This is a genomic window from Streptomyces sp. NPDC006430 (assembly GCF_040612395.1).
Taxonomy (GTDB): domain Bacteria; phylum Actinomycetota; class Actinomycetes; order Streptomycetales; family Streptomycetaceae; genus Streptomyces.
Genome location: NZ_JBEXQA010000032.1, coordinates 1 through 56,654 on the forward strand (window position 1 = coordinate 1; position 56,654 = coordinate 56,654).

Sequence of the window (56,654 nt, forward strand, 5' to 3'; positions counted from 1 at the left end):
GGACCTCGACAATCCTCATTCTTGCTGGTCAGAGGCACTTTTCGCTTACCTGATCACCTGTCGGACACCGTGCTTCATGAAAGCACGAGGCTAGGCGCCGCCTCCCTGCCTCCTACGGCTTCGGCGCGCGCTGCTGGAGGGCGGTACGGCCGGCCACGGACGTGACGATCGCGAAGAAGAACAGCGGAATCGCGAGCGCGCCGAACACGGCGCTGCGCCACAGCACCAGCGCCAAGCCCGAGTGGACGATGAGCAGCGCGACGGCGAACGCCATCCCGAGGACCGGCCGGCAGCCGCGCGACACCAGTAGGAGGGGACGGCGTAGGTGGGGCGGGACCCGCCGGGCCTGCCACAGCAGCCAGCCTCCCCAGCTGCCGACGAGCACGGCCGCGCACACCAGGTAGGTGACGAGGGCGTCGGTGCCGGCGGCGCCCGCACGCAGGTGGGCGGAGCCGAACGACACCGCGACGATTCCGACGAGGGCCACCCAGCGGGAGCCCATGGCCGTTCCCCAGGCCATGGTCTCCAGGTTGTAGCGGGCCTGGCGGTCGTTCAGGTCGAGAGCGGCGGACTGAACGAAGCCCTCGGCGGCCCGGGTCCACGAGCCGGGGCGGAGCCAGTGGCGGCGCAGATTGGCTTTGTTCATCTCCAGCGACAGCGTTTGTTGACGAGTTTCAGCGGCGTTCAGTGATCAACTCGCTTGTGCTTGTTCATGAGAAATAGCGGCACTGTGGCGAGAGGTGGTGTCGCCTCTGTCACGTCAGGACGACGCACCCCCGCCGCTCCAGCTCGCTGAGGAGCTGTAGCGAGGGATCGACCTCGTTCCAACGCAGATCCAGCTTCTCCAGCGATGGCATCAGGGCGAGCCAGTCGGGCAGCTGGTCAAGGCGGTTGCTCCGCAGGTCGATCTGCCGCAGGCGCGGGAGGTCGGCCAGTGCCTCTGGCACCCCAGTCAGAGAGTTCTCGCGTAGGTCCAGGTGGCGTAGTTCGCGCAGGCCGGCTACCGACATCGGCAAGTGCTCGATCTCGTTCCCCCGGAGCCATAGCTCACGCAGGTTGCGGAGCTGGCCGATGGCATCGGGCAAGGTGGTGAGCCGATTGTGCTGCGCCCTGAGCTCGATGAGGCCGCTCATCCCACCGATCATCTCCGGCAGGGTGGCGAGGGAGTTCTCGCCAACATTGAAGTAGCGCAACCGGGTCAGGCTTCCCAGAGAGTCCGGAAGCCGTACCAGCTGGTTGTCGTGGAGGTAGAGGCAGCCGCTGAGCTCGGTCAGCTTGCCGAGTTCTTCGGGCACCGACGTCAGCGAGTTGTGTCCCAGGTCCAGGGTGTTCAGCTGGTGAAGCTGCCCGATGTCTGGAGGGATGGCCGTAAGTCCGTTGTCCGCGAGGATCAGCACGCGGAGCTCGGTCTGTCGCCAGACCGACTCGGGCACCTCTCCGAGCTCTTGACGCCACAAGTTCAGTGTGTGCCTCACGGCCATCTCCTTCATCAGTCCTCCTGGGCTCCGATTCTCGTCCGGATCTCGGGGCCAGCAGGCAGTTACGACAAGATCAGCCGGCCTTGGCCGACTCCTCGGCGCGTGCTCGGGTGCTGGCGAGGCGGTAGGAGTCGGTGCCGGTTTCGATGATGGTCAGGGCGGTGTACGTCAGTGGGCGCGTCGGTCCGCGCAAGGTCCACCACACTGGCTCGCTCGGGGCTGGCCGGTGGCCGTCCTGGGCCAGCTCGCCCAGGTAGAGCGTCAGCCAGGCGAAGGCTTCCGGGGAGGCAGGACAGGCTTCCTTCGCCCCGCCCAGGCCCTTGGTCTGCACGTAGATCCGGCCCTCGCCCGGGTGGAGGTCGCCGATCGTCATGCCCAGCATCTCGGCGGCCCGCGCGCCGCTGGACAAGAACATGGAGAACAGCGCCCGGTCTCGGTGGCAGCCCAGCGAGGTGAAGAGGTCCTCGACGACATTGTCGGGGACCGCGCGCGGCTCGCGGTCGGCCTGCTTCTGGCGGTAGGCGCCTCGGCGGTGCAGCCGGAACGGCTCCAGCGGGTTGTGGTGCGCCTCCAGCCGGCGCCCGTCGCGTGACTGCGGTGGGACCGGGGAGACCACGGGCCCCTGCCCGGTCTGCAGGTGGTGGTCGTAGAACGCCGCCAGCACCGAGACCGCGTGGTTGATGGTCGCCGGGGCATAGCCCGACCTCAGGTACGGCTTGCCGGTGCGTACGTTCAGCGACCCCGGCGTGGGCGCGTCCGGGCGGCGCCGGTCCCGCGCAGGGTTGTGGCACGTGCGGAGCCACAGGACGAAGTCGCGGACGTCCACGCGCGTCGCACGACACCACTCGACGTCAACCGCAGCGAGGAAACGGAACCAACGCAGCAAGTCAAAGGCGTAGGAGCGGCAGGAGGCCGGAGTGTTGCCGCAGGCCAGCAGCTCCCGCAGGAACTCGCTTGCCGGCGTGATCAGCCGCCCAGCGCCATCGAGCACCACCCAGGGCAGGGTGGTGGCGGTAGTCGCCTCTACCCTGCCGATCCGGGCCACCACCAGGCCGGACACCTCGCGTTCGGGTAACAGCACGCCGTGGTCCATCGCATCTCCGTCTCATCGGGAACATCCCGAGCGGAGACTCCTCGCCCTCACCGCACCAACACGTAGGACACGCCGATAGTGCGGTCAACGGGTCGATGGAGGGCTTTGCCCGAGTAGGACAGGCGGAAGGAGAACAAGTAGCAGGTCACAAGCTCGCCGGCGAGCCGGATGGTCACGTCGCCGAAGTCGACCTCGGCTTCCATGCCGGGCTGGTGGGTCTGCGGAATGAACGCTTCGACCGGGGCCTTCCCCGACTCGACGAGGATCTGCGGTTTTCGGTCGGAGACGTAGCGCCGGACCATCTGGTAGGAGACGTCCGCGGCGTGTTCCTCGACCAGGCGGTGGAAGATCCGCGTGATCGTGTGCCGCTGCTTGCGCGGCGCGTCCAGATCTGCCTGGAGCATCCCGTCGATCACCGACTTGTACGGATCCAGTGCGGTCGGCCGTGGCGGCAGCTGCTTCCTGGGCTCCGGCCAGACCGAGTCCACGGCCTTGCGGACCGTCCGCCACGACACGTTGTACTTGCGCTCGATCTCCCGGATCTTCATGCCACTGCGGTGGTCGCGCCGGATCGCCGCGTACAGCTCGACTTTCGACATCTGCGGCATAACCAGGACCTTTCGCCAGGAGCATCCCGATGCTGCCCTGGCAAGAACCCCAGTGACTTCAAAACTCGGTTCTGGCACAGATCTTGGGGAGTCGTCGCGGAGCGTTACCTCGGTGTTCGATTGCGAGGAGACAGGTTCGCGTGAGACCGCGTACACCCTGTCGTCCGACGATCAGAATTGACGCTCCCTCAGGTGTCCGCCGACTGCTGCTGCGGCCGGTTGTGGACGGTGATGGTGCTGGTCATGCAGACCGATGCACTGTTCTGGGACTCGCTGGTGTTCGCCGGGATCGACGATGTGGATGTCGAGGCGGTTACGGCCGTGTTCGGCGCGATCGAGGTGGTGGCGAGAGGTCGCGCGAACGGCTCTGGATGTCCGGACTGCGGCAGCTTCTCGGTCCGGGTCCACGATCGTTACCAGCGCAGGCTGAAGGACCTTCCGATCGCTGAGCAGGGCATTGTGATCCGGCTGACGGTCCGGCGCTTCATCTGCGGGTCGGCGGACTGCCCGCGCCAGACGTTCGCCGAGTTGTTCTCCCGGCTCGCGGCCCCGTACGCACGGTTCACCACGCGGCTCAATCACGCCCTGGAGCAGGTGGGGCTCGCGCTGGCCGGGCGGGCCGGAGCTCGGCTGGCCGCCCAGCTGGGCTTCAGCGCGGGACGGATGACCTTGTTACGCAGGGTCATGGCATTGCCCGATCCACGGTGCGCCACGCCGCGTGTGCTGGGCGTGGACGACTTTGCGATCCGTCGCGGCCAGACCTACTCCACTGTCTTGACCAGCCTCGAAGACGATCGGGTGGTCGATGTGCTCCCGACCCGTGAAACCGGGCCGTTGGCCGCATGGCTGATCCGCCACCCCGGCGTGGAGATCATCTGCCGGGACCGGGCAGGCGCCTACGCCGAGGGCGCCCGGCGCGGTGCCCCCGACGCCCTGCAGGTCGCCGACCGGTTCCATCTGTGGCAGGGCCTCGGCCGGGCGGTGGAGACCTGCGTCGCCGCCCATCGCGATTGCCTGCGCAGTCCTTCGCCCAGCGGCATGCTGACGGAAGCCACGGGAGGGGCTTCCGATCGGCCGCAGGACGACTCGGCGCCCGTCGGCCGGCGGGCCGAGCGGAAGAAGGCAGCACACGCCCTGGTCCACGAGCTCCTCGCCCAAGGCCACTCACGCCGGGCGACTGCCCGGCACCTGGGCTGGGGACTCAACACCGTGCTCCGGTACGCGAACGCCGCACGCTGGCAGGACACCCTCCGCGAGAACCAGCCCCGGCCCAGCAGACTGGACCCCTACAAGCCCTACCTGGAGCGACGGTTCACCGAAGGATGCACCAGCGTCACTCACCTCCACAGTGAACTCGTTGCCGCCAACGCGCCGGTCACCTACCAGATGGTCCGCGCCCACATCGCCACCCTCCGCGGGACTCCGGCCGGCGCGCCGCCGCGGCCGCCGTCGGTACGGCAGGTGACCGGCTGGCTCACCCGGCACCCCACGACCCTGACCGAGGAAGACCGCGCTGGTCTGAAGAATGTCCTGGCCCGCTGCCCCGAACTGGACAAGGCCGCCGGACACGTCCGCGACTTCGGCGAGATACTCACCGACCGCCTCGGCTCCACGCTCCCCACCTGGATTGACGCAGTCGACGCCAGCCAGCTACCCGGCCTCACCGGCTTCGCACTCCACCTGCTCCGAGACCTCGACGCCGTGACAGCCGGGCTCACTCTCAACTGGAGCTCCGGCAGCATCGAGGGCGCCGTTAACCGCATCAAGAAGATCAAGAGACAGCTCTACGGCCGAGCCGGATTCGAACTCCTCCGCAAGATGATCCTGCTCCAGTAACACTCCGTAACTCCTCAAGATTCTTGACTTATGTGACTTATGGAGCTGTATCGCGCAGGTCGGGGCGGTTCCTTGGCAGTCCGAAGCCTGCTATCTCCTTTTCCTCGTAGGACAGGAAGCCCAGGCTCCGGTAGAACGCGTGGTTGCGTTTGCCTTCTGGTGACGCCTCGTGGTCCGTGGACAGGAGGAAGAATCGGCAGTGGGAGTAGCGCCGCATCAAGTGCTCGACCAACGCCCGGCCAACCCCCTGCCTGTGGTTCGCCGGATTGACCACGACGTCCTGGACGTAGCAGATGTGCTCGTCGTCGGAGATGGTCCGGGCCAGTCCGAGGAGCGTTCCCGATCCACCTCGTGCCGTGATGACGAGGTGAGAGTTCACGAGACCGCGACAGAGCCTGTCGACGTCGCTCGTGTAGCCCTCCCAGCCGACCGAGTCGTAGAGGTTCAGCATCTCAACAGGATCGAAAACGCCTTCTTCTGCTATGAACATGTCGATCCCCTATGCGCTGGCGCCACTTCTCACCTTCAACTCGACACCACACACGTTGGGCACGTCAAGATCGATTACTGCCGCCCCGGCCGCCTCTCGCTGGCTCCTCGGCTCGTGGACGGGTACTGGCGGGACGGACAGGACACGCGGCGGTCTCATGGGACCCTCGCAATCGAACGCCGGGATGACGCTCCGCGACGACTCCCCAAGATCTGAGCCAGAACCACAACCCGTGAACAAAGCCAGCAGATGGAGCAGCGAGAGGTTGTTGTGGGCCTCGCTGCTGTCCGGGTTGAGGCGCAGCGCCGTCTCGTAGGCCTGCTGGGCGACGCGGTGGTTGCCGGTGCGGTGGGCGGTCAGGCCGACGAGGAAGTGCGCGTCGCTCTCCTCGGGAGCGAGGGCGGCGGCCGTGCGGGCCGACTCGTATGCGGCCCGCTTGCGTTTCCCGCGGACGGCGCGGTCGAGGACGATCCCGAGGGTGTAGTGGCTCCCCCAGTACTGCGGGGCGAGTTCGACGGCGCGCCGGGCGGAGCTCTCGGCCTGCTCGTACTCCTTCAGGGCGAGCAGGACGTGAGTGTGCATCAGCCAGGCGCTCACCGACTCGGGAGCGACGCGCAGGGCCTGTTCGACGGTGGTGAGCGCCTGCTGCTCGTCGCCGAGGCGGTGCCGGCAGCGGGCGAGCAGCACGAGTGCGGTGGCGTCGTCGGGGTCGGCGGCGAGGTGCTGGGCGGCGAGTGCGGCGGCCTGCTCGTAGCGTCCCAGGTCGAAGAGGGCGTCGGCGTGTTGCAGGGCCCGGCTCATCAGACCTTGTCCCGGTCGTGGGTGATGCTGAGCAGGTTCGGTACGAGTGCCAGCCAGAACAGGACCTGAGGGACGGTGCGCTCGCTCCACGGAAGGGCCACGAGCAGCAGCGCGCACAGGGTGGCCCAGGTGGCCTGGCCGAGCACGACCCTGGACCAGAGTGAGCGGCGCACCAGCGCGAACACGGTGAGCTGTGCCCCGGTCCGCAGCCGCCGGTAGCGGCGCCAGGCGCCGAAGCCCCACACCACGGCCATCAGGGTGAGCGCCCACAGCCGGGTGCCGAGATGAACGGGCAGCTCCTTCGCCTCTCCCCCGGTGGGGAAGACGTCGATGGTGACGGCGGCCATGACCAGACAGAGCAGGGCGAGCCATCGGGTGCCGCGCAGCATCCGGTAGACGGCCCTGTCGAGGTCGGAGCGGAGCGACTCGGAGTCGGGGGCGGTGGCGAGTGCGCCGGCGTAGAGGTCGGCGGCCCGGGCGGCGGACGTGCCGGGCTTGCGGGCCTCGCGCCCGGTGACCTCGGTGACGGCGAGCTGGTCGGTCGGGTCGATGCGCAGGAGCTGCTGCACGGACTCCTGCACCAGGTCGGAGCGGCTGTTGAACGCGGCGACCTTGTACATGGTGTGCCACGTGTCGACGACGTCGGGGCCGAGCCGTACGGCCTCCTGTGCCTCTTGGAGTGCCTCCTCCTTCGTCCCCACGAAGATCAGCATCTCGGCGCGCTGGGCACGTGGGCCCCAGTGTTGCGGCGCGAGGCGGATGGCCTCGCGCTGCGACTGCTCGGCCTCGGGCAGCCGACTCATCCTGCGCAGGGCGAATCCGCGCATGAAGTGCCCGTCGGCGAGCTCGGGTTCGAGCTTCAGCGCCTGGTCGGCGGCGTCGAGCCCCTCCTCGTTGCGGCCGAGGGCGGTGAGACAGCGGGCGCGCGCGGTCCACGCCTCGTGGTCGTCGGGTGCCTCGGCGAGACGCCGGTCGAGGAGGGCGAGGGCCTCCTCGCGCCGATTCATGCCGTAGAACTCGAGGGCCTGTTCGACCCGTGGGTGCAAGGATGTTCCACTCACAGCTTGCGCTTCTTCTTCAGGTAGGCGACCAGGTCGTCGTACATACCGCCGTCGTTGGCGAACATGGCGACGTTACGGGCGGAGGCGAACCAAGATTCGCTGGACGGCTTGATCTGCTTGGCCGCGTTCAGGAGGTCCTTGGTGCCGATCATGCGGACGGTGCCGGAACGGGCGGAGTCCAGGAGCGCGTACTCGGCCGCGCTCTCGCAGACATGGGCGAGATCGGCGCCCGAGAAGTCCTCGGTGACCTTGACGATCTTGCCAAGATCGACGGACTCGATGGGGCGGTCGCGCAGGTGGTAGCGGAGGATCGCCTCCCGGGCCGGGGTGTCGGGCGGCAGCACGAGCAGGGTGCGGTCCAGGCGGCCGGGGCGGCGCAGGGCGAGGTCCACGTCCCAGGGGACGTTGGTCGCGGCGAGCACGAAGACGCCTTCGTTCTGTGCGGCGTTGATGCCGTCGAGCTCGGTGAGGAGCTGGTTGACGACATTGCGCAGACCGCCGTGGTGCGTGCGCGAGCGCTTGGCGCCGAGCGCGTCCAGCTCGTCGAGGAAGACCACGCACGGCGCCTGGCGGCGGGCGGCCTCGAAGATGTCGTGGACGTTCTTCTCCGAGGTGCCGATGTACATGTCGAGGATGTCGGAGAGCGAGACCGACATGAAGCCGGCACCGAGTTCGCCGGCGACGGCCCGCGCGATGAACGTCTTGCCGCAGCCGGGCGGGCCGTAGAGGAGCAGGCCGCCGCGGAGCGACTTGCCGTACAGCTTGCGGAGTTCGGGGTTGCGCATCGGGGCGAGGAAGGCGGCTTCGAGCCGGTCCTTGACCTGCTGCATCCCGCCGACGTCGGCGAGGCGTACGTCGCCGGGGGCGTCGATGTCCCAGGCGGACACGTCGGCCGGGTCGCCGCTGCCGTCCGCGGTCAGCGGGGCCGCGGTGGCATCGCCCGCGTCGGCGGGGGCGGCGGGGTCAGTGGGATCGGTGGGGTCGGCGGCGTAGCGGGGGCCGACGACGTCGGCGACTTCCTGCTCGGCGGCGGCCCAGTCGAAGGCGGGGGGTTGGGTGCCGTCCGTGGCGGGTGAGGGGGCGGCGGACGCGGCGGCCTGGGGCGGGGTCGTGGTGGGCGCGGACGGGGGCGGCGTTGTGGTGGCTGTGGACAGGGGCGTGTCGACCGTGGGCAGTTGCATGGCTCGGACCATCAGGTCCCGTACGGCTTCGTCGCCCGGCGCGTGCTGCAGCGCGACCGCGGCTTGCGTGACGGCTTCGTCGTGCCTCCCCTCCGCGAGGAGCAGTTCGGTGAAGTGCAGCCGCAGGGGCACGTCTTCGGGGGCGGCGGCGACAGCGGCCCGCAGGCTACGGATGAGAGGTGACTCGTCGGACATGGGGTCAGCCTAGAAAGCGGCCCGCGGCTCTCGTTCACCGGGTGCGGTCGAGATCAACAGGCGCGGAGAGCGCGTTGGTCCGGCGGCGTCCGGCCGGCTACCACCAGTACGCGGGATACCTCGGTGCCCCGCGGCGTACCCGCGCGGCGGCGCAGCCCGTCAGGACGAGGATCGTGGAGCCGCGCAGCAGAGGAACGAAGCGGAGCGGCTGGGGCACCTGGAGCACGATCACGACGGCGGTGGCGCAGCCCGGCCCGCTGCCTGCGAGGTACGGGCGACCGTGGTCATCGCCATGGTCAGTCCGGCGGCGAGGGCGGCGACCCACACGCCGCCGCCTGCCGCCGTCAGCGCCACGTAGCCGGCGATCGCTCCGAGCAGATGACCCACTACGACGCCGCGGCGCTGGGCTGAGCTCTGTAGTGCTCTGACCGGGAAGGTTCACCGGGTCGTTCGTGTGGTGAAGGGTTGAACCTGGCGAAGAAAAATTGGTAGCGGGGGCTGGGGTATGCCTGACACGGTGCGGGTTTCCGTAACACCCGTGAGGTTTCCGTGACGATTTACTTCTATGGCGCCAACGAAGTCCCTTATGGGTGCTTCTCGAACTTCTCCGAGCACGGCTTTGACCTCGACGGGCTCTGGTGGCCAACCTCGGAGCACTACTTCCAGGCGCAGAAGTTCAAGGGCACCCGCCACGCGGATCTCATCCGGCGTGCACGCACGCCGCTGCGGGCAGCGGAGCTGGGCCGTGACTCGTCCAAACCTCTACGGAGGGACTGGGAGCGAGTCAAGGACGACGTGATGCGCCGTGCGGTGGCAGCCAAGTTCCGCGAGCATGCCGATATCCGTGCCATTCTGCTGTCCACCGGTGACGAAGAGATCGTCGAAGACACCACCACCGATCACTACTGGGGTCGGGGCAGGACCGGGAACGGCAAGAACATGCTCGGGCGGATTCTGGTGAGCACCCGTAACCAGTTGCGCGCCGAATTCGCCGAAACCCCCGACGGCGACGGCAGCCGCCCGAGGCGGTGATCCGGGAGAAATGTGTGGTGTGCTGCCGCATGCGCAGGACGGCTCAGGCCACCGGCTCGAGGATCGGCGTCCTCCCCAGCGGATGCCTTTCTCGCTGCGGATGCGGGCGCGTTCTCGGTGTTGTGCGGCGAGTATGTCGGGGTGGCGGGCATTGGCGTTGCCCCAGCGCAGGTTGGGGTGGTGAGAGTTGCAATGTCCCTGGTGCCCCCGGACGTCGCGGACGACCCGGACAGGCTGCGCGCACTGCGGGACAGGCTCGATGGCCAGCAGTGAGCCTCCGCCAACTTGAAGTCACAGGCCAAAGGGCTGGTGTGACCGGTGTACGGGGTTCTCACGCTGGTCGTCGGCGACTGTCTGCGGAGTAGATCGTCCGTCAGCGGTTGACTTCGAGGTCCGTCAGAACGAGCAAGGCCCGCAGGAGGCGGGTCGCGTGGGCGGGGTCGGTGCGGAGTTTGGTGAGGGTCCGCCAGTTCTTCAGGTGGGCGAAGCCGTGCTCGACCGGTGCTCGTCCGACGGCAAGGACTCGGTTGGCGGTCTTCTGGCCGGGTGTGAGCTTGTGGGCGCGGCTGGCGTGGAAGCCGGTGACGATCACGGGGTCGCGTACGTCGTTGTCCAGGCCGCGGAAGCCGAGGGGCGAGGGCGCCGAGGCCGGCGGCGGGCAGGTGAGCCAGGACGTGGTCGTGGCGCGCAGCGGTGATGTCGTGGGTGCGGCCGGGCCGGGCGGCGGATATCCAGACAGTCGGCCCCTCTCGTCGGTCAGGGCGAGGAAGTGCAGACCGTGATGGTGGTGCTTTCCGGAGTAGTTCCACCGGTCGGCCTTCCCGGTGCGGCGCTGAGTGGGGATGAGGGTGCCGTCGATCAGGACCATCTCCCCGCCCTGCTTGGCAACGTTCTTCAGAGCGCGGTCCAACCGCGGGGCCTGTGCGGCGAGCAGGGAAATCAGCTCGTCGCGCCAGCGGCAGACGGTGGACTCGGACACGTTGTTGCCGCCGGCCATGTCGGCCAGGCGCTGGTCGTGGCGCAGCACGGCCAGGACGATCACCGCGATTCGTCCGGGCGGCAGGATCCGCCACCTGGACCGTATCGCCTTCAGGTGTCGCCGCAGCAGATCGGCGAGGTGGTTCACGGTCCGCGTGGACAGCGGCAGACGGCACTGGTAGACAAGCGGGCAGGTGTCCTCAGCGCGTTCTTTGGTTTTCGTCACACAAATCCAACGGCCGCCAGGGGCAACGTGGTTACGACCGCGGCGCATCACTTCAGGCGATAGCCCCCCGGTCACAGGCGGGTGGTGAACCGGCCGTCGGGCAGTTTGCGCAGCCAGCCGCGGTCAACGAGCCTGACCGGCCTGCCGCGCAGCGGTTCCAACTTGGCCCGCACGGTGACGTCGACTCCCAGCACCTCGCCGACCTGGCGAGCCATTACCGGTCCAGCGGCCTGCCGCACGGCGGCGAGGATGCGCTGAGTCCGGCGGGAGCATGGTCTCCTGCATGTCCGGCGCGCGATGCGGATCAGCACCACCCGCTCGTCCGCCCACCTGCCCCGGCACCGGGGCAGCCGAGGCGCGCTCGTCGGTGATCTGCTCGCTCACCCGCTCAAGGACCCGTTCGGCGAAGGCCAGTTCGTCCCGTTCGGCCCGCACCTCCGCCAACTACTTGGCCAGCTGCTTTTCGAGTTCGTCCAGTTCCGCGCGCCGCGCGGTGATCCGTTCCAGCAACTCGGGATCCATGCGCCGGATCGTAGAAGGACACCGGGCCACAGGGAGCAGGAACAGGCGAGTCGACCAGGCACACCCCGCGTCCTCCGGCACGTCGCCCACCCCCTGCCGGCCGTCCGCGCTCTCGCGTACCCGTCGGCGTCAACGTGGTAACCGTGAATAACCCACAGTCGGGACCTCTGTTCAGGTCACCTTTAGCGAACCGTTGAGCCGTACCTGTCCAGCAGGCATACGATCCTCATCCGATAAACGCGATTTTTCAGACAAAAGCAACATCCTCCCGCAAGTGCGCCTGAATGCCGAATCGTTCCGTCGCGGGAGCGTCTGTACGCAGGCAATTCCAGACGGAAAGGAATCGGTGAAATGGCCCACTGGAAGCAGATCAGCGGCGCGCTCGTCCGGATCTCGGCCGGGTCCAGGACCAACGTGTGGGGCGTCAACGCCGGCGGGAACATCTACCGCTACACCAACAACGACGCCAATCCCTGGGAGCAGATCCCCGGCGCCTTGACGGACATCGGGGCAGCCGCCGACGGCACCGTATGGGGCGTCAACTCCGCCGGCAACATCTACCGCTACACCGGCGACCAGGAAAGCGGCCACTGGAAGCAGATCAGCGGCGCGCTCGTCCGGATCTCGGCCGGGTCCAGGACCAACGTGTGGGGCGTCAACGCCGGCGGGAACATCTACCGCTACACCAACAACGACGCCAATCCCTGGGAGCAGATCCCCGGCGCCTTGACGGACATCGGGGCAGCCGCCGACGGCACCGTATGGGGCGTCAACTCCGCCGGCAACATCTACCGCTACACCGGCGACCAGGAAAGCGGCCACTGGAAGCAGGTCAGCGGCGCGCTCAAAGCGATCTCAGCAGGCTCCCGCACCTCGGTCTGGGGGGCGAACGCCGGCGGGAACATCTACCGCTACACCAACAACGACTCCAGCCCCTGGGTGCAGATCCCCGGCGCGCTCACCGACGTCGGAGCAGGAGTGGACGGCACCGTCTGGGGCGTGAACTCGGCCGGCAACATCTACCGCTACACCGGTGATCTGCCCGGCTGACCCCAACCACTCGACATCCCGCCGCTGGAAGTCAGGCCGGTCACGCCCCCCCGGGGGGCGTGACCGGCCTCGGCACAAACAGGAACCGGCGAGCCGACCTCCCGATCAGACGATCTACGCCGCAAACTGCTGCCCACAGCCACCGTGAGTACCACGGAAGGCCGTCACGCCCGCCTCCTGACCTGCGACTTCAAGGTGGCGGAGGCCCAGTACCAGCGCAAGCAGGACGAGCAGGTGGTACAGGGCATCGCCCGTGCGAGCGGCGTGTCCGACGACTGATCGGCAGGACGCTGCCCCCGGCGCAGCAAGAGACAACATAGCCGCAGCAAGGGGCAGGGGGTGGTACTGCCCGGGAAGCCGGAAGCGATGACATTCCGGCAGGCTCCAAGTGACACACGGGTGCAGCTGGGGTAGCAGGAGGTACTGGAGAGAACAGGACGGGGCCGGCGCGGTATGAGCGTTGCAGATCCGTCTGCCCGCTGTCGAAGGGCGCTGGCAGCACCGGTGCCATGAGCTTCATCCGCACCACCCGCCCCGCCCCGGCCGGTCAACGTCACGGCGGTCTTCCCTCAACTGGCTCCGTTGGCACGCCCGGCGACCCGGTTGCACCCCCGCCCGGGGGCTCCGACGCCGCATGACAGCTCGATCGGCGGGCCACTGTTGTGGCCCGCCGAGGAGCCGTGGCCGCACTGCGACGCAGAGCACTTGGGAGAGTTTGTGGTGGCGGGGCCCCGTCGGTGCGACGGGTGTGCTCCTCATGACGCGCTACGGCTCGACCGGGCAGGCTGCTGCCGCACCGTTCTGGACCCGTCGACCGCACCATACGTGGTGCGCAGGCCTCAGTCGCGGGTCTCGACGGCTACGGCCGCACAGGCCGGTCACTTCTTGCGCAGTTGGAGGCGGAAGTCAGGGCAGGTGTCCGGGTCCGCGTTGTCGTAGATGAACGTCCTCTTCGCGTCGATGCCGACGGACAGCAGGTCGATGGTGTCCGGAGTGGGCAGGTCCGGCTTCGGGGGGTCGAAGTGCAGGCGCAGCAGCGGGTGCTTCGTCGAGCCCGACGGGCGTGTGAGCTCCCACGTACCGGTTGTGCTGAAGGACGGGCCCAGCTCGTCACGGAACGCGTCGCCCGTCGGCCAGTTCTCGGCTGTGAGCGTGCCGCCGACCTGGCCCGGCCGTGACGTAAGCGTCAGCCGCGCGCCGGCGGCCTCGCGGGAGCCCTCGTAACTGCCGTCCAGCTCCGCCGTGCTCACCGTGGCGGATTCCTCCGGGACGCAGCGCTCGAAGGGGCCGGCGCCGTCGGAACCGCCGCACGCGGTGAGGGGCCAGGTGAGGACGATGAGGGCCGTTGCCGCCCGGATGCGATGGTTCATGGTGTCGCTACTTCGATTCCGCGGGGATGCGCTCGGTCCACGTGATCGTCTGGCTCACGGTGGAGAAGGTGCCGTCCTTCTTGTTCGCCCTGCGTGCTTGGCTCAGATTAATGGGACCCCCAATCGCACTGCCGGAGGGGGTACCTCTGACCAGGACCGATGCACGGAGCATCGACGGGGCCCCGGCGTCCGTGTCCTTGGGCTGCCGCCCTGTGGGGATGGCCCCCGTCCTCCGGCGCTGGCAGCGATCACGCAAAGGAACACCGGGAGGCGGAGGTGCATCCCCACGGGGGTCATCCACGCGGTGCGGGGAGCAGGACCGTTGGTCCGTCCTGCGTGCCGGGGATCGTGGGAGCGCACCGTCGCCCTCGCCCGGTGAAGCATCAGCCGCAGAAGGTACGCCCAACGGAAGCGGCACGCGGAATGCGCTGTACGGGCGCTACTCCGCACGACGGACGGTCCCAGCCACTGTGCTGCCTGTTGCGATGCACGGCCACAACGCACTCGCCATCGGCCCCCTCAGCCCAGTTGGCGAGGCGAGTACCGGAGTGCAGCGCAGGGAGCAGCCACCCTGTGGATGCCTGGCTGGTGATTTCCGTAGCCCGAGCGTGAGGTCCCTCTGGTGTGCTCCCTGGATCCCGAAGGGATTCGCCGGTCCCGTTCTCGGTCTCTGCCCGGGCATCGTCTCCGTCTCGGACTGAGCCTTCGCCCGCCCGCTCCGGCTATGCGGACGGCAGACGGGCTCCCCGTTCGTGGCCCGGGAGGGGCGGCTGGTGAATGCGGAGGTGCGGTGTCGACTCCGGCGGTGCGGGCGTGAGTGCCGGTGCCTCCTTCCGGCTGGTGCCGGCCAGCCGGAGCGCCGTGCGGCACTTCTGCGCGGACTGCGCGATGCCGTCCCTGATGCGGCGGACCGCCTCGGCGTGCTGCTCAGCCGCCGCCTGGTGTTGCTCCTGACCGCTCCGACTCTTGTCCGCGGAGAAGAGTCGCGGGCACCCCCCGCTGCTCCTCCGGAGTCGATGGCGCAGGGCAGAAGCGGAGCTCGACATGGAGGTACACCCGCAAGACCTGGGCTTCTGGAGGAAGCGGCCGCGATCCGTCGACGAGGAAGAACCCGGGCGAGAGCATGGGGCGGGCCGCTGAGATGCGCACATGTCCCCGCTGTGCGTCGTCACTCGTGCGCACGAGCCGGTTCGAGTCGAGACGGACACGCGCAGTGCTCAGCTCGACGACCAGACCGCCCTCCGTCGCAGACCATACGGGCACGCTGTACTCGGTGTAGCGGTGAGGCACGGCCTGTGCCAGCAGAGCTTCGAGATCCCGGTGCTGTGAGGCAGGCGCGCGCTCGGTCTCGCTTGCCGGCCTGACGGCATAGACGATCTGGTAGAGCGCGAAGGCATTCGCCTCCTGGAACCTCGTGTCATCTGCGGCCGGTACGGACCGGGCGAGCGTGTTCATCCTTCTCCCTTCTTGCCTCTCCAGAGGCTCGCTCCCGGGGACGGCGGTATGGACCCGTCACGGCTGACCGTCTCCGCGCATCGCGCTCCGGATGAGTTCAACGGCCGCGGCCGGCTGGTCGGCGGTGAAGTAGACGCGGCGAGCCATGACCGGCTCACCGTTCCGGAGCTGCACCGGTAGGGGCTCGGTGAGTTCGAGGGCCATGGTGGTGGCGCTGCTGACCGAGCAGGCCACGGCGTCGTCCTGGTCCAGTGACCGGCGCAGCCCATGGCTCTGCGTCAGGCCGTGCGCAGCGCGCACGGAGTGGATTTGATTGATCGGAATGACAAGGGCACGGAAGGGGCCGGTGCGCAGGTGCAGCGTGCGGTCGTCGACCAGGTGGGGGGGTACGCATGGTCATTGCGCAGAATCCCCCGGTCATGACGAGGGAGAAGACCACCCAGACCAGGTGAAGCGGGCGGTAGGCATGAGGAACCATTGCGTCCACGACGGCACTGGTGACGAGGTCGGCCGCTGTGACCGCCCAGATGATGGTGCGGGAATCGGCGGAGTGCGGTATTGAGCGGTGCGCGCCGGACAGCGCGACAGGCTTGCGCGCCAGCCAGGCAGCGAGATCGCGGATCATGGTCTTCGACCAGGCCAGGGCCGATCGCCGGGGCATCGCACCGGCGTGGACGTGGCTGCGGGTGTCGTCATGCACCATGCGTACTCCTCTTGACCCGCAGGCCCGTGGCCAGGGCCCAGCTGCCTGCCACCAGGACGAGTACCGTCGCCGGCCCTGCCAGCGCCGATCCGGCCCGACTGGTTGTCCGTCTCCGGCCCCTTCTGCGGCGGCCGTATCGCACGGAGGTCGGCGCCACGACTGCGGACCTCGAGGCCGGCGTGGGACCGAGTGGTGTCTTCTCCTGGTGACCCGTCGCGGGGTGCCCGTGTGTGGGAGCGGCTGACAGTTCTGCGGCCGTGCGTAGCCAGTACTCCTCCCAGCGTTCGATGTCGCCGTGACACGCGCCGCCTTTTGAGTTCTGTGGGCCATGGGGCCGGCTCTGGCCCCGCATGGGGTTGTGGCCTGGGCCGAGATGCTGTCAGATCAGCCATGCTGCTTTGCTGTCCGGGCTGCCTCGTGGCTGTTGTCGGCGCCGAGCTTGCAGACCGCGGACGAGATGTGGTTGCGGACGGCCCCGCCGACAACCCCACTTGCTCCGCGACCTTGACGATCGATGCGCCATCGGCTGCCAGGCTCAGCACGTCCGTCTCCCGGGGCGTCACTGGGCAGTCCCCGTCGCTGATGGCGTCGGCCGCGAGTTCCGAAGCGATATAGCGGCGGCCTGCGTGGACGGTGCGGATGATGTTTGCGAGATCGTGCGCGGAGACGGTCTTCGGCAGGAACCCGTAGACGCCGGCTTCCAACGCCCCCTTCAGGTGTCCCGGCCGGCCGTAACAGGTGAGGATCACGGTGCGGCAGCCGTCGAGCTCGCTTTTGTGGAGCGTCCGTGCGACCTCGATGCAGTCGTGACCGGGCATCTGCAGGTCCAGCACCGCAACATCAGGCCGATGTGCCCTCGCCTGCCCGTGGTTCGCCCGGTGCGTGGTGCCCGACAGCGGCGGCAGGGACTCGGGATGCAGACCTGAGGGGAGGCCAAAGCTGATACGGGAGGGCTGGTTGGCAATGACCTCGATGTCGGTGCCTTTGACGACCACGCGCCCCTTCCCGGTCAAGGGGCGGACTTCGGCGCGCTGGCGGTACGGGTCGTAACCCAGGATGCGCACCTGTCCGCTGTCCGCCGGCGCCAGGCCTTCCATCAGCTCCACCGTCGAGGTCTTGCCCGCTCCGTTCGTCCCGAGCAGAGCGAACACCTCGCCCCGGTGGACTTCCAGACTGACACCTCGCACTGCCTCGTACTTGGACCGGCTACCCACCCCCGTATGTTCTGCGCCCATCACGAACATCGATCGCGATGTCATTCTTGTAGTCATTCGCTGCCATGAGTCCGAGCCTCATGGCATGCGCTGCGACACGGCAGTGCCGTATGTAATCAATCTTCACGCCGCCTGCATGGTTGACCGGTGACATCTGTCAGGGGTCTACACGTCCGCGGCTGGCGTCGTCACCGCAGCGGACCTGCTTCTTCGGCTGCGATTCGGCAGCGGCCGCACAGGCCCTGTGGCACCGGTCGGCCGCACACGGCTTAGCGGCCCGGGCAGATCCCGTCGTCCGCGGGGTGGGCGGTGGCGGGGTCGAGGTTGGTACAGGAGTGGCATCGGCCGCCGTGATCGGCGCTGCGGCAGCAGCCCGCTTCGCATGTGGGCCGGTCGGCGCAGCGGTCGCAGAGGTTCGCGTCGATGATGGTCGGGCGGGCGCACTGGGTGCATTCCTGGTGTATCCGGCGGGTCAGTGCGTCCGTCACCGTCCGGTCCGTCAGTCGACGGGAAAGGGTCGCTCGTACTCGGCGGCCTACCGCTCGGCGCGCTGTGCGGGCAGGTGCCCGTACCGGCGCTGCCGCCACGGGGCGTGGGCCGGCTGCGCCGGGAGGCGGGTGAGCTGCTCGGTGACCATGACGTCGTCGCCGTCGCCCTCCAGTCGGCGGCCGTACGCGGCAACGGCGCCGGCCAGGCGCTCGGTATCGCTGCGCACGGGGCCCAGGCCTGCCGGGTGGGGGTCTTCGAGCTCGTCCAACGGCAGGTGGAGGTGGCTCTCCTGCCGGGCGGGGGTCATGGCCGGGTAGAGGGTGCGGGCGTCGGCGTGCATACCGTACAGGTCCGCGCCCTCAAGGAAGCTGAGTGCGTGCGCATCTACGTCGAGAAGGTCGGCACCCGGGAGAAGGCCCGGCCCGGTCATCACCATCGCCGCCCGCTTCGACGTCGGCGGCTCCACCCCGTACCGCACCCTCGCCGCGTACGACGAAGCCACCGCCACCACCGGCTGTCGGTGACCGGAACCACCACAGGTGAGGACCACCATGAGCGACGACACCGCCACCAGTTGCCCGGCAGGGCGGCGCTGGAGCGGGCGAATCGTCAGTGTGCGGCAAGCCAGATAGTCGTAAGGGCGGCGGCAAAGCCGATGTGGGAGACGCCGAGGAATCCCCATTCCAGGGGGCCCATGCGCCATCGACTACGGGCTAACAGCCGCCACTCGTGCACCGTGGAGACGACGGCGAGTACCAACAACGGCGCCCACAGCAGAGCCCACCAGGACCAGACGTCAGCATGACGGAGTACGGCGGATACCACACCGATGAAAGACGCAGTCAGAAACCATCCCGGCTTCTGCTGTTCTTCGGCGGAACGCGGTGTGGCTGAAGGAGTGTTCACGTCTCATGTCCTCTCGGGTTCACGGTAGGCAAGGCCCCCTGGGGGGCGGGGCCACCAAGAAGACATCCGATGGGGTTAGCGGGTCAAGCCGCGATGGCCAGTTCGAGCTTGGGCGGGGCTGGGAAAGCGGTGCTCTCGCTGTAGGGCCTGCCGGTGGTGAGGCAGTGGTGGAGGCAGCCGAGGAGCCGGTTGTAGAGGTTTCTCTGGGCGGAGCTGTGGCGGTCGCCGGCCTTGCGTCGGCGGTCGTAGTGGGCCCTGGCGCCGGGCGAGGCGGTGAGGGAGGCGAAGGCCCAGACGTAGCCGACCGCGGCGAGCCGCTGATTCTTGACTCGGCGGACCATGACCGCGTGGCTCTTGCCGGAAGCGCGGGTGACGGGCGCCGATCCGGCGTAGGCCTTGAGGGCCTTGGCATCGGCGAAACGGGAGCGGTCGTCGCCGATCTCGGCGAGCACCCGGGCGCCGCTGAGCGCGCCGAGGCCGGGGAAGCTGGTGATGACCGCGGCATCGGGGTGCCGTTCGAAAAGCTCGACCGAGGCTTCGGCCAGGTCGTCCGCGGCGTTGCAGGCGGCCTCGAATTTGCCCAGCAGGGCCAGGGCCTGGCGGCCCATCGCGGTCTCGACCTGCGGGAGCTGGCGCATCTGCGGAACGCGCAGGGCGGCGTGGAGGCGCTCGACCTCGGCCTCGATGCCTCGCTGTCGGCCAGCGCGCTTGAGCACGGCCTTCAGCTGGGTGCGGGTGAGGCTGGCGGCCTGGCCGGGGGTGGGTGCGGTGGCCAGCAGGGTGCGGGCCAGCGGCGAGTTGAAGCCGCCGGTGATCGGTTGGACGGCGGTGAGGTAGCCGGGGAAGTACTCGCGCAGGTGGGAGCGGAGCTTGTTGCCGGCCTGGGTCCGGTCCCAGACGGCGTCCTGCTGGGCGCGGGCCAGGACGGCTATGGCTTGGACGAGCTCGCTGTCGGCTGGCAGCGAGCGGTGGGCGTCGGCGTCGGTACGCAGGATGTTGGCCAGCACCATCGCGTCGAGGTGGTCGGACTTCTTGCGTGAGACGCTGTGCCGCTCGCGGTAGCGGGCGGCGGCCATCGGGTTGACAGCGTAGACGGGCCGGCCGGTCGCGCGCAGAGCGGCGACCAGCAGGCCGCGGGAGGTCTCGATCGCCACCGGTATCCGCTCGCCAGGGCCATCGCCGTGCTCGGCCAGGAGGTCGAGCAGCTGCTGCAGGCCCGCCGCGTCATCTCCGATCCGGGCCCGCCCGAGGAGCTTGCCGTCGCCGTCGACCACGGCAACGTCGTGGTGGTCGCTGGCCCAGTCGATCCCGCAGAACACCTTCACGGGCGTCCCCCTTGTTCTTCTGTCCTATGTGCATATCCGCTGGTCAAAGACCTGCGCGGAGGCACGCGACTCCCTAATGGAAGGGCTCTGGGCCCATCATCCGATTAGTCGTTCGTGACCCCAGCTGACCGCAGGGGCCTCGGTCTACGCAGGAGCTCGGAGGCGTCCCGGTGAGGTGAGAGGTGCACCCTGCGGCGGGCTCGGACCACGGACATTCGATCATCCGCGCGGCAGCGGCCGTGAGGGCGGCGGACGTCGGAGCCCTCCGGTCTCTTTCTGGAGGTCAGGGCCTCGGGTGTCTTTCAGGAGTGACCCCGGCGTCTGGCACCCTCACGGTCGCGTTCCTCGGAGGCGGTTGGCTGATGCCCGAGGCCAGCTCTGCTTGGGACTCAAGGCCCTGGCATGTTGGCTCACCGGACGTCAGCTGATCACCGTCGAGGTGAAGCCAGCGGCCGCGCTCTTTTTCGAGGTCTCGCAGGACCGGGTAACGGGTAGCGATCCGTCGGCTTCAGGTCCCATTAGGTAACGGGGGGTGGGCCGCGCCCAGGGCTTCGGCCCACCCGTTCAGTCAGAGCTCAGGACTCGTCAGTGGAAGAGCTGCCAGATGGTGAGCAGGTCGCCGCCCAGGCCGGCGGCAGCCAGAGGAGTCTTCCAGCACCAGGGGCAGACCGTCGTACCACGCCTTGATGTCACAAAGGGGTGCGGAGATCAGGTACCTGTTCGTGGAGCCCTCGGCTTAGACACTCTCGGCCCCGAACCGCGCCTGGCTCCGCCCCCGTGCGAATTGCCTTGTCTACACGCCCAGTCGGACTGGTCAGGCTCAACCGGTGCGTGTTTGATGAACGTAACGTAGGCACCTGGTCTTACCCAAAGACCTATCGGCATGAGGCAGGTCACATGATGCATTCCGGTCATCTATTCCAATTCAGGAAGATTACTTCCCCCGTCCCGGAGAGTGGCCCTCAGCAGCGGCTCTCCCCAGGTGAGTACAAGGCTAATGGCGATCGACGGCGTGTCATCCGTTGGCACGGATGGACCTCGCGCAGTCCCGCCGTGGGGCGTGAGGACAGCTGGACGTGTCGCGTCGAACAGCGCGTCGCGTAGCGAAAGGTCGCTGACATCTGCTCTGCGCACGACACTGACAACACAAGATGTCAGTGGGCGCTGGCACGATGCACTACATGACCTCAGCTACCGCAGCCGATTACGGCTGGATTCGTTCCTCGTCATCGCTGTTCAACTACGCGCTGGAGATGGGGTACACGCTGACGCTGGTGCAGGGAGTCTCGTCCGCGGAGCTACTCAGAGCGGCAGGGGCCGAGCCGCGCGGTATGTGTGAGGGGATCGGCGAACTGATGGAGCAGCACACCGGAGATCTTGTTCGGATACGAGTACTCACCCGAGTCGTTCCTGGCGGGAGCGTTCACTGTGCCTGGCGAGGGAGGGGATTGGACCCTCGCTCTGGAGTTCGGCGGTGATCTGGGAACACGGCCAAGCATCATGGAGGCCCTGTCCACCGGAACGCGGGCTGTCTCGCATTCCAGCAACGGGGGAAAGCCCATGGACTTCTTCCACTGGTACGAAGACGGGGAGTTGCGGACCACCTTCGAGTGGCTGGCGAACAGGACCGGCAGCACGCCCGATGAGCTGAACGCCGTGATGAGGGAGGTCGGTCTCAACCCAATGGGTGACGAAGATCCCGACGTGGACACGAAGGCGGCGGTGTTCGCGCTGGCCGAGCGCCTCACAGGCGTACGGGTGACCGAGGAGCTACTGGCGGAGGCCGAGTACCAAACGGGTGAGGTGCCGGAGGATCCTGTCGAAGAGTGGAAGAGCATCACCATCGATATCGCGGATGCCCACGGCGAGCGGACATACGTACAGCTGCGACGGGATCAGCTCTGACGCACGACGTGTCGCCAACCAGCGCACAGTTCAAGAGGCTTGGGGACTATACCCAGGCTGCACGCGCGCGGAAACTGGCCGCCTGCCTCCGGGACGACCTACAACAATGTGGGGCCTCGATGCTCAGCCTCGCGTCACAGCCAACGACGTGCCGGCGATGTCGAAGCGGCCTGAGCGCAGTGAAGTACGCGCTTGTCACCCCAGTGGCATGGCGAAATCCGCCAGCAACCGTGCCCCGGCGTGATGCACCACCCCTGCACCGTCAGCGGAGACATGAGTACGGCGGCACAGGCTGCCGTGTCTCCGGAATCCGGTAAGCCGGTTCGCTCTGATTGATCACGTGCGATCAGCGGCAGACAGCTTGTGCCACCAGTGCCCGCATCTGTCGGAGCAGAAGCGTTCGCGGCGCCGTTCGTCGGCGATCGCAAGTACCGCGACCAACAGACGGAACGCCTTGCGGCGTTCGTCGAGCGGGGCGAGGCTGGCGATCTTCCCCAGTTGCTGGTAGACCGGGCCGCAGGTGATCAGAACCGCCGGCGTATGCGTCGGGCGCAGTCCGGCACGGCGGATGCCCTCCGGTCCGTCCTCGGTGACGGCGCGAGCCTGGATGCAGTGGTGACGCAAGAAGAGCAGCGTCTCGGACTGCTCCAGCGGGTTGAGGCCGTCGAACCACTCGATGCCCTGCGACATCGGGCGCAGCCCTTGGGCGAGTTCGTTCAGTAGGACGTCGCGTCCGGTCATGACCGGCTGCCGTGGAACGGGCGGCGCGCAGCCGCGGTGATCAGGATGCCGAGCAGCTCTGCCAGATCGGCCGCGCCGTCGGCGTCGTCGGCCCAGCGGGTGGCTTGCAGCGGGTGCACGTCGACCAGCAAGGCGCCTTCTCTGGCCAGGACGAAGGCCAACGCCAGCATGGCTGCGCGGGCGTTTCCGTCTTCGAACGGATGGAAGAAGAGGACGTCGAGGTAGGTCCGGGCGGCGCGCGAGGGGAGGAGCACGTCCCGACTGGTGCTGCCGGCCAGGCAGTGCTCAAACCGTGCGGGCGTGTCCGGCGCGAGGCCGTAGCGCTCGCGTCCGCCCTTCGCGAAGGCCGGCATCGTGCGGAAGGCGACGACTTTGCGGTGCAGCACGGTCCGCTGCCAGTTCGCCATGAGGGGAAAGGTCAGCTCGGCGCCCTGCTGCGCGTCGGAGAGAGCCCGGTCGAGAGCGGTCAGGACCCGCATGGTCCCTTCGGCGTCGTGGCCGCCGCGTGTCGTGGTGAAGAAGTTCCGGAAGCCGTCAGAAGACGGCGGCTCGGCGGCGACGGGGGGCTCACCGCTCCAGCGCGGCCAGGAGATCCTGGTACGGATGCGCAGCCAGTCGGCGAGGGCGTCGTTCTGGCGGTCGATCCCGGGGCTCATCGGCTTTTGCCGATGGTCCGGGCGAACCCCGAACTCACCGCGTCGACCACCCTGGCGTCCGGTGCGATCCAACTGTCGAACCGGCCGCCGACCGCAGTCTTCACGATCTCCCGGGCACGCTCCTCGTCAATGCCGTTGTAGGCGAGGAACCACCCAAGAACCTGCATGCAGTGCGTGTACCAGCCGCTATCGGCCTGGGTCCGGTCGGCCACCGCGGTGACCAGACGCGTGCACGCCCGCTCCCAGTGCCAGGGGTCCACCGCCTGTCCTGCGGACTGCGCCGCGGGAGCCAGGGCGCAGAAGCGCTCCGCCAGTTCCTCAAGCCAGTCACGCCATTCGAGCAGGGCCGCGGCCACGAGCGGAGCGGTCGCCTCCTTCGTCGTCACGGAGTGGGAGGCACAGCACCACACCTCGACAACCCCGCCGTCGATGTCGCCCTCCCCCACTGACCAATTCCACCCGCAGGCCCACCGTCCGTACCGGCCCACCAGGAAGTCGCTGACCGGATGCAGCGAACGCCACCGTTCTTCTTCTGCAACATCGGCGTCGGGAAGCAAGGGGGTCACAAGACCGGTCAGCTCCTTCGCCGCATCGTCATCCAGCTCGAATGGATGCCGCAGCGGATCCACGTCTGTCCAGGTCAGGGTTTGCGCCCACAGCTCAGTCACCGTGCCACTCTGCCGTGCGCAGCCACCCGAACACCACCCGAATATCGAGTGGGCGAAGACCGCTCCCAGGAGGGAGCAGCCGTGGTCCGAGCACGGTTCCCGACGGCTGCCTGCCGTCCCTACCAGGACCAAGAGCAGTGCACCCGCTCCAACACGTCGGACATGGGCCGCCGGATCACCCGGCGTCCGCGAGCGGAGCACCGAGCTCACCAGGGAGCTGTACAAGAAGGCCACGGCCGCCGGGATCGCGCGCCGCCCCACCATGCCCCTCGACCAGCTCGCCGACACCCTTGCGCACCCCGTCCTTCTTCCGGAAGTGGCCCTTCAGCTGCCGCTGTACCCGTCGGGCCTCTTCGAGCGCCCCCTTCGGCGGGCAACTGAGCGGGCCACAGCTTCCGTTCCCGGGTTCTTGGGCAACGCATGGGGGAGCTGAGAATCCCAGCTGGTCCGGCGACTCTCGGGGCAGGGGGCGAGAAGCCCTCTTCCAGCCGGTTCCTGGCCTCGCTGCCCGGTCGACGCCGATATCGCCGTCGACCCGGGCATGGAGTGTCCTGCTGCGGATCAGCCCCTAGAAGGGGTCGGCGACCCGCAGCAGACTCTGCGGAAGGTAGGGGGATTCGACGCGAATGTTCCAACCTCGGCGGCGGGCGTGGCAAGCCAGGGCGAGTACGTCGAGGTTGACGGAAGCATCCGGATCGTCGGCGCGGTCGGCGACCTGGTAGTAGGAGCGGTGGGCTTCGAGCGCGTCGGCCAGGGCCAGGTTGAAGCTCTCCTCGTCGCCCTCCACGAGCTGCGACAGCAGCACGGCCGGCGGCATGGCGAAGCCCCAGTCCTTGGCCTTCTCGGCCTGCTGCAGCGCGCGCTGCGCGGCCTGTTCGGGATCAGTGCCCTTCAGGTAGGCGTGAAGGGCTTCGCGGTACGCGCTGAAGGCGGAGCCGTCAGGGCGGGCGAAGGCAGGGCCAGTGAGCACCAGTGGGACGAGGTCCTCGCGTGCCCCGGTGATCAAGGCGAAGGCAGTGGCCTTCTGCCAGTTGTGGGCGCCGACTTCATCCTTCCGCTCGGCCGGGTAGCGCAGGTTGCGGCCGTCGATGGTCACCTCGACCTCGGTGCCCGGCTCCGCCAGGGCGATGCGGAACAGGGCCGCCCCCAGCTGGGAGGCCAGACGAAGGCCGGCGAGCTGGGCGTCCGTGACCCCGCCGGGGTTCCCCGCACGCCACTTGAAGAGGCGCTCCTGATCGTCCATGACCCAGCCGAGGCGCCAGACAGCGAGGGGCTGTCCGTCGACGGAGGTGAAGGCCTCCCGAAGGTCTTCCTCGTACCTGGCCTCGATCTGCGGGCCCACCGTCCAGTCGAAGGCCGGCCGCTCCACCACCAGCGGGCCCGCGGCGAGCGCGGCCACCGCGTCCGGCCGTCGGTCCCGGCCGAACCCCGCGACCCTCGGCCCTCCGGTCTCGAAGCCGGTGATCAGTGCGTGCGGGAGGTAGTCGGAGCTGACGGCAGGCGCCCACCCAAGGGTCCGGTATGCGAGCGCGGCGAGGGCGATGGGGACAAGCGGGAGAAGGGTGCTCGGGGAGGCCGTGGGGCCGTGCAGGGTGGTGTGCCTGACCAGGAGGTCGCCCAGCGCGGCATCGAAGGCGCCCCGGTCCTCGGCGGCCAGGGCGCGCAGCGTGCGCAGCGCCGCGCTGTCCGGCCGGTCCAGGAGCGGCTCGCCGGTCTCCCCGGCGCGGGTACGGATGCGGTCCAGGGCCGCGTCGACGGCGGCGAGCTTGGCCTGCGCGCTCGGCGGGTACTCCGCGTCGTCGCCGGTGTCGTCCAGGACCACGGCCATCAGTCCTGTGGCGAGCTCACCGATGGGCGTTCCCTGCACCTGCTCGGCGAACTTCTGCCGGGCGAAGTGGAAGGCCTCGCCGTGCCACTTGGCTTTGTCCCTGAGGACTGACAGACAGAGCGCGTTGATCCACTCCCCCGTCGTGATGCTCTCCTCGGGGGCATCCTCGCCCGGGTCGTAGCTCATGCCGAAGTTCACGTACTCCAGGAAAACCTGGAAGCTGCAGTGCGGGTGGTAGGCGGCGTAGGCGACGGCGCCGGCTGCGGCTTCGGCGGCGTCCTTGAGGACGGCCTTGGCCTCCGGGGTATCGAGGTCGGGTGTCTCGACAGAGAGGGCGCCCAGGTAGTCGAGGAACTCGTCGGCGATCAACTGCCATTCGTAGGTGGCTATTCGACCGGCCCGCGACATGGAATGTACCTGACGCCCGATACGGTTCGTGAAGTCCTCGTGTGCCGCCGACACGACGGCTCCGCCCACCTGGTGACGCTCTATCCGCACTGCCCTACTCCTTGATCGATCTCTGCGACAGCCTAGATGCGGGATCTGACAAGCCAGCAACTGTTGTGACCGGGCCTCGTCCGGCCGCGGCGCGGGATTTCGTGGCAGGTGTGTCAGCAGCGGTGCGTGCCGTGCAGCCCCTAAAGTGCTTAGCGAGCCTGGGGGGGGTGGGCCGGGACATCGCGCGCCCGGGCGCCAGCCGAGGCTGGGACCGCCGGGCACCTCCCGCCCGAGTGCTGTGATGCTGTTCAGCCGGGGCAGCGCGGCGGGCGAGCGGGGCGCGCAAAGTGTAGGAGTGGAAGCGTGCGTCTTTTCACCGCCCATCGAGCCGATGCTGGCCCGCACTGCGACAACGCTGCAGCCACCCGGTCCCGTGGTGTTCGAGCAGAAGGCCGACGGGTTTCGTCGACGTGGCCCGCCTCTCCCGGTTCGTACGGCACCACATCGACATGCTCGGCCGGTACTCCTTCCAGCTCCCCGAACTGCCGGGCGGCCTGCGCCCGCTGCGCGACCCGGATGCGGCCCAAGAGGTGGTGACCCGGTGCGGTGACCGTCACCGCCGGGCTCCCCCGGCGGTGACGTTTGCACTGGTCACCGGCTCGTAGGGGCCGGGAGCCGTAACTGCGGCGGAGGGCGTGGCGGCGGGTGCGGTCGGCGGCCGGTGAGAGCTCCGGGCTGCTGCTGGGCCGGGACCGGGGTGCGGGCGGCCGCCACACCGGGTGGGTGCGGCGGCCGTGGGTGGGATCGGCTCGTGGTTCGGGTCAGTCAGCAGAGCGGCGGATCAGCCCGGCGTCACCGCGCCCTCTGGCACTCCGAACCACTCCTCCAGCGCCTCCGCCAGCCCGGCCGTCGACGTCGGCGCCGGCGCCCCCGCGTCGGCCGCCCAGGCCGTGAAGCCGTCCGGACGGACGAGGACCGCCGCCAGTTCCGGGCGGGACGGGCAGCCGGCCGTCAGGATGTCGACGCGGCCGGCATACCCCGCAGCGAGGGCCCGGAGCTCCGGGTCGTCGGTGAGGTCGAGCAGGAGCGCCCGGCCGCCGTGGAGGTGGTCCGCGAGGCGGCTGCCGTCGGTGAGTTCGAGGTCCGGGGTGCTCCGGCCGGTCAGCGGGTGCTCGCCCGGCAGTTCGTACCGCACCCCGGCACCGTTGAGCCGCGCGGTGAGGTACGTGGTGCCCACGACCGTCTCCGCCAGGTCGCTGACGATCTCGCGCAGGGCCCGGGACTGCGGGTCCGGGCGCATGGCCGCGACCTGGGACCGGGTCCAGTCCAGGACCGACGCACCGACCGGATGCCGCTCGGAGGTGTACGTGTCCAGCAGCCTTTCCGGCGCCCGGCCGCCGATCACCGCGGCGAGCTTCCAGCCGAGGTTCATCGCGTCCCCGATACCCAGGCTCAACCCCTGGCTCCCGAACGCTGAGTGCACGTGCGCCGCGTCGCCCGCCAGCAGCACCCGGCCCTTGCGGTACTCGGTGACCTGGCGGGCGTGGTCGGTGAAGCGGGTCGCGGTCCGCACCCCGGTGATCGTGACGTCCACGCCGGATACGCGGCGCAGCCGCGCCTGGAGGTCCTCGGTGGTGACCGGCGCGTCCCGGTCGGCCGGCGGGCCGTCGAACTCCACGGTGACGACGCGGCCCGGCATCGGCCCGTGGGCGTACACCCCGATGTCCGTGGCGGTCCAGCCGAGCTTCAGGTCCTCGGCACCAGTCATCTCCACGACCGCCTGGTGACAGGTGATCTCCGGGTCCGTACCGGGAAATTCGAACCCCGCGAGCTTGCGGACCGTGCTGCGGCCGCCGTCGCAGCCCACGAGCCAGCCGGCGCGTATCGCCCCGTCGCTCGTCCGCACGGTGACGGCCCCGTCGTCCGCGTCGAAGCCGGTCAACTCCACTCCCCGGCGCACGTCGACGCCGAGCTCGTCCGCCCGCCCGCCGAGCAGCCGCTCGATGTCCTGCTGCGCCACGAGAGCGATCTCGGCGGCCGGTCCGGCGTCGCCGAGGCCCGGCTCCGTACGGTCGACCAGGTCGGCGCGCAGCATGATCCCGCCGAAGTGCCCGACGTACCCGAGCCCTTGGCCTGCTGCCTCGCCGCCGTCCCCGCCGTTCCGCTCGCGCATGAACGCCTGGAAGCGGTCCATCGCCTGCCGCTGCACCTCGGCCAGCACGGGCAGCATGCCCCGGCGGTAGAGCGCCTCGGCGCTGGGCGTGGTGATCGCCCCGCCCTTGATCGTCGGGTCCACTTCGGTGAGGCGCTCCAGGACGGCCACCCGCGCGCCTCCGAGCCGGAGCTCGCAGGCCAGCATCAGTCCGACCGGGCCGCCTCCGGCCACCACTACGTCATAGTCCATGGCGCCCACTATGACCGAGGGTCAAAGAGGCCCTTTCACCGCCCTGACCAGCCACAACAGGCACCGTGATGTCAAGGGACCGGCCTGGCGAATACGATTGCGGCCGGCACGGTTAGCGCTGAGAACGATCAAGGAACGAGGCTCATCGGCTGCCGTCGGTGCTGGCACCCTCGCGCTTGGCGGTCAGGATGGCTGGACTTGGTCGAAGAGGGCGAGGGCTTCGGCGGGGTCCGGGCTCACGAGGCGTTCCAGACCGGCCGTCGTGATCTTCGCCCACCTGCCGGCCCGTGCCCACATCTGTTCCTCGAAGGCGCGGAGGGCCTCGTCCAGATCTCCAGGGCCGGTGGCGATGGACTCGGCCAGTTCGGCGCCTTCCAGCATCGCGAGGTTCACGCCCGCCCCCAATGGGGGCATCAGATGGGCGGCGTCGCCCAGTAGCGTCACCCCGGGGACGTGGGTCCAGGTGTGGGACACGGGCAGGACGTAGAGGGGGCGGTGGACGAAAGCGGTAGCGTGGCGGAGGAGGTCGAGGACGGGAGCGGCCCAACCGTCGAACAGGGCCAGCAGGCTTGATCGCACGGCGTCGACGTCGGCCAGGTCCAGGTTCGTGTGCCAGTCCAGCGGCGCGCGGAACTGGGCGTACACCTTGACGTGGCCGCCGCTGTTGCGCTGGGCGACGAGAGCTCGGTTCACCCCGTACACGGCCACGGAACCGTCGCCGATCAACCGGGAGAGATCGGGGTGGCGGGTGTCGACGTCGTCGAGGGAGGTTTCGACGTAGGTGACGCCGGTGTAGTGCGGTGTCACAGACGAGACTGCCGAGCGTGTCCGGGACCAGGCGCCGTCCGCGCCGACCACGAGGTCGAACGTCTCCTGTCGCCCGTCCGCGAAACGGACTACTACACCCTCCCGAGTCCCCGGCACTACCTGCGTCACGCTCCGCCCCCACCGGACGTTGAGAGGGCCGAGCAGCAGGTCACGAAGTTGCCTGCGGTCGATCTCGGGATTTGCCCGGTCATCTGGACGGGGTCGCCAGTCGCGCAGGACGGTGCCGTCCGCGTCCAGGATGCGCATGGCCTGCCCCTCGGGGCGGGACAGCGTCTGGAACTCCGCCAGCAGCCCCGCCTTGTCCAGCGCGAGCTGGCCCAGCCCCTCGTGCAGGTCCAGCGTGCCGCCCGGGGGCCGGATGTCGGGGGCGGGATCGCGTTCGAGGACGGCGACGGGGTAGCCATGGCGGTGCAGGACACGGGCGAAGGTAAGGCCTCCGGGGCCGCTCCCCACCACAGCGATACGATGCCTCATGGCAATACACTGTATTCCTCCATACGATGCATCGCAGCAGAACGGTGTGAATCATGAGTGTGTGGGACCGGCCGGAGCCGCCGACTCGCCCCGTGCCGCTCGACCGGGAGCGGATCGTTGCCGCCGCCATCGCGCTGGCCGACGACGGCGGACTGGACGCGGTGTCGTTGCGCAAGGTCGCCGCCCGGCTGAACGCGGGCCCAATGCGCCTGTACGGATACATCTCCACCAAGCAGGAGCTGTTCGACCTCATGGTGGACGAGGTCTACGCCGAGATCCTCCCCCAGGAGCAGCCCGGTGACTGGCGTGAGGCGCTGCGCACCCTAGCCCACCGCACCAGACACGCCGCTCTCCGGCACGAATGGCTGGCTGACCTGCTTGGCGGCCGCCCGGCCCTGGGCCCGAACGCCCTCGCCGTGGGCGAGGCCACGCTGGCCGCCCTGGACAGCCTCACCGACATCGACACCGCCATGCGCGCGGTGGAGACTGTCGGCGCCTACTTCACCGGCGCGATCCGGCGCGAGATCGCGAACCTGCGGGCCGAGCGCGCCACGGGCCTGTCGAAGCACGACTGGCAACGCGCCTCCGGCCCACATCTGACAGGGATGTTGGCCACCGGTCGCTTCCCGGCGCTGACCAAGGCCGTGTACGACGGCACGGACGTGGACGCCGAGGCATCCTTCGAGACCGGCCTGGACTGGATCCTCGATGCCGTGGCCGCCAAACTCACCCGACCGCAGGCATGATGCTCAGCCCTTGACGAAGGTGAGCGGGCTCGGCGACCGGTGTCCATGGGCCGTGAAGTTGGCGCTCGGTGATGGTCTGGGTTTGCGCCACTGAAGGCGTTGCCACTGCACCGACACAGGATGACGTGTACTCGGTGTCGGCCAACGATCGTTCGACGGCTGGCGGCCGACGCCTCCAATGTACCTGTGCGATCTGGGGGTTCGCCCTGGACGACGGCCGATGCCGCCTGATGTCGCTGGAAACGCCCGACGCTCAGCGGTCAGGCCCCCTCCGGATACCTGACCTACCGGCATACCGAAGGGATCATGAACCGTCACTACCCGACGACAACCCGAAAACCCACTAGGCGGAGCGGCGATAGTAGGTGATGGAGACCTTCACCGGGCCGTCGTCCGGGCCGGTGGTGAGTGTCCGGACGACGGCGACGTCCTGGCCACCGGGGGCACGGACGCAGAAGCTGCGGGTGCTCAGTGTGGTGAAGGGCAGGGTGGAGGTGGGCTTGGTGTCGATGCCTTTGAGGCAGCTGGACAGGTTGAGGGGGCCGGCCGGCGCGATGTAGGCGTCGTTGTCCTCGGGTATCTGGAAGGCGCCAGCCTCGCGACCCAGGTACCACGCGGAGCTGTCCTGGGTAACCTTTCCCGCTTTGAGGTCGAACTCGTGGTCGGAGTCGGGGGAGGTGAGTTCGAGTTCCGTGTAGGCGGCGGTGTAGCCCGGGGCCCCTGCTGGCTGGGGCAACGTGGAAGGGGAGGAGGGGGTGGCAGCCACGGAAGGGGTGACGGCGGCCTCCTGGTCGTCGGAGTCGTCGAAGTAGTCGGAGTTGTCGAGCAGGAGGAAGGCCGCTGCGGCGCCGGCGAGGAGGGCGGCGACTGTCAGGATCATGGTGCGGGCGCCTCGGCGTGCGGTGGCTGCAGATCTCGGTCCGGCGGCGGGAGCCTCTTCGAGGCGGACCGGGGCCGGGGCGGGGAGGAAACCTGCGGCGGGGGCGTCGGCTGTGCTCGGGGTGGAGTCGAGCACGGTGGCGGGCGGGCGCGGGGTGGCCACCAGGTCGGCGTGTTGGTGGAGTTCGCCGCTGACCTGCTGGGGCATCCAGCCGTCGGTGAAACGGAGTTCGCCGCCGACGGCGGGGTGGTGGCGGGTGGCCTCGATCAGCCAGGCGGTGTCCGGCCGCTCCTCGGGATTCTTGGCCAGGCAGTACCGGACCAGTTCGTGTAGTCCGTACGGAAGGTGGGAGAGGTCGGGCTCCTCGTGCACCACACGGTAGAGCGAGATGGGCTCGGGACCGCCGCCGAAGGGGGCCGTGCCGGATCCCGTGTAGGCGATCAGGGCTCCGAGGGCAAAGACATCTGTGGCGGGGGTGGCGGGCAGTCCGAGTGCCTGTTCGGGAGCCATGAAGCCCGGCGAACCGATACGCAGGCCGGTGCCGGTGAGCGGGCTGGCGTCGGCGGCGCGGGCGATGCCGAAGTCGATGACGCGCGGACCGTCGGCGGCGACCAGGACGTTGGCGGGCTTGAGGTCGCGGTGGACGACACCGGCGGCATGGATCACTTGCAGGGCCTCGGCGATGCCGGCGAGGAGCAGCAGGACGGTCCGCTCCGGGAGCGGACCGTGGCGGTGGACGACCTGCTGGAGGGAGGGACCGGGCACGAAGGCGGTGGCGAGCCAGGGGGTGGTGGCGTCGGGGCCGGCGTCGACGACCTGGGCGGTGTACAGCCCATGGATGCGCTGGGCGCTGGCGACTTCTTGTGCGAAGCGGTACCGGAACTCGGCATCCTCGGCGAGTTCGGGTCGGACGACCTTGAGTGCGACGGGGCGGCCGGCAGGGGTGTGGGCGAGGTAGACGCGGCCCATGCCGCCGGCGCCGAGCCGCGCGCGAAGGCGGTAGCCACCGATCTCTCCGGGGTCGTCGAAGGACAGGGGTTCGAAGGCCGCGGGCGCTGGGGCGCCGAAGGGCTGTGCGGTCATGGTGGCTCCCAGCGGGATTGTGCGGGTGCTACGGGGCACGTGTGGAACGGGTGCGGCGGCAGTGGCGCCCCGGGTGTATGCCAACGTCCGGCATTGCAGCGGATCATATCCAGCCGCGCCGTCGTCGCCGCCGGGGCCTGTTCGGCTGGGCACTGGGGCCCGTTCGGCTGGCCGCCGGGGACGTTGCGGCCGGCGACAGGGACGCGCTCGGGCCGCGGGGCGCCCGAGCATGCCCCCGCCGGCGGGTACGGGAGTGAACACCACCGGCGGGGACTGCCGTCCCGCGTGCCGCGGGGGTCGGCCTGCGGGGTCTTGGTGGACGAACACGGATTGTTCCCCCGCCGGGTACACGGTGGGCGGAGGTCCGGTCCGGGGGTCGTCGCGCGCGGTTGGTGTCTCAGCCGGTGATCTTGTTGGCCGCCCGGAGACCCGACCGGTAGGCGCCGTGGACGGTCGCGTAGTCCTTGCGGTCCGTCGCCTCGCCGGCGAAGTGCACACGGCCGCCCACGCTCGCCGCGAGCTGGTCACGCAGGTCTGACGTGGCACCAAGCCTGGTGAAAGAGTACGAGCCCTGTGCGTACGGGTCGGAGGCCCAGCGGGTGATCTGATGGTCCGTCGGCGCTGGGATGCCGCTGCCGTAGATGGTCTTCAGGGTGCTCATGGCGCTGTCGACGATCTGTCTGTCGCTCCAACTCTCGATGGTGCGGCCGAAGTCGGCGGCGTTGAAGCCGAGCAGCACCGGCTTGCCGGTGGGGCGGGCGACGTTGATCCACTGTGCCCACTGTCCGTACTTGTCCACGTTCGGCACGTACTGCAGCCAGTCGGTGTCCGCCCAGAACACCTTGGGGAAGCGCAGGTAGCACTTGTTGAGCACGCCCACGCCGAGCTTGCCGATGGCGGCGGACTTGGCCTGGGGCAGGCCCGGGCCGAACGTCACCGCCCCGCTTTGAAGGACGCCCAGCGGCAGCGTGACCACGACATGGTCGGCCCGGAAGGTGCCCTTGCCCGTGGTGACCGTCACGCCGGCGGAATTCCAGTCGACCCGCCTGACGACCTGTCCGGTCTGCACGGACAGCCCCTTGGCCAAGTAGTCGGTGATCTGGTGGTACCCGCCCGGGAAGAGGACGTCCCTGCCCTTGATCTTGGCGTCGTCGTCGAAGTACAGGCCGGACATCTGATCGACGCTGCCCGAGTATTCGTGCTCGTAGTCGTTCAGCGCGTAGGAGACCAGGGCCTTGTCGCTGTCCGACAACTTCGGCCAGCCCAAAGCGTTCTGGACGACGCTGCGGACCGAGGCGTCCTCGCCGTCCTTCTCCTGGAAGGCGGACAGCGCGTCGGCCGTGGACTTCTGCCAGCGCTCGAACGCCTGGGCCTGGGGGCCCTCGATCTCGTGGCCGTCGGCGAGGTAGTCGGTGGCATTGTCGAGGTCGGTCACCACGGTCTTCGCGCCGGCCTTCCTGGCCAGGTCGCTGATCGGGTTGTCGTCGATGCCGTGGATCCAGGAGGCACCGAGATCGAGCGGTGTACCGGACCACTGCTCACTGGTCCAAATACGCCCGCCGATCCGGTCGCGCGCTTCGAGCACCAAGACGTCGTGCCCCTTGTCGGCGAGAGAGCGGGCTGCGCCCAGGCCGCTGATCCCGGCGCCGACGACGATCACCTTCTGGCGCCCGGACGAGCGTGACGCGGCGTTTTCCTCGCCGTCACCGTCGCCCTCGTTGTCGTCGCCGCAGGCGGACAGGGAGGCGAGAAGGGCGAGACTGGGCAGGCCCAGGCCCACGTTCTGCAGGAAGCGCCGGCGATGCATCGTCATGACTGGTAACCGATCTGCGAAATGGCACGGCTGGTTCAAAGGGTCTCGGCGAACGCTCCGTCGCGCTTGCCGCACCGCCCACGGCTGGCGAAGCCGCTCGGGCTCCGGGGCGCCATGTACGGTCGGAGAACGCCTCGTTGCGCCTCGACGGGGCACCGGCGACCGGATCCCGCAGGCAAACGCCATGCGGGAACTGATCAACACGATCCCGCGCCGCACGCACAATGAAACTGACACAATGGAGCATACATTGACACACTGATGTGTCAATGGAGGCATTGGAGGTTGGGCGCGGCGATACGTACCGACGCGGCAACAGTGCTGGATTCGGCGATCCCGGTTCTCGCCAAAGACCGGGGGCGTCCATGCAGGTCATCGCGACACGCGCGGGCATCAGCCGGGCCACCCTGGTCCGCCACTTCCCCACCCGCCAACACCTGCTGCAGGCCATGGCCCACATGATCCTGGACGGCTGCGACCAGGCCCTGACCCGCGCCGAGACCGCCACCACCGCCGTGGATCAGATCCTGGCCGCACTCGTCGCCGACTTCCGACCGTTCGCCCAGCTGCGGAACCTCGTCTACGTCGAACCCGACGTCCTCGGCGTCCCCGAGGCCAGCGTCCGGGCCGAGACGATCTTCAACCGGACCGTCCAGCTCATCCAACGCGGCCAGCACACCGGACTGCTACGCAAGGACATGCCCGCCACCTGGCTGGCCTCAACCTTCTGCGGCCTGACCGAGACCGCCTGGAACTCACCCTCGAAGGTCACATGGGTCCCCGGCAGGCCCCCGACTTCATCACCGCCATCCTGCTGCACGGCGCAACCGGCTGACCGCAACTCGCAGGTCGTGACCGCACCCCGCAGCGCCGGGCATTCTCCGACCGCGCAGACGGGCACCAGACCGCCGCGCCTGGCCCGCGAGCCACCCCGGACAGGAAGCGACCGGCCCACACGCATTCGAGGGCACCCGCATCACCCGGGCCGGTGACGTCCGCTACCAGTACGACGTGCGGGGCCGCACCGGGCCTGCGGCAGAAGACGCGACTGTCGCGCAACCCGGACACCTGACACTCCCACTGGGACTCGGACCACCATCACACCGGACGGCACGGTGTGGCGCTATCGCGACGATCCCCTCGGACGGCGCCACGCTGTGCGAACAGGCCAGCAGGCCGTAGACGCAGTGAACAACGCACCCAAGCTCCGCGCCGACCGCCTGGCCAAGGAACCCATGACCACCACACCTGGGGCACTGCAGAACCGTTCCTCGGAGATGCAGGCCCTGATCGACAAACTGGAGAACTGGCCGTGAACGGCATCGGATTCCTTGCCTCCTTCATCACGACCGGGCGCCTGCACGGCATCGGCATCGGTTCCAACCTCGGCGAGGTCGACCAAGCACTACATCACCGCTACGTCGATGTCGTCGGCGAGGGCGAAGCCTCGCTGCGCCGCGACTACGGGTTCGTCGAGCTCTACTTCAACCCCGGGTCGGAGTGGGTGATGTCCGGCGGCTCGATCGAGCTGCACCGCCTCGCGAACGCCCCCGAGCTGGCGGCGCGGTGGGGCGAGAGCACGGGCGTCGAGTTCGCCCAGTACACCGCCTGGGCCGACGTGCGAGAGGCGCTCTCCGGCGTCCCTTCGGGCCCGGAGTTCACCGTCACCGACCAGTGCGGCTTCCTGGACTACCGGGCGGAGACGTCCTGCGTCTCCGTACTCGTGGTGGACGACGAGGAGGAGGAAAGGGGCTACCACGTGGGGCACGGGGACGTGTGGAGCGTCAGCCTGTGGGCGCCCATACGGGCGAACTGACGGCAACGGCCACGTGAGGTGAAGGTGCCCGTGCCAGCCAACCGGCGCGGGCACCAGTGGTGCGACTCAGGACGTCTGACGTCTGTCCCGGTCAAGCGCTTCGATGCGCGCGGGGAGCAGGCACTTCCCGTCGTGGCAGCCCAGGACCTGACGGGTTCATCCCCGCGGGCGCGGGGAGCAGGCTTACTGACCAGCCACTTTAGGCAAGCAGCACGTCGATCCGGAGCACTTTCACAGAATTGCGCTGTTCCGGCAAAGCAGCCATTCCACCCGCCCCGCATGCCCTCCGCGTTCGCGGTTGCTTCTCGGCGAGACTCCGAGAGTGCGCCCCGATCACCCGGGTATCGGGCAAACGCAAGTACGTCGGACGGCGCTCCACGAAGAACAACCGGATCGACCGGGGCGGATACCTGTGGGCCTTCGCCACCCTCACCCACTCGAAAGGGCGCCCCTGTTCAACCTCATGCTCGGCCTGCTCCACCACCGCCTGCTGACCGGGACTCACTTCGACGAGGCCGTGGCCTTCCCCTCCGGGCAGTGCCACAACTTACCCAGGCAGTATCGGACATCCGATCGACTAAGCTGCTGGTGGTGACCATCGGGGACCCGCACGCAGACCGCTTCCTTGGCGACTTCAAGGAACTGAGGCACGGGAATCCGGACGGACCCTCACTGATCGCAGCGGCGCGCAGCGAAGGTGACCCGCACGAGACGGACCTTGTGCGACACCTCCGTGCCGGCAGCGTGATCGCCGCTTCGGGATCAGCCGTCTACGACTTCCTCAGTCCCACCAATCAGTTGATTGACGGCCTTCACCTCCTCACCGACGGTGAGTGGTTCTGGTACACCGACCTTGCCCACTACGTGGAGCGGTACCACGTTGCTGTCGATGGCCGATTCGTTGATCACGCGCGCCTCCGTGGATGGGTTCCTGCACAGCTGAGTGACGACCAGCTCGTGCAGATCGCGGACACCTTCTTCCCTGACGACGAAGCATGAGACGCCACCGAGCGAGACTCCAGCAGAGCCGAGCTTGACGGCACCGCCAGGTCGATCGCGCCGAGCTGCTGCGGGTCATGGGCGTGACTTTCGGCGGACGGTCGCCTGTCGGCGCTCGGGCCGCTTCTCCCCGTCACCGTCACACCAGGTCCGGCTGCCAGATGACCCGGGTGGGGTAAACGTGTGCGGCAGGGGACAGCTTGTACGAGCCGTCCGTGGCGCCCTCGGGGAGTACCCACCCCACCCCCTGGTAGGCGAAGGGACTGTCCTCCCTCGTCCCGGCGCACTGCCCGGAGTCCGTGATGACGCTCATACCGGCCGGGATGCTGAGCACGTGGGCGTCCGGTGCGTTCGGGCACGGGTAGAACACCTCGGCTCGTGCGTACTGCAGACGGACCTTTACCGCGGCTGCCTTGTTCCCGTTGTTGGTGATCTTGAGGGCGAAGGAAACGCGTTCTGCCTCGACGCGTGCGCACACCCTCCAGACCACCGCGCCCGGTCCCGGGAACGGAGCGCTGCACCGGCTGTCCACCCCCAGGGTCCCCTTCTCCAGGCCCGGGGCCTCCGATCCGACCGCCACCGGTCCACCTTGTGCGGCGGAGCTCACGTGGGATGAAGCCGACGACCGGGGGCCGGCAGCTTCGGGGCCGTCTCCCGACTTCCCGTCGCCCCCAGTCCTGCCCACGGCCGCGGCCACGATGACCGCCGCGGCGGCGACAACCACGGTAAGGGAACCACCCCATGAGGCCTTGACCCAGCTCGGCCGGTCACGCCATGACCGCCTCCCCGGGTTCCGGCGTGGTATGCCGGGCGGCGCGCTCAGGACCACGGCCGTGGACTCGCTCGTGGACACGGCCGCCGGCAAGGCGCTGTCGGGCCGACCTTCGGAATCGGGACTGCTCTGCAGGTGGTCAGCGGCCCTCTTGCGCCATCCCTTGTGCTCCATCAGCGGTTTCTGCAGTTCGTCCACCCGGTCGGCCAGCTGCAGCAGGAGGTCGGCGTCGGGACCGTTCAGCTGGAGAACCCGCAGGATGTCCCGGGTCAGCCCCACGCCGGGCAGAGCCGCCTGCCCCTTCCAGATCTGGTCCCGTCCGCTCAGCCACCGGGAGACGTTCCCCTGGTTGGCGTTCAGCCCATTGGCGAGCACCTTCTGCGGGCGTCCGTTGAGCACACCTTTGACCTTGTGAGACCAGGCGTCGAGGGCGTCCGCGAATTCCGCGACCAGCTCCTCGAACACCGGACCCGGCTGTCCAACCAACTCCGTGCCCCTCTGCTTGTTGCACCGCAACAGTGAATCTGCAGGTCAGGGCCGTGCATGTTGCACTGCAAGTTTCACCGGCCCCGTGTCGGTGGCCCCGCTCAACCCGGCCGGGGAGTCTGCTTCCTGACGGTCGTCGACCGTACCGCTGGATCAGCGGCTTCCAGACCAAGAGAGGGGCCGTCATGGCTGAGAAGAGCACGCCCAAGCGCACCACCCTGTCCGTTTTGGCCGCCGCCGTACTGGCGACGGCCCTGCCCATCGCGGTGCCCTCGCCAGCCGAGGCCGCACCCGTCGGCCGGGTCTGCTTCTTCCTGAACGAGCAGGGCGCCAACGGTGCAGGGCACGTCGCCTGGGCTGTCCGCGACCCGAAGAACACCAGTCGCTGGGTCTGGGGTTCGACCGACAACGCCGAGGGCGACACCGCCACCCTGCCCGGCCACGACAACGGCAGCTGGTCCCAGAGCGGGACATGGAAGCAGCTGCGCGGTGAGGCCGCTGGCAAGAAAGCGATCAGCCTTCGGGATTACGAGTCCTACCGCTGCATCAACACCGCCGGCGGCGACCTCGCGGCAGCACAGCGCACCTACCGGAACATGAAGGACAACGGCTACCAGGTGCTGTACAACAACTGCCTCACCAAGACCATCGCGATCTTCCGCAAGTACAGCCCCGCGCTGAGCAGCAAGCACCTGCCCAACGGCCAGAAGATCGCTCCCAAGTACTACTTCTACCGCATGCTCAACGACGCCCCCGGCTGGGAGGACGCCCGCCCGTACTGATCGGCCCCGCTCGTCTCAGCGCCATCACACCCATCCGGAAGGAACGACGACCATGTGTCAGCGATGCAAGGGCGACGGCAAGTGCACCACCTGCAACGGCTCCGGATTCCGCGGCTGGAGCGGAGCCAAGTGCGACAGCTGCAAAGGAAGCGGCGACTGCAAGGCGTGTGACGGCCGAGGCTGAAAAACACTGAGTCCGGAGGGTGAGGGGCTCCGGCCCCCACCCTCCCCCATGCGGTCATCCGACCATCAACGCGCGCATGCCGAGGTCTTCACCCGGCCCCGCACCCCGTGCGAACCAACCGAGAACCGACGCAGATCCCGGCTCGCGATGCGCGGGCCGTCGACACCAGTCAGAAGGAGACGAATCGATGTCCACATGGTTGATCATCGCTGACGAGACGACCGACAAGGAATCGCTGCTTCGGCAGACCAAGGTCATCAAGCGCCTGCCCGGGAACAAGTCCCGGGAAGAAGCCCTCGCCGAGCTGTACAAGGTGGCCAAGGGCTACGTGCCCGACTCGTTGAAGGGCGCCCAACGCCTGGTGGCACGGGACGTCGACGGCTCCTTCTGGATCCTGCCGAAGAACGGCGCGGGCCACGCCTCCTGCAACATCCGCCTCATCGAACAGATACACCCCTGAGTGGTCCCGCTCGCGCGGCCGGCTGCCCTCGTCGTAGCGAGCGAGGATGAGCATCCGCAGGGCGATCTCGGCGCCCTGGAGCGGTGCCTCCGGCGCCGCGAGGTGGCGCCGAAGGCCCTACGGGATCAGGCTGCCGGAGCGAAGCCCGCCACCGTGGGGTGCGGGCCGGGGGTGCATCTCGGGCACTGCATAGCGCCCCGACCCTGACCTGGAAGTCCTGTCGCGTACGGCAGCGCTGGAGCTCCTCACCGGCCTGGCCGGTGATTTCGGGGCCGCGCTGCGACGAGCCGCTCCCGAGCTTGCGATGCGAACGCCGTTCGCGAAGTGGTAGTCGAGACGGAGACAGACAGGTGCCAAGCCGATTCCTTCTATCATCCAACTGACCGGATGAAGATGGCGGCGAGGTGGATGGTGGCGGGCTCGTCATATCGGGTGGCCAGGTCGGAGTTCGTCGATCATGTGAAGGTGCACGACAAGAACGGGCCGGGCGGCACCGTGCGACTGCAGTTCGAGATATCCATGGAGAAGCTCGACCGGCTCAACGAGCTGACACTGCGGCTCAGCTGCGTCGATCTCTGCGGGTGATCGAATTGAAATTCCTCGACAACCAGGAACTCCATGTGACAATCGTCGGGGTCTCACCTGTGGGCGCGAAAGCAGAAGTGGACGGACACGAGGGCGTATTCGGTTTCATCGACCAGGTGAAGCACCCGTCCTGGTGGGACGAGAGCGTGGCGCCGCCCCGCGCAGGCGACAAGCTCCACGTCTGCGTCCTCGACCCCACCCGTAAGCCTCATCCCCGATTCAGCGCGCTGCAGGACGACATCGGCATCGCCCGACGTCTGCGCGGGGATGCGTAGCCGGAGGTGGCCGCAGGCGGATCGAGCACGGGGCGCAGTCTTCGCAGGTCAGAGCCGTGCGGATTGGGTACGAAACTGCCGAGCCCACCAAATGTCGTACGCAGGGAGACTCTCAAGTGGCAGAAGAAGATACGGACGTCGTGGTCGCCTGGGCGAAGGGCGACACCACGGTCCGGTGGAGCGGCCCCGCCGGGACCGTCGAGAAGCAGTACGAACTGCCACCACGGGTCGTGCTGGCATGGCGGGAGTGCGACCAGACGCTGGTGCTCGTGGTGGAAGTGCTGGACTCCGCGCCCTTCACGCCTTCGGACAATGCGGTGGTTTACCAGGTCGACGGATCGGAACGGTTCAGGCTGCGCCCGCCGCGAGACCTGGTGTACGAACCGAGCGACATGCACGGCTTCTACGACGCCTTCCCGCAGGATGGCCGGCCACTCATGATCATGGTTACACGCAACGCTGGCGATTTCCAAGGCCGCATCGACCTGGCGACCGGCGAGATCGTGGACACCAACCCCTGGCGCTGACCGAAGAGCGAGCGCGGGCAGTGGGACTTCATTCCCGCACCCTGCCGTCGGAGGTGCGAAGGGGCCCTCACGGTCTCCCTCCCTGCCCAGCCCCAGGCCGACAGCGGTCTCGTCGACGTGCCGCCGCAGGAAATGACCCACGAACAGATGCGCGAACTCGCACCCCAGACAGCGGTGTGCAGGCATACGATCGGCTGTTGGACGGTAGTCCGGACGACGCGGGGAAAGCGTTGCGGTGAACGAGCCGAGAAATGTGACCCAGCATCGTCCCGGAGGCGTCCCATGGAATGGGCTCCGCCGTATGCGCCCTCTTCTTCCTTACGGTGGGCAACTCCGCGACCGGCCACCTCGCCACGCTCGCCCATGCGGCCGTCAGAGCGGGACCGGGTGGGACTGGCTCGACCAGCACGTGTACCACTCCGAGTCATGGGCGCAGGCCGAGGGACTTCAGAACTTCCTGCTGCGCCACGGCAGCAAGGAGATGCCGAGGGCAGAGGCGCGGCCCGGTGACTTCATTTTCTATGAGCAGGTGGCTCCTGGCACGGAAACCGCCGCTGGCGAGTCCCACCGTGCCGCCGTCGTCACCTCGGTCACCCCTGACGGGGACATCAAGCTGACCCAGGACACGAGCTCGTTCCAGAACGTGATCCTGAACAGCCGGGAACACATCGCGAACAGGAACGGGGGCGAGCAGCGCATCCGCATCGTCCGCCCGGAACCGGATTGGTACTGATGGCCACCAACTCGCCCTCCCCCACTACGAGCGACGGCACAGCGCGCCCGCGTGCCGTCACGCCGGGCACCGTGACGGCGGCGCTGCTGGTGCCGCTCCTGGTCGTGACCGGTGTGGCCACTTCCCTGCACTCACAGGAGATCGAGCAGGGGTGGGCCGAGCGGCAGCGCGAAGCCTGCCGGCACCTGCCCTTCCCGATGACGGAGTACGCCGCCGGGTGGGCCGGTCTGGGCCTCGGCCCGGCGGCAGTGGCTGTGTGCGTGCTCCCGACGGTCTCCCCGACCCACTCCCCTTGCACCCGGCGGGTTGGCCGTCGGGCGTCTTCCGGTGAGACGCACCCCCGGGAGACGTGCCTCACCACTCGGTGGCGCCCGCCCGTCACGCCCCCTGGAAGGTCAGAACCAGCACCTCCGTCAGACGCCGCTTCAGCGCCTCCGCGTGCGGCGGGCGTCCGGGGGCGGGGGCGCCGTCGATCCGGACCCCGGTGTCGGCGAGGAGGTACAGCATCCGCAGCGTGCGCATGGCGTTCGAGGTGTGCGCGGCCACGGTGGGGGCGCCGCGCCGGCCGGCGGCGAAGTCCGTCTCGATCGCGTCCAGCCAGCCGACGGCCTCGGCCTCGGACAGTTCCGGCCGGGTGAGCGTGCGGGCGACGCCCTGGGCGAGCCGGTCGTCCTCCTGCTGGGCGAAGAGCTCGTCGGTCGGAACCACGAGCCGCTCCGCCGCTAGCGCGAGCATCTCCTTCGGGTCGACCTCCGGATGGAGCCCGAAGGCGCCCAGCAGGTCAGCGCCGTGCGCGACAGCGTGGAGCCAACCGAGCTTGGGGTCGTACCCGCGCAGGTCCGTCTCGGCCGGGAACCAGCGTCGGAAGGCCGCGAGCCATGCTGGGTCGAAGTCGCCGCGACCGACAATCATGTCGAGCACGAGCGGGGCGAAGGTGCGCGCCTGGATCTCGGGGTCGGCGAACCGGTCGGCCATCACGGTACCCAGCTGGGCGCGCAGCGGCTTGTCGATGACGTCCCGCTGGATCCACGTCCGCAGCACCACGTAGGGAGCGCCATCGCGGATACCTGGGCCAGGGTGGCGGAGGGCCTCGGCCAGTTCGGTGGCGAGGGTCGGCAGTTCGGCCGCCGCCGGAGCGGGGCAGTCGTTCTCGTAGAGGTTCAGCCAGCGGGCCGCGTCGATCCGCGGCCTATCGTCGGTCTTGGTCACTGCCTCACCTTCGGGGAGGGTCCCCGGCAAGGCAACCGATTATCGGACGGATGCGGAGCGAGCAGGCGGCCCGGGCCCAATGGGGACCGCCTGTCAGTACGCCTCACCACGCTCACCCCATGACCACGTTGACCGCATCTGACGTCGGCTGCGGGAGTTCGCGCCCCACACCTTGACGGCCACCGAGGCGAACCAGACGTGGTCGACCGCCGAGGTAGCGGGGCTCGGATTCGGGAATCAGACCGTGCGTCCGCCATGCCACAAGGGGGTCTGTACGGTCAACGGTGGATCTTCGAACAGGAAGTGACACCTGATGACAGACGTGACCGTCTCGGCTGAGGCCGTGGAAGAAGTGAAGCCCGCCGGGCCGCCGGCCGCGCGCAGCCGGTCGGCTATCACCCGGTCCTCGACGGTGATGGCGCTTGTGCCGGCGGTCAGGGCATCAGCGCGGTCGGCGTTGACGCGGTCGCGGACGACGTCGGCGTACGGCCGGGAGCCGAAGCCGCGGACCACCAGGACCGGGATGCCCGCGTAGGCGAGCCATCCGGCCAGCTGCTGGCGCAGGGGGTCCTTCCCGGCCTACCGGGGCCGAGCCCGGCTCCTCCCACGCCGTACCGGAGGCGGATCGGAGGGCGGAGCCTGAGCGGCTCCGGGCCGGCGCGCCCGCAGGGCCCGGGCTCAACCCTCGCTGTCGGGGGACGAGGAAGGGCGCGCTGCCTCCGCCGCCGGCCCCTGGTCCTCCCGCTGCCGCGGATCAGGCTCCCAGGTGAGGCGGATGACGAAGTTCCCTTCCGCCGCGGTCTTGGCGATGATCGCCCCCGCCTCGGCGTTCATCTTCACGCCGAGTTCCACTTCCACACTGCTGGGCGGCCTGGGCAGTGTGCTCATCCGCTCCAGCAACACCGCCGCCGCCGCCCGCACCTGCTCGAAGCTCTCGGTCAGGGTGCGTGCCGCGGTCCCGGCGATCTCCCCGGGACGCCCGGCCCGCACAATGCCGGAACTCGCCGTCCCCGCCTCCACCACCACATGGCCACCACCCTCCAGTGGCACCCGGATGAGCTGCGACTCGTCAGCCACGCGATCCCTCTCCTCCTCCGCACAGTGCCCCCCGGTAGGTACCGGGCGGCAGATTTCCCGCAGTCGCGGGCGGCAGCGTCTCGTCGCCGAGGATGCGGCACAGCCGGTCCATCCACTGCCTGGCCTCGTCCACCGACGGGGACGCCGGCACGGACGCGGCCTCGGCGGGTATCCGGCTCAGCGCGTCCCGCTCCCCGGGGGCCGGGCCCACGACGGCGAGCACGCCGAACGACTTGAGCACCACCGCCTGCCCGCCCGCCGGCCCGGTCAGGTCCATCGCCGCCCAGGACTCCCTGCCCGTGATGGTGCGTACCGGCCCCTCGGCGACCGGCTGCCCCGGCGACTGGGTGGTGTGGACGGCGTAGGCGACCGCCTGGCCGGCCTCCGCGCCCGCCGTGACGCCCTGGACCACGACCTGCCGGTCGTTGCTTTCCTCACGCAGCAGCTTTCCGTCGGCCAGGTCGCGGATCTCGATGTGGTGGCTGATGGTGGCCCCCTCTGTCGTCACCTCGACGAGCGCCACCCGGCTCAGATCCTGGCTGACATCCGTGTGAAGGCTCTTCCTGACCGTGCTCGGCCGGCTCAACAGCTCCCGCGGCACAGGGGTGGCCCCCGTCAGGTCCCAGGACGTCATGATGACCTTCGAATCCCACAAGGAGTCCAACTGATCGGCCACGGTCAGCAGATGGGCTCCGCCGTCGCTCAGCCAGAGTTGCTCGACACCCTTGGGGAGGCCGGGCATCACCTTCTTGATCCGGCCGCTCTCGGTGTCCCACAGCACGAGGCGGCCGTTCTCCCCGCCTATCCCCGTCTGACCCAGCAACACCTTGGAGTCCGGGGAGAAGGCGAAGCGCGCGTACTGCGTCGGCACGGTCAACCCGGGGATGTCGGGCAGCTGCAGCTCCGGCATCTGCACCCCGGGAAGGACCTCGTCGCCGCCGATCTTCAGCGGGGGTTCCGTGCCCGGCGGAACCTCCAACTGCCGTGTCTGGCCCGTCTCCACGTCCAGCATCCGGGCCGGCAGCCTTTGCAGGTCCGGTGTCGGCGCCTTCCCCGACGCCATGTCCCCGGGGGTGGGAGCGTACGAACCGGCGAAGGCCACCATGATTCCGTCGGGGCTGACGGCCGTGATGTCCGCCTGCTCCCCGGACCGGATGCGGTGGATTCCCTGGCCGTCCCGTCGCAGGACCAGCAGTTTGCCCTCCGCGGTGCGCACGGCCGCCACCGCCGCGTCCGCATCGACCACGGACGCCGTCGTCGGCACCGTCTCGGTGGTCAGGATGATGGGGGCGGGGTAGTGCGGGGCCAGCAGGTCCGCGAAACCGTACCGGGCGTACATCTCGCCGAGCCGGGCGCGGGTGCGCTTCGTGTCCTTGGTCCGGTACGCGCGCAGCGCGAGCAGCAGGGCCGTGTACGACTGGCCCAGGTCGCCGCTTACGCTGGTTTCGGCGTCGATCGACTGCTGCACGAGGACCTCGGACGCCCTCCCTGCCGATTCCCGCCTGATGTCCTGCCGCCCCCAGGCCCAGGTCCCCAGACCGGCCATGAGCGCGAGGGCGACCGTGACCGCCGTCACCGTGAACCACCGCCGTCGCGCGCCCTTCGCGCTGGCCTCGACGAAGGCGGCCTCCGCCGGCTTCAGTTCGGCCGAACGGATGGTCCGCCACCGGCGGGCGTCACGGAGGTCCTGCCCGCGCAACAGCCGGCGGCTCGGGCGGCCGTCGGCGGACCATGTGGTGATGCGACGGCGCAGACCTTCCTGCCAGACGCGGAACTCGCGGTCCTCCTCGAAATAGGTCCGCAGCCGGTCCCAGTGCGTCAGCAGCGTCTCGTGGGCCAGTTCCACCGTCTCCTCGGGCGGTCCGCCGTCCGGGCGGTAGTCCTCGCCCGGGACCACGAGGCGGGTGGTCATCAGACGCTGGGCCAGCCGCCACTGCTCCAGGTTCAGTTCGGAGCGGGCCAGCGTGCGGCGGGTGGGGGCGGTGCCGGTGTCGCCGGGGTGGACGAGCTGGACCAGCAGGGCCCGGGCGGCACGCTGCTCGGTCTCGGTCAGGGCGCCCGTCCACACCTGTTCGGCGTGGGTGACGAGGGCCTCGTGCACCCGGCCCAGTGACTCGTAGGCCGCGTGGCTGATCCGCCCGCGCCGCTGGCGCTCCCACAGCTTGGTCAGGGTGAACTCCAGCAGCGGCAGGCGGCCGGGGTCGTTGCCGAGGTCGCCCAGGATCCGGTCCACCAGACCCGGCTCGTACGCCACCCCCGTCCCCGCCAGCGGCAGCTGCACGGCGTCACGCAGCTCGGCGTCGGACATGGCGCCCACGGTGAACAGCCGGTCGCCCGCAAACAGCGGGGCCAGCCCGGGATGGGCGAGGGCCGGAGTGAGGAAGTCGGCACGCAGGGTGGTGACCACCTGCAGCCTCGAACCCGGGTTCAGGCTGTACGCGAGGGCCGTGGCCAGGACGTCGAGTTCGGCGGGCTCGGTCCCGATGAGGGCCTCCTCGAACTGATCCGCGACCACCAGCAGCCGCTGCGTACCGCGCCGGGCGAGCAGCCGCTCGGCCACCTCGGGGAACCGGCCGTCGCGCAGCAGCGCGGTGAGCGCGGGCAGCTCGGCGATCCGCGCCGTCTCCGTCAGGTCGGGTTCCAGCAGGGGGAGCAGGGCGAGGGCGAGCGCGTCGAGCGGGGTACGGCCGAGCCTGCCGGGGCGGAAGACGACGACCTCCAGCTCGGTGCGGCTGCGCAGCAGCGGCAGCACCCCGGCGTGCAGCAGGGAGGACTTGCCGCAGCCGGAGGGACCCACGAGGTTGGTCGCGGGTGCGTACCCGAGCAGGTCGGCGATCCGGCGCGCCGGTTCCGCGCGGCCGTGGAAGAGCTCGGCGTCACGCTCCTCGAACGGCTCCAGGGAGCGGAACGGGCAGGCGGGCAGCGCTGTGTCGGCGAGGCGGGACCAGGTGCCCCGCAGGGTCCTGGTGGGGATCACGTAGGCGGTGCGTACGTCGTCCCGCCTTTCGGCGGCGACCACCATGCCGACCACACCGCCCTCGGCGACGTCCCAGACCGGGCATCCGGAGAAGCCGCCCTGCACCCGGTGTTCGCTGGCGGGGTCGGTGTCGTACTGGAGCCAGCCGGCCCCGGTCTCGCCGCGCAGCCAGCCGACACTCCATACGCCGTCGTCGTAGCCGTCCGGGAAGCCGAAGGCCCGCACCCGACGGTCGGGGCCGGCGGTGTCCTCCACGAGGCGGGCGACAGGTGCCCGGCCGGGCGGGTCCGCCAGCAGGGTCAGCACGGCGATGTCGCCGGAGCCGTCGGGGGAGACCGGGGTCCAGGCGGAGATCCGCGCGGGCACCCGGGCGCCACGTTCGGCGAGGGGGAAGTCGACCCATAAGCGGCCGTCAGGCGGCTCGACGGTGTCCCCTGGCAGGCCGAGGGCCCTGGCCACCACGTGGGCGCAGGTGATGACCTCGCGCGGTGAGGCCCGGAAGCCTGCCCCTTCGGGAATCCCGTCCGGGTTGAGGATTCTGGCCACTGATGCGTCACTCGGCGTCGCGCTGCCCGGTTCCATGGCCACCCCCGTGAGCCGATCCCCCTGTGAGCCCGCAGGTTACCCGCTCAACGGATCAAGGGGGCGGTGCAGTTTCGGACATCTGCGCCGGCCAGCGGGACGGGGCGGGGCAGTCGGGCGGTTCGGGACCGCCCTTGGGGCTTGCAGGGAATCAAGGTGTTGCTTCCCGTGCTGGGGCTCGTTGGCGTGGTATGCGAAACCCCGCTGCTCGGCGACCGCGTCGAGGTACCAGGCTCGGCTGATCCCGATCATCTGCCATTCCCCGCCAGATGTTTCGTGGCCGCCTCGGTACACAGGCGCTCGCATCGGTACACAGACGCTCGAAGTCCGCGACGAAGAGCGGTGTTGAAGACCGGGCCGTTGCCATTCCTTTTTCTGGACCTTCCGCGGACACGTCACGACGATAAAGGGCAAAGCCGTCGTGAAGTGATGACCGGCGGCTGCCCGAGGCCCGGGTGCCCGCTTCAAGCCGGGCACCCGGGCCACTGCCTGAACGAAGGAGGTTGCGTCGGTCCGGTGTCCGGGGCATGAAGGGCTCGCTGAACCGACAAGTCACCGACGACTCCGGGAATTCGTGCGGCCGGCTGGCGACTCCGTTGCCCGCCGTCGCGCCGTGCACTATTCCTGTTCGGATGGATGAGATCGACTTACAGCCCGCCGCCATACGCACCGTCGCAGAGTTCACGGCGGCGTTGCGAGGGCTCAAGGCCCGGTCCGGCCTGACCCTGCGGCAGCTGGAGAGCCGCGCTGCGGCCCGGGGCGACGTTTTGCCCCGGAGCACCGTCGCCGACCTTCTACGCAAAAGCACTCTGCCGCGCCGTGAGACGGTCGCCGCGTTCGTCCGAGCCTGCGGTGAGGAGGACCGATCCGCGGAATGGGTGGAGGCCTGGGCGCTCCTGGCGAGCGTGGACGCCCACGCGGACGCCCACCCGGATGCCGTCGCCGATGTTGTCCCAAAGCGGTGGCCGTGGCCGGGATCCGGACGCCGTAGACGGCTCGCCTTCGCGGTAGCCGGGCTGGCGCTGATGCCGGTCCTCGCGGCGGGTGTCATGCTGATCAGCCATCTCACATCCTCCGGTTCGCATGCGACGGGCACCGTCGCCGGCCGGCCTCCCGCGCTCCTTCCCGTGGCCTCCGCCGGCAGCTGGGCCCGTATCCACCCCGAGCGGACCCCGGAGCTGTGCCTCACGGCCGGGAACGAACGCTCCGGCCGATACCGGTCCGAGGTGGCGGTCCAACGCCCGTGCGCAGACCCCGGCCCGCGCTCGTTCATCGAGCCGGACGGCGACGATCTGGCCAACGTCAAGTGGGAGCATCCGAGGAGTAAGGCGATGGGTTGCCTGACCATCCTCGACAGCGGCCCCGCCAAGGGGCTGGTGGAGCCGCAGGAGAACTGCCTGGCCGACAAGGACGCCCAGCTCTTCCGAATCGAACGCTTCGGTTCGACGGCGGAGGAGGGCTACCGGCTGCGGCGCGCACACACCGACCTCTGCCTGGGGATCGCCGACGGCGAGACGATCGTGGGGGCCGAGGTCGTCCAGCAACCCTGCGGCGACCAACCCGGTCAGCGCTTCCGTATCGACCTGCTCCCCCAGTCCTCCGGCCCGAGCTGACGGAGAAGCGCGAGACGCCCCGTTCCGGACGGGTGACCCGCCACCCGTTGGGGGCGGCGGGTCACCCACTCGTGCTCAGCCGGCCACCGGTGTGACGTAACCGCTGATCTTCTGAGCGGAGTTGACCCAGGTTCCGACCTTGTACGAGGCCCAGGTGTGGGGGCTCACACTGCCGGGCTCACCCTGGTTGCCGCCCACTACGCTGATCTTCGAGCCGGAGATGGCCACCACGATGGCCACGTGGTCGTCCGCGGTGCCCGGGGTGTGCTGGTTGTAGAGGATCGCGTCACCGACCTTCGGGGTCGAGTGCATCGAACCGTAGGCGGTGAAGCTGGAAGCGAGGTTGTTGAGCTTGTTCATCTTGCCGCCGACGCCGTTCTTCCACCACACCCAGCCGACGAAATCGGCGCACCACGGGTGTGCTTCGGTGTGGTTGGGTCCGCAGCTGCCCGTCTGGGCCGTGCCCCGGCCCCAGTAGCTGCCCTTGTTGTTCAGCCCGCACGGGCCGGCACCGATCTGCCCCTTGGCGGTGGCGGCGATCTGCGTTCCTAACGAAGACGCCTGGGCGTTTGCGATGCCCGGAGTGGCTATCACGGTTCCGGCGAGCAGGGTGATCACGGCGCTCTTGGCCGCGAGGGACGTGAACTTTCGCATGGCTGACTCCATCGTCGAGAGCCGTGGCTCGCACGGCTGTTCGCTGGGATGGCAGAACTCTCGACGGGGCGATGCGGCACGACCAAGCGATCCGCTGTCCGGGACTGTCCGGCCGCCTGTCCGCGCAGCTCAGCGAGTACGTCCCGGACACCCGTCCGGATTCGGCGCGGCGGCACGGAGTACGCCCGCCCAACCACGCTCGGCGCAGGAGCCAGGCCTCGCCCCCACGTCTTGCATGCGGATCCAGCCGGACAAGCCCGCCCCGGCGGTTCCGCGTTGCAGGAGCGGCCCGGACGTACCAGGCCCGGGGTGACGCTGAGCCGGAACTCGCCGGGCACGGGGATGGCGGGCAGGAAGTCCAGCGGGCTGGGGCCGTCGGAGGGGTAGCCGAGCTTGACGGCGTAGGCGACGGACGGTGTTGCGTACCAGGCCAGGCCGGGCCGGTGCGGGTGAAGGGGGCTGGGCAGACGCAGGTCGAGCTCGAACAGCCGCGCCCCTGCCCGAGACCCGCGCTTCGGCCGGGCCGCATAGCGGCCCGGCCCTTCAGCGGGTTAGGCGTGGACGGGGTGCCAGGCGGTGCACTTGCGCTCGCTGCCCTTCACGATGCACCCACGCAGCTTGTACGGGTGCCCCTCGGGCAGGTTGCCGGAAGCGACCGCGATGTAGATCGCCTTGTGGCCGCGCGTGGAGGCGACGCGGCCGGTGCTCAGCTCGGCCTCGACCGCCCAACCGTCGGGGCTGATGTCCTTGGCGACGAGGGAGTCGCCCGGGATGTTGGGCGTGGGCTGCGGGTCGGCGTTCCACCGGGCGAAGCCCATCTCGTGGCCGTCCCTGGGGCTGGTGATGTGGATCGTGAACGACCCGTCCGCCGACATCGCGGTGAGGCCCGAGACCCCGGTCGTGGACACAGAGACATCGATGTCGGCCGCGAGGTCGCCCGTCTCGTCGGCGCTGGCGGTTGCAGCCCCGGCCGTGAGCGCCACGCCGACGAACAGGGCGGCCGTACCGAGGACCGCGCCGACGCGCTGGTGTATCGAACCCATGTCTTCCCTCGTTCCCGCGTGCGACGGCACGCCGCCGCACGCACGTTCTCCCGCCGGCATCGGACATCGCTGGCGGTCAGTCAAGACAACTGCAACCAGGTCCTATTGGAAACCTACTGGCGGGTACCTACCGAAGCGGCACGCCCGGCGGGTGGTTCCCCGGTGTCCAGGAGCAACGGCGTGAGCCGCAAACGCGACCCGGCGTTCGCCGCGGCCATGGACGCCGCCCCCGCGCGCACCCGCGCCCCTGCGGACCACAAGCAACCCGCCCGCCCCGCGGCCCGCACGGCCGGACACCGGCCGTCTTGAGTCAGTTGCTGTGGAGTCGAAGACTGGCTTCGGCGACGGTGCCGAGGTTCTGCCAGAGGTGGAAGCGGTCGATAACCCGGATCGCGTTCGGGGGCCGGTCCGGGCGCCGTCGGCGTAGGTTCCGGCCTGGTCACAGCAGATGATCTGGGCGCCGGGATGCTCGCGCAGCCCGTCGGCCAAGGCGGAGGCGTCGCGGCCGAGCAGCAGGTCGAGAGGCTGGCCGCTCTCGCAGGTGATGAAGACAGCGCCGTAGTGGTGCCCGCGGCGGGTGGCAAACGAGCCGGTCCATCGAACGCCGCGCTGCGTCAAGGGGGTTGACCGCCGTTCGATTCGGGTGCTGGGCTTAATGATCTCCCGGTGGGAGTCTGGCAAGGTCGTCGGTGAGCGAACGACCCGGCCACGTCGGCCGGCCACGACCAGGGAGAAGATGCATGCATCGCAAGCGCCTCGCCGTCGCAGTCCTGCTCGCCGCCGCGCTCACCGGGGGCTTCGCCCCCGTGGCAGGGGCCCGCCAGTCAGACCCGGTACAGCGGCACCTGAATCTTCTCGTCGAGGAGGAAGGGGTGCCGGGCGCCCTCGCGTATGACGGCAGGAGAACGCGTACTGCCGGCGTCGCGGACCTGGAATCGGGTCGTCCGATGCTCGGTTCGGAGGGCAGGTTCCGGCTGGCCAGCAACACCAAGGCGTTCACCGCGGCAGCTGTGATGCGTCTGGTGGTGGATGGCCGGATACGACTGGACGACCGCGCGGGCGCCTACGTGCCACAGCTCGCCGAACACACCATCACCGTAAGGCATCTGCTCAAGCAGACCAGCGGTCTGCCGGAGTACTCCGCGCTGGTCGACTGGAGTCGGCCCGGCACGCCCGAGGACTATCTGGCCCTCGCGCTCGAGAAGAAACCCGTCTTCGAAGCCGGAACCGACTGGGGCTACTCCAACACCAACTACCTGGTGCTGGGCATGGTGATCGACAGGGCGTCGGGGGTCGACTTCCGCACGTACATCGAACGTACGGTTCTGCGCCCGCTGCTCCTGGACGACACCTACTGGCCCGCGTCCGGTGAGTTCACCCTGCGCGGACCGCACGCCCGCAACTACGGTGTCCACCCGGCGTACCCGGAGGCAGGGCGGGTGGATGTGACCGAGCTTCCGGGGTACGAGTTCGGCGCATCCGGCGGGCTCGTCTCCACGCCCGAGGACCTCAACGCATTCTGGGACGGCCTGTTCGGCGGGCGGCTGCTACCCGCCTGGGCGGTGCGCCTGATGACCCAGGACACCACCGACATCGGCGGCCGCGACGTCTATCCAGCGGGCAGCCGTTACGGTTACGGCGTCGCCTCGATCCCGCTCAGCTGCGGCGGCTCCTACTGGGGCCACGGCGGCGATCTGCCGGGCGATTCGGTGGGCGGCGGGCGGGCCACGGGCGGCCGCGGCACCGTGACCGTCTACACCACGACCTGGGCGGCTCAGGGGGACAGCCTGCGCCATCTCCAAGGAGCGGTGGACGCGGCCTTGTGCGCCAAGGGCCGGTAGGGCCGAGGCTTGTGGTGGCCCGGCGGCCAATCTGTCGTGCCACCTTCCGGTCAGTGGTGTCGGTGCGCTCGTAGAGGCATGGTGGGGGCGACGTACGATGCCGCCCCCGTCCGCGACCGGGGGCGCAGCCGGGCCGCTCGGCAGGGAGTGGCCCACTGACGCGACGGCCGCTGCCCCTGCCGGTCAGCAGCGGTGCGATGGGGGTACCACGAGAGACGGCGCGCCGCTGATGTGACTCAGCCCGATGGTCTTCACCCCGGCTCCTGACGGTGAACGTCCTGACTGCCTGACGCCGCTGTCGGCAGCGACGCCGCCACGGTTGGGGGTGTCATCGGGCCGTGACCTTGAACATTCCGCGGGCTCCGCGCTCGGCATCGCTCATGATGTGCGAGACGAACGGGTAGTTACCCGCCTCGGGGAAGGAGAGCTCGACGAATCCCCCTGATCCCGGGGCCACATCGAGGATCTGTGCGCCGCCGTGTCCGGGGTCGTCCGGACGGAGCCGGTAGGCGCCCTCCTGGTACACGGTGTCGAACTGGCCGCCGACGACGTGGAACGCGCTCCCCCGGTTCGGCCCGGCGTCCAGCACCCACACCCGGATCCGCTCACCGACGCGAGCGGCCAGCCCGTCGCTGCTGTATTGGTTGGCGTAGCCGTTGAAGACGACGGCGTCGGGCCGCCCCGCCACCAGCTTGTCCGGGTCGGCGGTCCCGCCCTGCGCGCCGAGGTACAACTCAGACTGGACGATCAGGTACTCCCGGTCGACGCGCGGAAGGTCCGGGGGATCGATGACGACGGCCCCGAACATGCCGTTGGCGATGTGCAGCGACATGGGCATCGTGGAGCAGTGGTACATCCACACCCCGCTGCGGGTGGCGGTGAACCGGTACGTCAGCGACTGACCGGGCTGGATGGTGCGCATCGGCCGGTCGGGGGCCAGGGCGCCGGCGTGGAAGTCGACCGAGTGGCCGGTGGTCCCCCCGTTCACCAACGTGATCTCGAAGGTGTCGCCGACCCGTCCCCGCAGTACGGGCCCGGGGGCGGTCCCGTCGAAGGTCCACAACGTCTGCCTGACGCCGGGCGCGACCTCCCGTACGACGTCTCGCACGGTCAGGGTCCGGCGGTGCACCTGCTGGGCGGTGCCGTCCTGTGCGGGCGGCAGCTGTGCGTCCCGGCCGGCGAATCCGGCGGGCGGTTCGGCCATGGGGTCGAACGCGTTCGCGGCGGAGTCCTTTGCCGTTCCGCTGCCGTTGCCCGTCGTGTCGCCGCCCATGGCGTGGCCCGTGTGCGTGGGCGTGGGGGTGGACGCAGTTCCAGTGGCCCGGACGGCGAACACCATGCCCATCTGCCGGTGTCCCACCACCGAGCACCATCCCTCGAGGTCGTGTCCGACCGTGCCCGCGTCAAGCGTGGCCCGCTCCCCCGGGGCGAGCCGGCCGGTATGGGCACCGGTGTCCAGCACCAGGTCGTGCCGGTCGGTGCCCAGGTTGTGCACCTTGATCACCAGCCGGTTACCCCTCGGCACCTGGACCGTGTCCGGGGCGAACCGCATTCCGCGGATGGTGACCGCCACGGTGGTGGTACGACCGGTGGGCGTCACGGCCTGTCCGCCTTCGGCGGTGGCGGCGGAGCCGGACGGGGCAGCCACGGGCAGCGACCGCACATCCATCGCACTTCCGGCGACGGCGGCCAGTACCACGACCGCCAGGCCCGCGGCCGCACCGCCCAGCACCCGATGCGGACGCTGCGGCGAAGCGGGTGGGGCCGTCGGGGAGGCGGGCGGGGCGTCCTGTGTGCCCCGTGTGTCCCGTTGCCGTGCCCGGTGGCTGCGGACCGTGCGGACCAGCAGAACGAGGAAGGTGACCAACACCCCCAGGAGAACCACCGAGCAGGCCACCCGCACCATGCCGGGTACAGGCAGCACGCACAGCAGTAGCGCCGCGTTGGCGGCGGTCAGCCTGGCGGGGCCGCCACGATCCAGCTCCGCCGTGGTGGCCCTTACGGCGGCGGGTCCGCCGCCAAGCACCACAGGCACCAGGAAGCTCAGCGCACCCAGGAGCACCTGCGCCATCCATCCGGCGGCCAGTGGGGCGGTCAGTGACGCGGTGCGCTCAGCCACCGCGGGCCATGACGCCGACGTCAGTAGGGTCACCACCAGCGCCGCGAGCGTACCGAGCAACCAGGCGCCGCCCGCGGCGACCGACCAGGTGGCGAAGGAGGACGGTGACTTCACCTGTGCCTCGCGGACCCAGGGGATGCCCGCGACGACCAGCCCGCCCGCGAAGACGGCGACACCGGCGGCGGCTGCGGGCGGCGGCAGGGTGAGCACGGCGGCGACGGCCGCGCCCAGCCCGCCGAGCAGCACGGGCAGGGCCCTGCGGGCCGCCCGCTCCGCACCGTCCGCCACCCGGGTCCGCAACATCGTCGGCCAGAGGGTGACCAGCGTTCCGGCCACCGTGAGTCCCAGCCAGCCGAGGAGGTTGATCAGCTTGTGGGCGGTCAGCACGCGGGCTGCGATGTCGTCGGAGAGGCCGCCGCGCGCCATGATCACGCCCAGCGCCGCTCCCAGGGGCAGCAGGGCGGACGCCGCGATGTAGTAGCGCACGGTCATTGCGAAGCGGCCGGGCAGGGCCCGCCGCAGCAGCCGTACCAGCCAGACGGCGTGTACGGCGACGGCGACGGCGACGGCAGTGCCGCCCGCGAGCACCGCGGGCCAGAATCCGGCGAGCATACCGGCGACCACGGCGACGGCTCCGGCGTTGAGGCCCGCCAGCCTGAACGCCGCCGGGGCTCCCCGGTCGGACTCGGGCAGCCGCAGCACGGAGGCGGCGAAGTGGCCCGACCAGATCACGACCGCGTTGGTCACCGCCCCGAGCAGCAGCAGGTGGACGAGCAGCCAGCGGGCCTCCGCCACGAACGGGTGCGCCAGCGCTGCGACCGCAAAGAGCAGCAGCCACGCCGCCACCACGGCGTTCACCCTCAGGTGCCAGGCGGCACGCGGCGGGCGCCCCGACGACCGGGCGCCAGGCTTGTCCGGCGGCGAAGGGAGATTAGCGAAGGAGGGCTGCATGGTCACCTGGTCGTCTCCGAGGGCTGCGGCCGGGGGCGGCGCACCGCACCGGCGGTCACGGACAGGGTCGCCGCCGTCACCACGAACAGCAGCACGGCGACGATGTTGAGGCTCCCGCCCACCCGCCAGGCCGAAGTGGAGTCCCGCAGGTCACCGACGAGGATGCGCAGCGCGAGCGAAAGGTGCAGCAGCCAGGCGGGCACGGCGAACACGGGGCGGTACGGCAGGGGGCGGCGCAGCACGGCGGGCAGGATCACCGGGGCATGAGCCATGATCATCGAGATGACGAAGCCCAGGAAGACGCAGTGCACTACGGCGTCGTAGCGGCTGCCCTCGGTGATCGGCCCTTCGATTAGCCACAGCGCGCCTGCCAGCCCGAGCCAGGCGTAGCCGGCCAGCAGGCAGGCGGCCGAGAAGCGGGGCAGACCTCTGGCGCGGAGCATGCGGCGGGCAACGTCGTACGTGATCAGCCAGGCGACCAGGGCGAGCAGC

The 56,654-nt window shown here is 69.4% G+C and carries 54 protein-coding genes and 2 pseudogenes (1 of these 56 running past the window's edge); 20 read left to right on the top strand and 36 right to left on the bottom strand.

Annotated features, from left to right (window positions below):
- Positions 1-112: 112 nt before the first annotated feature.
- From ABZZ20_RS30455 to ABZZ20_RS30470, 4 genes are all read right to left on the bottom strand, one after another.
- On the bottom strand, positions 113-646 hold the full coding sequence (locus tag ABZZ20_RS30455) for a hypothetical protein (RefSeq protein ID WP_356875111.1): 534 nt from the start codon (positions 644-646) through the stop codon (positions 113-115).
- Between the two features lie 109 nt (positions 647-755).
- Positions 756-1,481 (bottom strand): leucine-rich repeat domain-containing protein, encoded by a 726-nt coding sequence (locus ABZZ20_RS30460; RefSeq protein WP_356875228.1) that lies wholly within the window; start codon positions 1,479-1,481, stop codon positions 756-758.
- Between the two features lie 70 nt (positions 1,482-1,551).
- Positions 1,552-2,571, bottom strand: coding sequence for a site-specific integrase (locus ABZZ20_RS30465; RefSeq protein ID WP_356875113.1), 1,020 nt, complete (start codon positions 2,569-2,571; stop codon positions 1,552-1,554).
- A gap of 47 nt (positions 2,572-2,618) precedes the next feature.
- Positions 2,619-3,179, bottom strand: a complete 561-nt coding sequence (locus ABZZ20_RS30470) for a hypothetical protein (protein WP_356875115.1) — start codon at positions 3,177-3,179, stop codon at positions 2,619-2,621.
- Positions 3,180-3,422: 243 nt separating this feature from the next.
- Here ABZZ20_RS30470 and ABZZ20_RS30475 point away from each other — a divergent pair, with 243 nt between their 5' ends.
- Positions 3,423-5,015 carry an ISL3 family transposase gene (locus ABZZ20_RS30475; RefSeq protein ID WP_356875117.1) on the top strand — a complete coding sequence of 531 codons (1,593 nt, stop codon included), beginning with the start codon at positions 3,423-3,425 and terminating at the stop codon, positions 5,013-5,015.
- Between the two features lie 37 nt (positions 5,016-5,052).
- On the opposite strand, the gene ABZZ20_RS30480 is transcribed toward ABZZ20_RS30475, so the two are convergent.
- From ABZZ20_RS30480 to ABZZ20_RS30500, 5 genes are all read right to left on the bottom strand, one after another.
- Positions 5,053-5,505 carry a GNAT family N-acetyltransferase gene (locus ABZZ20_RS30480; RefSeq protein ID WP_356875119.1) on the bottom strand — a complete coding sequence of 151 codons (453 nt, stop codon included), beginning with the start codon at positions 5,503-5,505 and terminating at the stop codon, positions 5,053-5,055.
- 9 nt (positions 5,506-5,514) lie between these two features.
- Positions 5,515-6,306: a tetratricopeptide repeat protein gene (locus ABZZ20_RS30485; protein ID WP_356875121.1), complete on the bottom strand. Its 792-nt coding sequence runs from the start codon at positions 6,304-6,306 to the stop codon at positions 5,515-5,517.
- Complete coding sequence (locus ABZZ20_RS30490) at positions 6,306-7,367, bottom strand: tetratricopeptide repeat protein (RefSeq protein WP_356875123.1); 1,062 nt, start codon at positions 7,365-7,367, stop codon at positions 6,306-6,308. The genes ABZZ20_RS30485 and ABZZ20_RS30490 overlap by 1 nt, the downstream gene beginning before the upstream one ends.
- Positions 7,364-8,743 (bottom strand): tetratricopeptide repeat protein, encoded by a 1,380-nt coding sequence (locus ABZZ20_RS30495; RefSeq protein WP_356875125.1) that lies wholly within the window; start codon positions 8,741-8,743, stop codon positions 7,364-7,366. Before ABZZ20_RS30495 ends, ABZZ20_RS30490 begins: the two co-directional genes overlap by 4 nt.
- Before the next feature lie 228 nt (positions 8,744-8,971).
- Complete coding sequence (locus ABZZ20_RS30500; RefSeq protein ID WP_356875127.1) at positions 8,972-9,130, bottom strand: hypothetical protein; 159 nt, start codon at positions 9,128-9,130, stop codon at positions 8,972-8,974.
- A gap of 162 nt (positions 9,131-9,292) precedes the next feature.
- Here ABZZ20_RS30500 and ABZZ20_RS30505 point away from each other — a divergent pair, with 162 nt between their 5' ends.
- A complete protein-coding gene (locus tag ABZZ20_RS30505) occupies positions 9,293-9,775 on the top strand; it encodes an NADAR family protein (protein WP_356875129.1) in 483 nt (160 codons plus the stop codon).
- A gap of 373 nt (positions 9,776-10,148) precedes the next feature.
- Here the strand turns inward: ABZZ20_RS30505 and ABZZ20_RS30510 are convergent, their stop codons facing one another.
- From ABZZ20_RS30510 to ABZZ20_RS30520, 3 genes are all read right to left on the bottom strand, one after another.
- Complete coding sequence (locus ABZZ20_RS30510) at positions 10,149-10,979, bottom strand: transposase family protein (protein WP_356875131.1); 831 nt, start codon at positions 10,977-10,979, stop codon at positions 10,149-10,151.
- A 71-nt stretch (positions 10,980-11,050) separates the two neighbouring features.
- A complete protein-coding gene (locus ABZZ20_RS30515) occupies positions 11,051-11,194 on the bottom strand; it encodes a hypothetical protein (protein ID WP_356875133.1) in 144 nt (47 codons plus the stop codon).
- Positions 11,195-11,423: 229 nt separating this feature from the next.
- Positions 11,424-11,582 carry a hypothetical protein gene (locus tag ABZZ20_RS30520; protein ID WP_356875135.1) on the bottom strand — a complete coding sequence of 53 codons (159 nt, stop codon included), beginning with the start codon at positions 11,580-11,582 and terminating at the stop codon, positions 11,424-11,426.
- A gap of 270 nt (positions 11,583-11,852) precedes the next feature.
- Here ABZZ20_RS30520 and ABZZ20_RS30525 point away from each other — a divergent pair, with 270 nt between their 5' ends.
- A complete protein-coding gene (locus ABZZ20_RS30525) occupies positions 11,853-12,551 on the top strand; it encodes a tectonin domain-containing protein (RefSeq protein WP_356875137.1) in 699 nt (232 codons plus the stop codon).
- A 144-nt stretch (positions 12,552-12,695) separates the two neighbouring features.
- A complete protein-coding gene (locus tag ABZZ20_RS30530) occupies positions 12,696-12,830 on the top strand; it encodes a hypothetical protein (RefSeq protein WP_356875139.1) in 135 nt (44 codons plus the stop codon).
- A 599-nt stretch (positions 12,831-13,429) separates the two neighbouring features.
- Here the strand turns inward: ABZZ20_RS30530 and ABZZ20_RS30535 are convergent.
- The 7 genes and pseudogenes from ABZZ20_RS30535 to ABZZ20_RS30565 form a co-directional block, all read right to left on the bottom strand.
- Positions 13,430-13,921 (bottom strand): hypothetical protein, encoded by a 492-nt coding sequence (locus ABZZ20_RS30535; RefSeq protein ID WP_356875141.1) that lies wholly within the window; start codon positions 13,919-13,921, stop codon positions 13,430-13,432.
- 927 nt (positions 13,922-14,848) lie between these two features.
- The gene (locus tag ABZZ20_RS30540; protein WP_356875143.1) at positions 14,849-15,376 is read right to left on the bottom strand and encodes a hypothetical protein; all 528 of its coding nucleotides are present in this window, start codon (positions 15,374-15,376) and stop codon (positions 14,849-14,851) included.
- A 57-nt stretch (positions 15,377-15,433) separates the two neighbouring features.
- The gene (locus ABZZ20_RS30545) at positions 15,434-15,676 is read right to left on the bottom strand and encodes a hypothetical protein (protein WP_356875145.1); all 243 of its coding nucleotides are present in this window, start codon (positions 15,674-15,676) and stop codon (positions 15,434-15,436) included.
- Between the two features lie 787 nt (positions 15,677-16,463).
- A pseudogene (locus ABZZ20_RS30550) lies at positions 16,464-16,939 on the bottom strand (response regulator transcription factor); the annotation flags it as partial.
- A gap of 177 nt (positions 16,940-17,116) precedes the next feature.
- Positions 17,117-17,350, bottom strand: a pseudogene (locus ABZZ20_RS30555) (ATP-binding cassette domain-containing protein); the annotation flags it as partial.
- A gap of 478 nt (positions 17,351-17,828) precedes the next feature.
- The gene (locus ABZZ20_RS30560) at positions 17,829-18,347 is read right to left on the bottom strand and encodes a hypothetical protein (protein ID WP_356875147.1); all 519 of its coding nucleotides are present in this window, start codon (positions 18,345-18,347) and stop codon (positions 17,829-17,831) included.
- Between the two features lie 424 nt (positions 18,348-18,771).
- Positions 18,772-20,013, bottom strand: a complete 1,242-nt coding sequence (locus tag ABZZ20_RS30565; protein WP_356875149.1) for an IS110 family transposase — start codon at positions 20,011-20,013, stop codon at positions 18,772-18,774.
- A gap of 1,181 nt (positions 20,014-21,194) precedes the next feature.
- On the opposite strand from ABZZ20_RS30565, the gene ABZZ20_RS30570 reads away from it, so the two are divergent.
- Together ABZZ20_RS30570 and ABZZ20_RS30575 are read left to right on the top strand one after the other, a co-directional pair.
- A complete protein-coding gene (locus tag ABZZ20_RS30570; protein ID WP_356875151.1) occupies positions 21,195-21,491 on the top strand; it encodes a DUF6461 domain-containing protein in 297 nt (98 codons plus the stop codon).
- Entirely contained in the window at positions 21,391-21,918 is a 528-nt protein-coding gene (locus ABZZ20_RS30575) for a DUF6461 domain-containing protein (protein ID WP_356875153.1), read from the top strand. Before ABZZ20_RS30570 ends, ABZZ20_RS30575 begins: the two co-directional genes overlap by 101 nt.
- 336 nt (positions 21,919-22,254) lie before the next feature.
- Here the strand turns inward: ABZZ20_RS30575 and ABZZ20_RS30580 are convergent, their stop codons facing one another.
- From ABZZ20_RS30580 to ABZZ20_RS30595, 4 genes are all read right to left on the bottom strand, one after another.
- Positions 22,255-22,659: a DUF5958 family protein gene (locus ABZZ20_RS30580; RefSeq protein WP_356875155.1), complete on the bottom strand. Its 405-nt coding sequence runs from the start codon at positions 22,657-22,659 to the stop codon at positions 22,255-22,257.
- Complete coding sequence (locus tag ABZZ20_RS30585) at positions 22,656-23,315, bottom strand: Fic family protein (RefSeq protein WP_356875157.1); 660 nt, start codon at positions 23,313-23,315, stop codon at positions 22,656-22,658. Before ABZZ20_RS30585 ends, ABZZ20_RS30580 begins: the two co-directional genes overlap by 4 nt.
- Positions 23,312-23,983 carry a hypothetical protein gene (locus ABZZ20_RS30590; RefSeq protein WP_356875159.1) on the bottom strand — a complete coding sequence of 224 codons (672 nt, stop codon included), beginning with the start codon at positions 23,981-23,983 and terminating at the stop codon, positions 23,312-23,314. Before ABZZ20_RS30590 ends, ABZZ20_RS30585 begins: the two co-directional genes overlap by 4 nt.
- Before the next feature lie 568 nt (positions 23,984-24,551).
- Positions 24,552-26,288: an immunity 49 family protein gene (locus ABZZ20_RS30595; protein ID WP_356875230.1), complete on the bottom strand. Its 1,737-nt coding sequence runs from the start codon at positions 26,286-26,288 to the stop codon at positions 24,552-24,554.
- Positions 26,289-26,719: 431 nt separating this feature from the next.
- On the opposite strand from ABZZ20_RS30595, the gene ABZZ20_RS30600 reads away from it, so the two are divergent.
- Positions 26,720-26,914, top strand: coding sequence for a hypothetical protein (locus ABZZ20_RS30600; protein ID WP_356875160.1), 195 nt, complete (start codon positions 26,720-26,722; stop codon positions 26,912-26,914).
- A 176-nt stretch (positions 26,915-27,090) separates the two neighbouring features.
- On the opposite strand, the gene ABZZ20_RS30605 is transcribed toward ABZZ20_RS30600, so the two are convergent.
- Together ABZZ20_RS30605 and ABZZ20_RS30610 are read right to left on the bottom strand one after the other, a co-directional pair.
- The gene (locus ABZZ20_RS30605; RefSeq protein ID WP_356875162.1) at positions 27,091-28,653 is read right to left on the bottom strand and encodes an FAD-dependent monooxygenase; all 1,563 of its coding nucleotides are present in this window, start codon (positions 28,651-28,653) and stop codon (positions 27,091-27,093) included.
- Positions 28,654-28,836: 183 nt separating this feature from the next.
- The gene (locus tag ABZZ20_RS30610) at positions 28,837-29,955 is read right to left on the bottom strand and encodes an NAD(P)/FAD-dependent oxidoreductase (protein ID WP_356875164.1); all 1,119 of its coding nucleotides are present in this window, start codon (positions 29,953-29,955) and stop codon (positions 28,837-28,839) included.
- A gap of 53 nt (positions 29,956-30,008) precedes the next feature.
- Between ABZZ20_RS30610 and ABZZ20_RS30615 the strand changes: the two genes are divergently transcribed.
- The gene (locus tag ABZZ20_RS30615; RefSeq protein ID WP_356875166.1) at positions 30,009-30,701 is read left to right on the top strand and encodes a TetR/AcrR family transcriptional regulator; all 693 of its coding nucleotides are present in this window, start codon (positions 30,009-30,011) and stop codon (positions 30,699-30,701) included.
- A gap of 343 nt (positions 30,702-31,044) precedes the next feature.
- Here the strand turns inward: ABZZ20_RS30615 and ABZZ20_RS30620 are convergent, their stop codons facing one another.
- Both ABZZ20_RS30620 and ABZZ20_RS30625 read right to left on the bottom strand, forming a co-directional pair.
- Entirely contained in the window at positions 31,045-32,664 is a 1,620-nt protein-coding gene (locus ABZZ20_RS30620) for a serine/threonine-protein kinase (protein WP_356875168.1), read from the bottom strand.
- Between the two features lie 397 nt (positions 32,665-33,061).
- The gene (locus ABZZ20_RS30625) at positions 33,062-34,477 is read right to left on the bottom strand and encodes an NAD(P)/FAD-dependent oxidoreductase (protein ID WP_356875170.1); all 1,416 of its coding nucleotides are present in this window, start codon (positions 34,475-34,477) and stop codon (positions 33,062-33,064) included.
- Between the two features lie 365 nt (positions 34,478-34,842).
- Between ABZZ20_RS30625 and ABZZ20_RS30630 the strand changes: the two genes are divergently transcribed.
- The 4 genes from ABZZ20_RS30630 (at position 34,843) to ABZZ20_RS30645 (ending at position 37,292) form a co-directional block, all read left to right on the top strand.
- Positions 34,843-35,469, top strand: coding sequence for a TetR/AcrR family transcriptional regulator (locus ABZZ20_RS30630; RefSeq protein WP_356875172.1), 627 nt, complete (start codon positions 34,843-34,845; stop codon positions 35,467-35,469).
- A gap of 195 nt (positions 35,470-35,664) precedes the next feature.
- On the top strand, positions 35,665-35,793 hold the full coding sequence (locus ABZZ20_RS30635; RefSeq protein ID WP_356875174.1) for a hypothetical protein: 129 nt from the start codon (positions 35,665-35,667) through the stop codon (positions 35,791-35,793).
- A complete protein-coding gene (locus ABZZ20_RS30640; RefSeq protein WP_356875176.1) occupies positions 35,790-36,293 on the top strand; it encodes a hypothetical protein in 504 nt (167 codons plus the stop codon). Before ABZZ20_RS30635 ends, ABZZ20_RS30640 begins: the two co-directional genes overlap by 4 nt.
- A 591-nt stretch (positions 36,294-36,884) precedes the next feature.
- Positions 36,885-37,292 (top strand): hypothetical protein, encoded by a 408-nt coding sequence (locus ABZZ20_RS30645; protein WP_356875178.1) that lies wholly within the window; start codon positions 36,885-36,887, stop codon positions 37,290-37,292.
- 139 nt (positions 37,293-37,431) lie between these two features.
- Here ABZZ20_RS30645 and ABZZ20_RS30650 read toward each other — a convergent pair whose 3' ends face one another.
- Positions 37,432-38,550, bottom strand: a complete 1,119-nt coding sequence (locus ABZZ20_RS30650; RefSeq protein ID WP_356875180.1) for a hypothetical protein — start codon at positions 38,548-38,550, stop codon at positions 37,432-37,434.
- Positions 38,551-38,735: 185 nt separating this feature from the next.
- Between ABZZ20_RS30650 and ABZZ20_RS30655 the strand changes: the two genes are divergently transcribed.
- The 5 genes from ABZZ20_RS30655 to ABZZ20_RS30675 all read left to right on the top strand — a co-directional run bounded on the left by ABZZ20_RS30655 (position 38,736) and on the right by ABZZ20_RS30675 (position 42,096).
- Positions 38,736-39,332, top strand: a complete 597-nt coding sequence (locus ABZZ20_RS30655; RefSeq protein ID WP_356875182.1) for a Tat pathway signal protein — start codon at positions 38,736-38,738, stop codon at positions 39,330-39,332.
- Between the two features lie 371 nt (positions 39,333-39,703).
- Complete coding sequence (locus ABZZ20_RS30660) at positions 39,704-39,976, top strand: hypothetical protein (RefSeq protein ID WP_356875184.1); 273 nt, start codon at positions 39,704-39,706, stop codon at positions 39,974-39,976.
- Between the two features lie 581 nt (positions 39,977-40,557).
- Positions 40,558-40,836, top strand: coding sequence for a hypothetical protein (locus tag ABZZ20_RS30665; protein WP_356875186.1), 279 nt, complete (start codon positions 40,558-40,560; stop codon positions 40,834-40,836).
- A gap of 116 nt (positions 40,837-40,952) precedes the next feature.
- The gene (locus tag ABZZ20_RS30670; RefSeq protein WP_356875188.1) at positions 40,953-41,363 is read left to right on the top strand and encodes a hypothetical protein; all 411 of its coding nucleotides are present in this window, start codon (positions 40,953-40,955) and stop codon (positions 41,361-41,363) included.
- 409 nt (positions 41,364-41,772) lie between these two features.
- Positions 41,773-42,096 (top strand): hypothetical protein, encoded by a 324-nt coding sequence (locus ABZZ20_RS30675; RefSeq protein ID WP_356875190.1) that lies wholly within the window; start codon positions 41,773-41,775, stop codon positions 42,094-42,096.
- 378 nt (positions 42,097-42,474) lie between these two features.
- On the opposite strand, the gene ABZZ20_RS30680 is transcribed toward ABZZ20_RS30675, so the two are convergent.
- The 4 genes from ABZZ20_RS30680 to ABZZ20_RS30695 form a co-directional block, all read right to left on the bottom strand.
- A complete protein-coding gene (locus tag ABZZ20_RS30680) occupies positions 42,475-43,305 on the bottom strand; it encodes a DUF2785 domain-containing protein (RefSeq protein WP_356875192.1) in 831 nt (276 codons plus the stop codon).
- A 237-nt stretch (positions 43,306-43,542) separates the two neighbouring features.
- On the bottom strand, positions 43,543-43,818 hold the full coding sequence (locus ABZZ20_RS30685; RefSeq protein ID WP_356875194.1) for a hypothetical protein: 276 nt from the start codon (positions 43,816-43,818) through the stop codon (positions 43,543-43,545).
- A 165-nt stretch (positions 43,819-43,983) separates the two neighbouring features.
- Positions 43,984-44,382, bottom strand: a complete 399-nt coding sequence (locus ABZZ20_RS30690) for a CU044_2847 family protein (protein ID WP_356875196.1) — start codon at positions 44,380-44,382, stop codon at positions 43,984-43,986.
- Positions 44,375-47,905, bottom strand: coding sequence for a serine protease (locus ABZZ20_RS30695; RefSeq protein ID WP_356875198.1), 3,531 nt, complete (start codon positions 47,903-47,905; stop codon positions 44,375-44,377). Before ABZZ20_RS30695 ends, ABZZ20_RS30690 begins: the two co-directional genes overlap by 8 nt.
- A gap of 668 nt (positions 47,906-48,573) precedes the next feature.
- Here ABZZ20_RS30695 and ABZZ20_RS30700 point away from each other — a divergent pair.
- Positions 48,574-49,554 carry an RICIN domain-containing protein gene (locus ABZZ20_RS30700; RefSeq protein ID WP_356875200.1) on the top strand — a complete coding sequence of 327 codons (981 nt, stop codon included), beginning with the start codon at positions 48,574-48,576 and terminating at the stop codon, positions 49,552-49,554.
- A 75-nt stretch (positions 49,555-49,629) separates the two neighbouring features.
- Here ABZZ20_RS30700 and ABZZ20_RS30705 read toward each other — a convergent pair whose 3' ends face one another.
- Both ABZZ20_RS30705 and ABZZ20_RS30710 read right to left on the bottom strand, forming a co-directional pair.
- Positions 49,630-50,208, bottom strand: coding sequence for a CHAP domain-containing protein (locus ABZZ20_RS30705; RefSeq protein ID WP_356875202.1), 579 nt, complete (start codon positions 50,206-50,208; stop codon positions 49,630-49,632).
- A 551-nt stretch (positions 50,209-50,759) separates the two neighbouring features.
- Entirely contained in the window at positions 50,760-51,251 is a 492-nt protein-coding gene (locus ABZZ20_RS30710) for a hypothetical protein (RefSeq protein ID WP_356875204.1), read from the bottom strand.
- A 180-nt stretch (positions 51,252-51,431) separates the two neighbouring features.
- On the opposite strand from ABZZ20_RS30710, the gene ABZZ20_RS30715 reads away from it, so the two are divergent.
- Entirely contained in the window at positions 51,432-51,560 is a 129-nt protein-coding gene (locus ABZZ20_RS30715; RefSeq protein ID WP_356875206.1) for a hypothetical protein, read from the top strand.
- A gap of 431 nt (positions 51,561-51,991) precedes the next feature.
- Positions 51,992-53,092, top strand: a complete 1,101-nt coding sequence (locus tag ABZZ20_RS30720; RefSeq protein ID WP_356875208.1) for a serine hydrolase domain-containing protein — start codon at positions 51,992-51,994, stop codon at positions 53,090-53,092.
- Between the two features lie 328 nt (positions 53,093-53,420).
- Here ABZZ20_RS30720 and ABZZ20_RS30725 read toward each other — a convergent pair whose 3' ends face one another.
- Together ABZZ20_RS30725 and ABZZ20_RS30730 are read right to left on the bottom strand one after the other, a co-directional pair.
- Positions 53,421-56,060: a multicopper oxidase domain-containing protein gene (locus ABZZ20_RS30725; RefSeq protein WP_356875210.1), complete on the bottom strand. Its 2,640-nt coding sequence runs from the start codon at positions 56,058-56,060 to the stop codon at positions 53,421-53,423.
- Between the two features lie 104 nt (positions 56,061-56,164).
- Positions 56,165-56,654, bottom strand: the final stretch of a protein-coding gene (locus ABZZ20_RS30730; protein WP_356875212.1) for a hypothetical protein. Its footprint extends 644 nt past the window's final position; 490 of the gene's 1,134 nt are visible here — the last part of the coding sequence; its start codon lies beyond the right edge, outside the window — the gene reads right to left on this strand; it ends in the stop codon at positions 56,165-56,167.

Excerpts from the sequence above, each read along its gene's own strand:
- ABZZ20_RS30535 (WP_356875141.1), bottom strand. The coding sequence starts at position 13,921 with ATGAACCATCGCATCCGGGCGGCAACGGCCCTCATCGTCCTCACCTGG.
- ABZZ20_RS30700 (WP_356875200.1), top strand. The coding sequence starts at position 48,574 with ATGGATGAGATCGACTTACAGCCCGCCGCCATACGCACCGTCGCAGAG.
- ABZZ20_RS30630 (WP_356875172.1), top strand. The coding sequence starts at position 34,843 with ATGCAGGTCATCGCGACACGCGCGGGCATCAGCCGGGCCACCCTGGTC.
- ABZZ20_RS30655 (WP_356875182.1), top strand. The coding sequence starts at position 38,736 with ATGGCTGAGAAGAGCACGCCCAAGCGCACCACCCTGTCCGTTTTGGCC.
- ABZZ20_RS30480 (WP_356875119.1), bottom strand. The coding sequence starts at position 5,505 with ATGTTCATAGCAGAAGAAGGCGTTTTCGATCCTGTTGAGATGCTGAAC.
- ABZZ20_RS30720 (WP_356875208.1), top strand. The coding sequence starts at position 51,992 with ATGCATCGCAAGCGCCTCGCCGTCGCAGTCCTGCTCGCCGCCGCGCTC.
- ABZZ20_RS30515 (WP_356875133.1), bottom strand. The coding sequence starts at position 11,194 with ATGGCTCGCCAGGTCGGCGAGGTGCTGGGAGTCGACGTCACCGTGCGG.
- ABZZ20_RS30470 (WP_356875115.1), bottom strand. The coding sequence starts at position 3,179 with ATGCCGCAGATGTCGAAAGTCGAGCTGTACGCGGCGATCCGGCGCGAC.
- ABZZ20_RS30610 (WP_356875164.1), bottom strand. The coding sequence starts at position 29,955 with ATGAGGCATCGTATCGCTGTGGTGGGGAGCGGCCCCGGAGGCCTTACC.
- ABZZ20_RS30705 (WP_356875202.1), bottom strand. The coding sequence starts at position 50,208 with ATGCGAAAGTTCACGTCCCTCGCGGCCAAGAGCGCCGTGATCACCCTG.
- ABZZ20_RS30660 (WP_356875184.1), top strand. The coding sequence starts at position 39,704 with ATGTCCACATGGTTGATCATCGCTGACGAGACGACCGACAAGGAATCG.
- ABZZ20_RS30625 (WP_356875170.1), bottom strand. The coding sequence starts at position 34,477 with ATGACGATGCATCGCCGGCGCTTCCTGCAGAACGTGGGCCTGGGCCTG.
- ABZZ20_RS30570 (WP_356875151.1), top strand. The coding sequence starts at position 21,195 with ATGACCTCAGCTACCGCAGCCGATTACGGCTGGATTCGTTCCTCGTCA.
- ABZZ20_RS30465 (WP_356875113.1), bottom strand. The coding sequence starts at position 2,571 with ATGGACCACGGCGTGCTGTTACCCGAACGCGAGGTGTCCGGCCTGGTG.
- ABZZ20_RS30710 (WP_356875204.1), bottom strand. The coding sequence starts at position 51,251 with ATGGGTTCGATACACCAGCGCGTCGGCGCGGTCCTCGGTACGGCCGCC.
- ABZZ20_RS30455 (WP_356875111.1), bottom strand. The coding sequence starts at position 646 with ATGAACAAAGCCAATCTGCGCCGCCACTGGCTCCGCCCCGGCTCGTGG.
- ABZZ20_RS30525 (WP_356875137.1), top strand. The coding sequence starts at position 11,853 with ATGGCCCACTGGAAGCAGATCAGCGGCGCGCTCGTCCGGATCTCGGCC.
- ABZZ20_RS30460 (WP_356875228.1), bottom strand. The coding sequence starts at position 1,481 with ATGGCCGTGAGGCACACACTGAACTTGTGGCGTCAAGAGCTCGGAGAG.
- ABZZ20_RS30540 (WP_356875143.1), bottom strand. The coding sequence starts at position 15,376 with ATGAACACGCTCGCCCGGTCCGTACCGGCCGCAGATGACACGAGGTTC.
- ABZZ20_RS30495 (WP_356875125.1), bottom strand. The coding sequence starts at position 8,743 with ATGTCCGACGAGTCACCTCTCATCCGTAGCCTGCGGGCCGCTGTCGCC.
- ABZZ20_RS30475 (WP_356875117.1), top strand. The coding sequence starts at position 3,423 with ATGCAGACCGATGCACTGTTCTGGGACTCGCTGGTGTTCGCCGGGATC.
- ABZZ20_RS30605 (WP_356875162.1), bottom strand. The coding sequence starts at position 28,653 with ATGGACTATGACGTAGTGGTGGCCGGAGGCGGCCCGGTCGGACTGATG.
- ABZZ20_RS30585 (WP_356875157.1), bottom strand. The coding sequence starts at position 23,315 with ATGAGCCCCGGGATCGACCGCCAGAACGACGCCCTCGCCGACTGGCTG.
- ABZZ20_RS30615 (WP_356875166.1), top strand. The coding sequence starts at position 30,009 with ATGAGTGTGTGGGACCGGCCGGAGCCGCCGACTCGCCCCGTGCCGCTC.
- ABZZ20_RS30485 (WP_356875121.1), bottom strand. The coding sequence starts at position 6,306 with ATGAGCCGGGCCCTGCAACACGCCGACGCCCTCTTCGACCTGGGACGC.
- ABZZ20_RS30580 (WP_356875155.1), bottom strand. The coding sequence starts at position 22,659 with ATGACCGGACGCGACGTCCTACTGAACGAACTCGCCCAAGGGCTGCGC.
- ABZZ20_RS30620 (WP_356875168.1), bottom strand. The coding sequence starts at position 32,664 with ATGACCGCACAGCCCTTCGGCGCCCCAGCGCCCGCGGCCTTCGAACCC.